The sequence below is a fragment of the Deinococcota bacterium genome (genome assembly GCA_030858465.1).
Classification (GTDB): Bacteria; Deinococcota; Deinococci; order Deinococcales; family Trueperaceae; genus JALZLY01.
Genome location: JALZLY010000327.1, coordinates 1 through 40,563 on the forward strand (window position 1 = coordinate 1; position 40,563 = coordinate 40,563).

The 40,563-nt window shown below is 66.9% G+C and carries 32 protein-coding genes, 7 tRNA genes and 1 pseudogene; 20 read left to right on the top strand and 20 right to left on the bottom strand.

Features of this window, described 5'->3' with window-relative positions; translation table 11 throughout:
* On the top strand, window positions 1-741 hold a 741-nt coding region (locus tag M3498_16050; GenBank protein ID MDQ3460792.1), incomplete at its 5' end, for an electron transfer flavoprotein subunit beta/FixA family protein.
* 80 nt (window positions 742-821) lie between these two features.
* Window positions 822-1,787 (top strand): electron transfer flavoprotein subunit alpha/FixB family protein, encoded by a 966-nt coding sequence (locus M3498_16055; GenBank protein MDQ3460793.1) that lies wholly within the window; start codon window positions 822-824, stop codon window positions 1,785-1,787.
* Between the two features lie 47 nt (window positions 1,788-1,834).
* Here M3498_16055 and M3498_16060 read toward each other — a convergent pair whose 3' ends face one another.
* The 5 genes from M3498_16060 to ileS form a co-directional block, all read right to left on the bottom strand.
* Window positions 1,835-3,016, bottom strand: a complete 1,182-nt coding sequence (locus M3498_16060) for a phosphoglycerate kinase (protein MDQ3460794.1) — start codon at window positions 3,014-3,016, stop codon at window positions 1,835-1,837.
* A gap of 202 nt (window positions 3,017-3,218) precedes the next feature.
* Window positions 3,219-3,428 carry a hypothetical protein gene (locus M3498_16065; GenBank protein MDQ3460795.1) on the bottom strand — a complete coding sequence of 70 codons (210 nt, stop codon included), beginning with the start codon at window positions 3,426-3,428 and terminating at the stop codon, window positions 3,219-3,221.
* Complete coding sequence (locus M3498_16070; protein ID MDQ3460796.1) at window positions 3,412-3,684, bottom strand: type II toxin-antitoxin system HicA family toxin; 273 nt, start codon at window positions 3,682-3,684, stop codon at window positions 3,412-3,414. Before M3498_16070 ends, M3498_16065 begins: the two co-directional genes overlap by 17 nt.
* A gap of 121 nt (window positions 3,685-3,805) precedes the next feature.
* Entirely contained in the window at window positions 3,806-4,798 is a 993-nt protein-coding gene (gene gap, locus M3498_16075) for a type I glyceraldehyde-3-phosphate dehydrogenase (GenBank protein ID MDQ3460797.1), read from the bottom strand.
* A gap of 179 nt (window positions 4,799-4,977) precedes the next feature.
* Window positions 4,978-8,382: an isoleucine--tRNA ligase gene (ileS, locus tag M3498_16080; protein ID MDQ3460798.1), complete on the bottom strand. Its 3,405-nt coding sequence runs from the start codon at window positions 8,380-8,382 to the stop codon at window positions 4,978-4,980.
* 746 nt (window positions 8,383-9,128) lie between these two features.
* On the opposite strand from ileS, the gene fsa reads away from it, so the two are divergent.
* The 4 genes from fsa (at window position 9,129) to M3498_16100 (ending at window position 13,201) form a co-directional block, all read left to right on the top strand.
* Window positions 9,129-9,803 (top strand): fructose-6-phosphate aldolase, encoded by a 675-nt coding sequence (gene fsa / locus M3498_16085; protein MDQ3460799.1) that lies wholly within the window; start codon window positions 9,129-9,131, stop codon window positions 9,801-9,803.
* A gap of 473 nt (window positions 9,804-10,276) precedes the next feature.
* Window positions 10,277-11,497: a transcription termination factor Rho gene (rho, locus tag M3498_16090; GenBank protein MDQ3460800.1), complete on the top strand. Its 1,221-nt coding sequence runs from the start codon at window positions 10,277-10,279 to the stop codon at window positions 11,495-11,497.
* A 95-nt stretch (window positions 11,498-11,592) separates the two neighbouring features.
* Window positions 11,593-12,045: an Rrf2 family transcriptional regulator gene (locus M3498_16095; GenBank protein MDQ3460801.1), complete on the top strand. Its 453-nt coding sequence runs from the start codon at window positions 11,593-11,595 to the stop codon at window positions 12,043-12,045.
* Between the two features lie 10 nt (window positions 12,046-12,055).
* On the top strand, window positions 12,056-13,201 hold the full coding sequence (locus tag M3498_16100) for a cysteine desulfurase (protein MDQ3460802.1): 1,146 nt from the start codon (window positions 12,056-12,058) through the stop codon (window positions 13,199-13,201).
* Between the two features lie 222 nt (window positions 13,202-13,423).
* Here M3498_16100 and clpX read toward each other — a convergent pair whose 3' ends face one another.
* The 8 genes from clpX to M3498_16140 form a co-directional block, all read right to left on the bottom strand.
* Window positions 13,424-14,614 carry an ATP-dependent Clp protease ATP-binding subunit ClpX gene (gene clpX, locus M3498_16105; protein MDQ3460803.1) on the bottom strand — a complete coding sequence of 397 codons (1,191 nt, stop codon included), beginning with the start codon at window positions 14,612-14,614 and terminating at the stop codon, window positions 13,424-13,426.
* The gene (locus M3498_16110) at window positions 14,614-15,240 is read right to left on the bottom strand and encodes an ATP-dependent Clp protease proteolytic subunit (protein MDQ3460804.1); all 627 of its coding nucleotides are present in this window, start codon (window positions 15,238-15,240) and stop codon (window positions 14,614-14,616) included. Before M3498_16110 ends, clpX begins: the two co-directional genes overlap by 1 nt.
* A 79-nt stretch (window positions 15,241-15,319) precedes the next feature.
* A complete protein-coding gene (tig, locus tag M3498_16115) occupies window positions 15,320-16,648 on the bottom strand; it encodes a trigger factor (GenBank protein ID MDQ3460805.1) in 1,329 nt (442 codons plus the stop codon).
* 161 nt (window positions 16,649-16,809) lie between these two features.
* Window positions 16,810-16,894 (bottom strand) — tRNA-Leu (locus M3498_16120).
* Window positions 16,895-16,945: 51 nt separating this feature from the next.
* Window positions 16,946-17,022, bottom strand: a tRNA-His gene (locus tag M3498_16125).
* A gap of 47 nt (window positions 17,023-17,069) precedes the next feature.
* Window positions 17,070-17,146 (bottom strand) — tRNA-Arg (locus M3498_16130).
* 49 nt (window positions 17,147-17,195) lie between these two features.
* Window positions 17,196-17,271: transfer RNA gene (locus tag M3498_16135), tRNA-Gly, on the bottom strand.
* Window positions 17,272-17,317: 46 nt separating this feature from the next.
* Window positions 17,318-17,394: transfer RNA gene (locus tag M3498_16140), tRNA-Pro, on the bottom strand.
* A 468-nt stretch (window positions 17,395-17,862) separates the two neighbouring features.
* Here M3498_16140 and M3498_16145 point away from each other — a divergent pair.
* From M3498_16145 to M3498_16155, 3 genes are all read left to right on the top strand, one after another.
* Window positions 17,863-17,936: transfer RNA gene (locus M3498_16145), tRNA-Cys, on the top strand.
* A 37-nt stretch (window positions 17,937-17,973) separates the two neighbouring features.
* Window positions 17,974-18,048 (top strand) — tRNA-Val (locus tag M3498_16150).
* Between the two features lie 265 nt (window positions 18,049-18,313).
* Window positions 18,314-19,495, top strand: coding sequence for an amidase (locus M3498_16155; protein MDQ3460806.1), 1,182 nt, complete (start codon window positions 18,314-18,316; stop codon window positions 19,493-19,495).
* Between the two features lie 26 nt (window positions 19,496-19,521).
* Here M3498_16155 and M3498_16160 read toward each other — a convergent pair.
* From M3498_16160 to M3498_16170, 3 genes and pseudogenes are all read right to left on the bottom strand, one after another.
* Window positions 19,522-19,647 (bottom strand): annotated as a pseudogene (locus M3498_16160) (type II secretion system protein).
* Window positions 19,648-19,697: 50 nt separating this feature from the next.
* Window positions 19,698-20,426 carry a YebC/PmpR family DNA-binding transcriptional regulator gene (locus M3498_16165; GenBank protein ID MDQ3460807.1) on the bottom strand — a complete coding sequence of 243 codons (729 nt, stop codon included), beginning with the start codon at window positions 20,424-20,426 and terminating at the stop codon, window positions 19,698-19,700.
* Window positions 20,427-20,594: 168 nt separating this feature from the next.
* The gene (locus M3498_16170; GenBank protein ID MDQ3460808.1) at window positions 20,595-21,074 is read right to left on the bottom strand and encodes a DUF4384 domain-containing protein; all 480 of its coding nucleotides are present in this window, start codon (window positions 21,072-21,074) and stop codon (window positions 20,595-20,597) included.
* A 239-nt stretch (window positions 21,075-21,313) separates the two neighbouring features.
* Here M3498_16170 and M3498_16175 point away from each other — a divergent pair, with 239 nt between their 5' ends.
* The 10 genes from M3498_16175 to asnS all read left to right on the top strand — a co-directional run bounded on the left by M3498_16175 (window position 21,314) and on the right by asnS (window position 35,203).
* Window positions 21,314-22,297 carry a DnaJ domain-containing protein gene (locus M3498_16175; protein MDQ3460809.1) on the top strand — a complete coding sequence of 328 codons (984 nt, stop codon included), beginning with the start codon at window positions 21,314-21,316 and terminating at the stop codon, window positions 22,295-22,297.
* 49 nt (window positions 22,298-22,346) lie between these two features.
* A complete protein-coding gene (locus tag M3498_16180; protein MDQ3460810.1) occupies window positions 22,347-22,817 on the top strand; it encodes a helix-turn-helix transcriptional regulator in 471 nt (156 codons plus the stop codon).
* A 25-nt stretch (window positions 22,818-22,842) separates the two neighbouring features.
* The gene (locus tag M3498_16185) at window positions 22,843-24,294 is read left to right on the top strand and encodes a dipeptidase (GenBank protein ID MDQ3460811.1); all 1,452 of its coding nucleotides are present in this window, start codon (window positions 22,843-22,845) and stop codon (window positions 24,292-24,294) included.
* Between the two features lie 84 nt (window positions 24,295-24,378).
* Entirely contained in the window at window positions 24,379-27,843 is a 3,465-nt protein-coding gene (locus M3498_16190) for a chromosome segregation protein SMC (GenBank protein ID MDQ3460812.1), read from the top strand.
* A 9-nt stretch (window positions 27,844-27,852) separates the two neighbouring features.
* Window positions 27,853-28,557 carry a biotin--[acetyl-CoA-carboxylase] ligase gene (locus tag M3498_16195; GenBank protein ID MDQ3460813.1) on the top strand — a complete coding sequence of 235 codons (705 nt, stop codon included), beginning with the start codon at window positions 27,853-27,855 and terminating at the stop codon, window positions 28,555-28,557.
* Between the two features lie 102 nt (window positions 28,558-28,659).
* Entirely contained in the window at window positions 28,660-29,733 is a 1,074-nt protein-coding gene (locus M3498_16200; protein MDQ3460814.1) for a tyrosine-type recombinase/integrase, read from the top strand.
* A gap of 262 nt (window positions 29,734-29,995) precedes the next feature.
* Window positions 29,996-31,276, top strand: a complete 1,281-nt coding sequence (gene hisS / locus M3498_16205; GenBank protein MDQ3460815.1) for a histidine--tRNA ligase — start codon at window positions 29,996-29,998, stop codon at window positions 31,274-31,276.
* Window positions 31,273-33,072, top strand: a complete 1,800-nt coding sequence (gene aspS, locus M3498_16210) for an aspartate--tRNA ligase (protein MDQ3460816.1) — start codon at window positions 31,273-31,275, stop codon at window positions 33,070-33,072. Before hisS ends, aspS begins: the two co-directional genes overlap by 4 nt.
* A complete protein-coding gene (locus tag M3498_16215) occupies window positions 33,069-33,878 on the top strand; it encodes an HAD-IIB family hydrolase (protein MDQ3460817.1) in 810 nt (269 codons plus the stop codon). The genes aspS and M3498_16215 overlap by 4 nt, the downstream gene beginning before the upstream one ends.
* Before the next feature lie 23 nt (window positions 33,879-33,901).
* A complete protein-coding gene (gene asnS, locus M3498_16220) occupies window positions 33,902-35,203 on the top strand; it encodes an asparagine--tRNA ligase (GenBank protein ID MDQ3460818.1) in 1,302 nt (433 codons plus the stop codon).
* A 42-nt stretch (window positions 35,204-35,245) separates the two neighbouring features.
* Here asnS and M3498_16225 read toward each other — a convergent pair whose 3' ends face one another.
* The 4 genes from M3498_16225 to priA all read right to left on the bottom strand — a co-directional run bounded on the left by M3498_16225 (window position 35,246) and on the right by priA (window position 40,000).
* Entirely contained in the window at window positions 35,246-35,839 is a 594-nt protein-coding gene (locus tag M3498_16225) for a GerMN domain-containing protein (GenBank protein MDQ3460819.1), read from the bottom strand.
* Window positions 35,836-37,164, bottom strand: coding sequence for a hypothetical protein (locus M3498_16230; protein MDQ3460820.1), 1,329 nt, complete (start codon window positions 37,162-37,164; stop codon window positions 35,836-35,838). Before M3498_16230 ends, M3498_16225 begins: the two co-directional genes overlap by 4 nt.
* Window positions 37,161-37,589, bottom strand: coding sequence for an SsrA-binding protein SmpB (smpB, locus tag M3498_16235; GenBank protein ID MDQ3460821.1), 429 nt, complete (start codon window positions 37,587-37,589; stop codon window positions 37,161-37,163). Before smpB ends, M3498_16230 begins: the two co-directional genes overlap by 4 nt.
* Window positions 37,590-37,759: 170 nt before the next feature.
* Window positions 37,760-40,000: a primosomal protein N' gene (gene priA / locus M3498_16240; GenBank protein MDQ3460822.1), complete on the bottom strand. Its 2,241-nt coding sequence runs from the start codon at window positions 39,998-40,000 to the stop codon at window positions 37,760-37,762.
* Window positions 40,001-40,181: 181 nt separating this feature from the next.
* On the opposite strand from priA, the gene M3498_16245 reads away from it, so the two are divergent.
* Window positions 40,182-40,563 (top strand): AIR synthase related protein (locus M3498_16245; protein ID MDQ3460823.1); only part of this gene is annotated, 382 nt, incomplete at its 3' end.

Below are 40,563 nucleotides of genomic sequence, written 5' to 3' on the forward strand. Positions count from 1 at the left end.
ATCATCAAACAAGTTCCCGACGCCGAGGCGCGCATCCGCGCCTCCGCGGACGGCGTCGATCTGGACGGGGTCAGCTTCGTCATCGACGGCATGGACGAGTACGGCGTCGAGGAGGCCCTGCGCCTCCGCGAGGGCGGAGAGGACGCCGAGATCGTCGTCCTGGCGCTCGGCCCCAAGCGCTTCGAGGAGTCGATCCGCACCGCCCTGGCGATGGGCGCCGACCGCGCCGTGCACGTAGAGACCGACGCGGTCATCGACCCCATCGCCCAGGCCGAGGCGCTCGCCAAGGTCATCGCCGAGGAGGGGGCCGACCTCGTCTTCGTGGGCGGCAAGCAGGCCGACTGGGACTCCTCGGCCCTGGGGCCGGCGGTAGCCGAGGCCCTGGGCTGGCCGCACAGCGACTGGACGACGCGGCTCGAGCTTACCGGCGGCGCCCTCGAGGTCGTCCACGACTCCGATGAGGGTTCGGAGACGCTCAGCCTGCCCCTGCCCGCGGTGGTCACCACCCAGCAGGGCTTGAACGACCCGCGCTACCCGACCCTGCCCAACATCATGAAGGCCAAGCGCAAGGAGATGAAGAAGCTGGGCCTGGACGAGCTGGGCGGCGCCACAGCCAAGACCCATATCCTCAAGGAGGAGGTCCAGACGCGAAACCGCCTCAACAAGGTCCTGACGGGCGACCCGGCCGAAGCAGGAGCCGAGCTCGCCCGGCTCCTGCGCGACGAGGCGAAGGTCATTTAGCTTTTGGCGATCAGCCTTTGGCTCTGGCCCTTCCGCCGAGGAGAGGGCTAAAGGTTGATCGCCGGTAAAGAAAGGGCATCATGATTCTATTCGTTGCAGAACACGCGAACGGCAAGCTCAAGAAGAGCGCCTTTGAACTGGCCACCGTCGCCAAGGAGCTCTCCGGGAGCATGGGCATGGAGGCTGCCGGTCTGGTCATCGGCGCGGACGCGCAGGCTCTCGCGGGAGAGCTCGGCGGCGTGGTGGACACGGTCTATCTCGCGCAGGACGGGGCGCTCGAGGACTTTCGCGCCGAGGCCTGGACGACGGTGGTCGCCGAGGTCGCCAGGGAGAAGGGCGCGCAGGTCGTTCTGGTGAGCGCCTCGAGAGCGGGCCTCTCCTTTGGGCCGCGCCTGGCCTTGCGCTTGGGCGCGCCGCTGCTCGAGAACGTCAGCAGGGTCGCCGCGGAAGGGGGCAAGCTGAGCGGCAGGCGCTTCAGCTATCTCGCCCGCGTCACCGAGACGGTCGAGGCGGAGGGCCTCCCCGTCGTCGTGAGCGTCACCCCCAACGTCTACCCGCCGGCCGCGGCGGGCGCGGGCGGCACGGTCCAAGAGGTAAGGGTGCAGCTTGCCGACAGCGACACTCGCGTCAAGGTGGGCGAGAAGAAGGCGGCGAGCACCGGCCGGGTGGCGCTCGAGGAGGCCGATGTGGTTATCACCGGTGGGCGCGGCCTGGGTTCTCCCGAGGCCTTCGACACGCTCGTCGAGCCCCTGGCCGATGCGCTCTCGGCCGGCATCGGCGCCACCCGCGCGGTGGTCGATGCGGGCTGGCGGCCCTACGCCGAGCAGGTCGGCCAGACCGGCAAGACCGTCGCGCCCACGCTCTACATCGCGCTCGGCGTCTCCGGCGCGGTGCAGCACCTCTCGGGCATGAACCGCTCCAAGGTCGTCGTCGCCGTCAACAAGGACGCCGACGCGCCCATCTTCAAAGTGGCCGACTACAGCGTGGTCGGCGACGTGAACGCGGTGGTGCCGGCCTTGCAGGAGGCGCTGCGAGACAAGGGCTAACACGCTCGCCGACTGGGAGGTGTTGGGTTTGAACGCTGCCTTCCGGCTTAGCGTGAGAGGGCGGCGACGCCGGGCAGCGTCTTGCCCTCCAAGAACTCGAGCGAGGCGCCGCCGCCCGTCGAGATGTGGTCGATCCTGTCCTGTACGCCCACGGCGTTGACCGCCGCCACCGAGTCGCCGCCGCCCACCACCTTGTAAGCCGCCAGCGAGGCGACGGTCTCGGCGATGGCGCGCGTTCCCCGGTCGAAGGGCGGCACTTCGAAAACGCCCAGGGGTCCGTTCCAGAAGACCGTCCTGGCGTCTTTGAGGGCGTCCTGGTAGCCCCTGACCGCCTCCGGCCCGGCGTCGAGGCCCATGAGCGCTGCGGGAATGGCATCCGAAGGATGAACGCTGGTCTCGACCCCTGCGCCGATCTCCGCCGCGCAGACCGAGTCCTCAGGCAGGCGCATCACCACGCCCCTGCTGTCAGCCTGCTCGAGCAGGTCTCGAGCCAGCTCCAGCTTGTCGTCCTCGACCAGCGACCTGCCGACTTCAAAGCCCTGGGCTTTGAAGAAGGTGTAGGCCATCGCCCCGCCGATCAGGATCTCGTCGACCACCGCCAGCAGGTTCTCTATCACGCCGATCTTGTCCGAGACCTTGGCGCCACCCAGGATCACCTTGAAGGGCTTGTCGGGGTTCTTTAGCAGCCTGCCCAGAACCGCGAGCTCGCGCTCGAGCAAGAGCCCCGCCGCGCTGGGCAGGAACTGGGCTATCCCTTCGGTGCTGGCGTGCGCCCGGTGCGCGGCGCCAAAGGCGTCGTTTACGTAGACAGCGGCGTAACCCGCCAGGATGCGGCACAGTTCGGGGTCGTTGTTGGTCTCGCGCGGGTCGAAGCGGAGGTTTTCCAGCAGGGTCACGCTGCCCCGGGGTGCCTCCTCGACGAACTTTCCCGCCTCCCGGCTGGCGGGGCCGTCGCCGGCCTGGTAGCGGACCTCGCGGTTCAAGAGTTGGCTCAGGCGCTCGGCTACGGGTCCCAAGCGGTACTTGTCCTCGGGCCCTTTGGGCCGGCCCAAGTGGCTCATCAACACGACGGTGGCGCCCCGCTCGAGCAGCCTCGCTATCGTCGGCAAGGCCGCCCGGATGCGGCTGTCGTCGGCGACCGCACCGTCCCCCAGGGGAACGTTGAAGTCCACGCGCACCAGGGCGCGTTTGCCGCTAAACTCCAGACTGTCGAGGGTTCGCAGGCTCATCACAGCTCCTTAGTGTAGGGCCACTAGTCCTTGGTCCTTAGCCAAGGACCAAGGACTAGTGCGGGTACTACTGGCTACAGCGGTTAGTGTTCCTTAAAACCGCCCGTGGTTGCTACCGCAGCTCCTAGCAGCGTGCGGTTCGGACCATGGGCAACCAGCTTTTGGCGAGAGGCCTCGAGCCCTAGCTGGACTCGAGTGCTGGTTATCCCGCAAGCTCGAGCTGAACGTCCTCCCTTAGCACTTGGAGTTTGCGCCCTAAATGCTCCTCGAGAAAAGCCAGGGCGTCGCCAATTGCCTCCTCGGGGCTCATCCCGTATCCCTGAAGCTCAGGATAGTCGAGCACCCGGGCGAGGTAGGGTTCGAATTTCCCCTCGTATTCAGGATGGTAGGTGACCTCAAGGTTGATCTTCATGATTTTCCTCCAGGTCGGCGGTCGCGCGCAACAGTGCCTTTGCGGCTTCGGGGTGGACGGGCCGCTTCCGAGGATGCGGCTCATGCACGCTCACGACGACGCCACTGTCGTGAATCAGTTTACGGCGACTACCCTTGCCGATCTTCAGCTCGAAGCCATATGCCTCCGCCAAAGCCAGAAACTCAGACCAATCACACCGCGTGAGGCGCTCCGCGACGCGCCGCCGCAAACTGCGCCGTGATCTGCCGGTGCTCATGCCGATCCCGCCAGCCCAATCCCGCCGACCCAATCTCGCCAGCGTTGTCAATATAGCACGGAAAGCAGAGGCTCGAAGATGACTGCGTCGAGCATATGTCTTTAGAGCGCTTTCGTGTCTCTTAGAGCTTCTTGCCGACCAGTTCGACCACGTCGGCCAGCCTGTTGGCGTAGCCCCACTCGTTGTCGTACCAGGAGAAGATCTTGACCATCTTGCCCATCGCTTTGGTCATCAGCGAGTCGATGATGGCCGAGTGCGGGTTGCCGACGATGTCGGAAGACACCAGCTCCTCGTCGCTGTACTCGACGATGCCCCGGAGGGGGCCGTCGGCCGCCTCCCTGAGCGCGGCGTTGACCTCTTCGGCGCTGACCTCGCGCCTTAAGATGGCGGTGATGTCCGAAAGCGAGCCCGTCGGCGTGGGCACGCGCACGGCGACGCCGTCGAAGTTGTCCTTGAACTGCGGCAGGACCCGGCCTACGGCCTTGGCCGCGCCCGTGGTGGTGGGGATGATGTTGACCGCCGCCGCCCGCGCCCTTCTCAGGTCGCTATGGACGAGGTCTAAAATGCGCTGGTCGTTGGTGTAGGAGTGGATGGTGGTCATCATCGACTGCTCGACGCCAAAGGTCTCGTCCAAAACCTTCATCACCGCGGCCAGCGAGTTGGTCGTGCATGAGGCGTTGGAGAGCACGTCGTGCCTTGCGGCGTCGTACTGCTCCTCGTTGACGCCCAGCATGATGTCGAAGTCGGGGTCTCCCGACGGCGCGGAGATGACCACCTTCTTGGCGCCGGCCGTCAGGTGCTTGGCGGCGCCCTCGCGCTTGGTGAAGATGCCGGTGGACTCGATGACCACGTCCACGCCGAGGTCGCCCCAAGGCAGCGCGGCGGGATCCTTTTCGCTGAGGACGGAAACGCGCTTGCCGTCGACGATGAGGGCGTCTTCGCCCGCTTCGATCTCGCCCTTGAACTTGCCGTAGCTCGAGTCGTACTTGAGCAGGTGGGCGTTGGTCGCGATGTCGGTGAGGTCGTTGATGGCGGCGACATGGATGCCACGCTCGTGCAGGATGCGAAAGACCTGACGGCCGATGCGGCCAAACCCGTTGATGCCGACTTTCATAGCTGCCTCCTTGAGAACAGATGATTTAGGGATATGCGCTCCCTTGGCGTCATTCTAACCTGAGCTCCAAAAGTGGAATCTATACGTGAGCTAAACCAAACTCCGCACCGCGTCGCTGAGGGGCCGCCCTCACGAGCAGCGAGGGCGGCCCGTGAGGTTCGGAGCGCCCGCTACGGCGGTCAAGCCGAGGCCGCCGCGCTTCCTGGCGCCTTTTTGAGGCTGATGGTGATGGCCGTCCCCTCGAGCTCCGCCCGCTCCTCATGGAGCGCGTCCTCGAGCCCGTCAAAGCCGACCTCCTCGGCCAGCACCTCGTTCTTGACAGTGCTCAGGTGCGCCCTTAGCGCCTCCAAAAGCTCCCCCGACGTTTCCAGCCCCAGGTGAATGGTGTCGGAGACCTCGAGCGAAGCGTTCTTGCGGGCGTTCTGCACCAGGCGGATCACGTCGCGCGCCAGCCCCTCCTGCACGAGTTCCGGGCTGAGTTGGGTACTCAAGGCCGCCAAGTAGCCGCGCTCCTCCAAGGCCGCATAGCCCTCCGGGCTCTTGGCGTCGATCAGAAAGGCCTCCGGCTCGAAGGTATAGGGCTCGCCGCCGAGAGTAAGCACCGTCTCCCTACCGCTGCGGATGTTGCGGGCGATCTCTCTGCCGTCGACCTCGGCGAGCGCTCGCTTGAGCTCGGGGATGAGCCTGCCGAGGCGCTTGCCCACGAGTGGCAGGTTCGGCTTGACGCTGTAGTCGACGAAGTCCGCCGTGACGTCTAGATAGCTGACCCTCTTGACGTTGAGCTCCTCCTTGAGCTGGTCCTCGAGCCGCTTCAAGCCCTCCAGCTCGTCCGCCGAGCGCACCCGCACCAGCACTTCGGGGAGCGGCTGACGCGTCTTCATGCTCGCCGCCGCCCGCGCGCCGCGGCCCAGTTCGACCACCCTCTGCAAGGCGTTCATGTCGCGCAGCAGGTTTTCATCGACGAGCGCCGGGTCCGCCGCGGGCCAGCTTGCCAGGTGTACCGACTCGGGCGCGTCCGGGTCGATCCTCACTACCAGGTTGCGGTAGAGGACCTCGGCGACGAAGGGTGCCATCGGCGCGATGAGTTTGGCGACTGTCACCAGCGCCTCGTAGAGGGTGGTGTAGGCGGCGAGCTTGTCGCTGTCGCTCTCTGACTTCCAGAAGCGGCGGCGGTTGCGCCTCACGTACCAGTTCGACAGGTCCTCCACCACGAAGTCGCGCACGCTCCGGCTGGCGCTGGTGGGGTCGTAGCCATCCAGGCTGGCGGTGACCGTCATGATCAAGTTGCTGAGTTTGGCCGCCAACCAGCGATCAATCTCGGGCCGCTCGGCGACCGCAACGCCACGCCTCAGCTCAGGCCTGTCCAGGTTGGCGTAGAGCACGAAGAAGGCGTAGGAGTTCCACAGCGTCAGGAAGAAGTCGCGCAGGGTCTCGTCGACGAGGCCCTGCGAAAAGCGCTTGGTGGCGCCGGGCGGGCTCGAGGCGTAGAGGTACCACCTGAGCGCGTCGGCGCCCTGGGCGTCCAGGACCGTCCAGGGGTCGACGGTGTTGCCCTTGGACTTGCTCATCTTCTCGCCCTTTTCGTCGGTGATATGGCCGAGCACGATCACGTTTTTAAAGGCCGGGCTGTCCGCGGCGACGCCCCTTTCGGCCAAGACCCCCGGCTGGCGCGCACCCGCGTTATCGCCGCTATCGGTAAGCAGCGTGGCCAGCGCGTGCAAGGAGTAGAACCAGCCGCGCGTCTGGTCGACGGCCTCGCAGATGAAGTCGGCGGGGAAGTTCTTCGCCAGGGCGGCCTCGTTTTCAAAGGGGTAGTGCCACTGCGCGTAGGGCATGGCCCCCGACTCGAACCACACGTCGACGGTGTAGGGCAGACGCCTGAACCTTTTGCCGCCCCGCTCGAAGGTGACCTCGTCGACGTAAGGCCGGTGCAGCTCGAGTGCCGAGAGGTCCTGGCCGCTGAGTTCCGAAAGCTCCTTCACGCTGCCCACGCAGATCCGCTCCTGGCCGTCCTCGCTCACCCAGATGGGCAGCGGCGCACCCCAGTAGCGCTCGCGCGACAAGGACCAGTCCACGTTGTTCTCGAGCCAGCGTCCGAAGCGGCCGTCCCTGACGTGCTCGGGATACCAGTGGACGGCCTGGTTGTTTGCTAGGAGCTTGTCCTTGACGGCGGTGGTGCGGATGTACCAGGCGCTCTTGGCGTAAAAGAGCAGCGGCGTGCCGCAGCGCCAGCAGAAGGGGTAAGTGTGCTTTATCCTGCTCTCGCGGTAGAGGAGGCCTCTGGCCATGAGGTCCCTGGCGATGGCTCCGTCGGCTTCTTTAAAGAAGACGCCGCTGTAGGGGCCGCTCTCGGAGGTATCGCCAGGCACCTTCACCTCGGCGTAGACCCTGCCCGTCAGGTCCACGGAAAAGAGCGTGGGCAGGCCGTGGGCGCGGCCGACCTCCAGGTCGCCGTAGGCGGGCGCGATGTGCACCACGCCGGTGCCGTCGCCCAAGCTGACGAAGTCGTCGGCGATAACCCGAAAGCCCGTGTTCAGGTCCTCGCTGGCGGGAACGCGGCCCGCCAAGACCGGATCGTAGCTCAGGCCGATCAAGTCTGCTCCCTTAAACGTCTTGAGCACCGCGTAGCCGTCCTCAGCGAAGACGTTCTCGGCGAGGTCGGAGGCGAGGATATACAGGTCCTTCTCCTCTTTGCCGTGGCTCCTCGGGGCCTCTACCAGGCTGTAGTCGGCGTCACCCTTGACGGCCAGGGCGGTGTTGGCGGGGAGCGTCCAGGGTGTCGTCGTCCAGGCGAGCACGTAGACAGGCCGCGTCTCGCCCCCCTCCACCAGCCCTTTCTCGAGCAGGCTCTCGCGCCGCGCCGAGAACTTGGGCCAGACCGAGGGGTCGCTGACGTCGTCCTGGTAACCCTGCGAGACCTCGTGGTCGGCCAGGCTGGTGTTGCAGCGCGGGCAGTGCATGGTCACCTTGTAGTCCTCAAAGAGGAGGTCCCGGTCGTAAAGCGACTTCATCACCCACCAGCAGGACTCGATGTAGCCGTTTTCATAGGTGATATAAGGTTTCTCTAAGTCGAGCCAGAAGCCGATGCGCTCGGTCATCTGGTTCCACTCCTGGATGTACTCAAAGGCCGAGGCCTTGGCGAGCTTATTAAACTCGGCGATGCCGTAGGCCTCGATGTCTCCTTTGCCCTTAAAGCCGAGCTTCTTCTCGACTTCGATTTCGACCGGCAGGCCGTGCGTGTCCCAGCCGCCCTTGCGCCCGACCCTATAGCCCCGCATCGTCTTATACCTTGGAAAGAGGTCCTTAAAGGCGCGAGAAATCACGTGGTGGACGCCCGGCCTGCCGTTGGCCGTGGGCGGTCCTTCGTAGAAGATGTAGTCGCCCGCCGTCGCTTCCTTGGCGAGCGACTTGCGAAAGATGTCGTTGTCGCGCCAGAACCGGATGACCCCGGCCTCGAGCTCGGGAAAGCTCACCGCCGCCTTGACCTCGTCGAACATCGCTGCGGTTTTTGCCGCCTTGTCTTTATCCAGCCCTTTATCCAGCATGGTCACCTCCGCGAAGACCACGAACCACCGAAAAACCATCGAAAAACGCCCCACATGCCTCATCGCATTGGGACGCTGTCGCGTGGTACCACCCAATTTCACCGACCCCTTGCGGAGCCGACCTCCATCACTGCCCCCGGGCGGGGAGAGTAGGCCGCTATGACGCGCGGCGCGCGGCGCCGGCTACTGGGCCCGGAACCAGGGGCCGTTCACCGCGCGGCTCGGGGAGGATTTTCGCTGCGGCTCGTCGCCGACCTCGCACCGTCGTCGGCTCGCTGCTCACCTTGCGCGCGGCTACTCGTTCCCGTCGTCGCCTTTGGCTGCAGGGCGCCTTTACAAGCCGGGCAAAACCTGCATATACTAGACATTAGCAGTCGGTTTCGCCCAAAGTCAAGCTGACGAAAACCCACCACGCACAAGCCAAGCTGTATACTGATCGTGTTAAGACTGATTGAGAAGTATTGAGACAAGTGGTGGATTTCGGCAGAGGCGCGCTGAGCCGCGCCCAGACCGCTGCGCGAGAGTCGGAACCTTCGAACAGAATGCTTGGCCCGTGGAGCTTATGCCGAATCAATGTACAGTCGACCAATCTGGATCACTATGCAAGGATACGCTTCAAGGATACGCTTAAAGGATACGGTTAAAGAATAGGGCGACGAGCGAGGCAATGACAACCATAATGACAAAATGACAACCATCAAGCCGTCAACGAACGAAGGCTACCGGCCTCGACCATGGGTTTAGAGCACAAGGGTTTAGAGTACAACAGTTTAGGAGCTACAGACATGGATCTATATCTAGACACCGCCGACATCAGCGAAATACGCGAGCTTGCCGCCTGGGGCGTCCTGGGCGGCGTCACCACCAACCCCAGCCTGATCGCGCGCGCGGGGCGCAACATCGAGGAGGTGATCGCCGAGATCAGCGAGCTCGTCCCCGGCCCGGTATCGGCCGAGGTCGTCTCCGTAGACGCTCAGGAGATGATCAAAGAAGGCCGCGAACTCGCCCGCATCGCCGACAACGTCGTCGTCAAGGTGCCGCTCATCCCCGCCGGGCTCACCGCCTGCCGCGCGCTTGCGGGCGACGGCGTCAAGGTCAACGTGACGCTCTGCTTCAGCACCAACCAGGCCATCTTGGCCGCGCACGCGGGCGCTTGGTGCGTCAGCCCCTTTGTCGGCCGCTTGGACGACATCAACCAGGACGGCATGGAGCTGATCGGCGAGATCGCCGACGTGTTCGGGATCCACGATTATGAGACCAAGATCTTAGCGGCCAGCATCCGCCATGGCGGCCACGTCACCCGGGCCGCGCTGGCCGGCGCGGACATCGCCACCATGCCCGCCAAGGTGCTCAAGAGCATGGTCAAGCACCCGCTCACCGACGCCGGGCTCGAGAGCTTTTTGAAAGACCATGACAAGGTCAAAGAGGAGGCCAAAGAGCAGATGGAGAGAGTAGGATGAGCCCGAGGCCGAGAAAAAAGGTGGACGCGGACGCGGTCGAGGTGATGGACAGACCCGTCCAGGCGAGCGAAGCCGGTCTCGAGCCGAGTGAAGCGCTGGAACCGGCGCCGCCGAAGCGCCGCGGCCGTCCCAAGGGCAGCGGCCGGAAGAAAACCCCTGTCGCCGACGCCGTAAGCCAGGACGATCCGCCCCAGGACGCGCCAGAGCTTGCCGAGACGGTGAGCGCTGGCGCCGAGGCGGACATCGCCTTGCCTCGCCTGCCGGACGGGGGGCCGCCCGGGATAGAAGCTCTCGGCGGCGAGCCCGCGCCCAGGGGCAAGCCGGACGGAGCCGGCGATGACGGCTCCCGCAACCAGCCCGGCCGTGGCAAGGGTGGCCAGGCCGGCGGTGGCCAGACTGGCGGCGGCCAGCCTGGGGGCCGCAACCGCGGGCCGCGCAAGGTCGGTCCCAACTATCGCGAACTTCAGGCCAAGATCCTGCCCGAGCTTCACCTGCTCGCCAAGGAGGTCGGCTTGGACGACTACCGTCAGATGAGCAAGAACCAGCTCGCCCTGGCGATCTTGGAGCGCGGCGCTGAAGCCGAAGGGCTCAAACTGGTCACGGGCTACCTGGAGATAAGCTCGGACGGCTACGGCTTTTTGCAGGAGTCGCTGCTCCAGACCGAGACCCGCTCGGTGATCGTCTCGGCGGGCCTCATCAAGCAGTTTCGGCTCCGCACCGGCGACTACATCCTCGGCAAGGCGCGCCGGCCCCGCGACAACGAGCGCTACGGCACCCTGATCCGGGTCGAGGCCGTCAACGACGTCGATCCCTACCAGGCGGCGCGCCGGCCCCGCTTCGACGACCTCACCCCCCAGTTTCCCGACCGCCGCTTCACGCTCGAGACCGCGCAAAATGACGTGGCCGCGCGCGTGATCGACCTCTTGGCGCCCATCGGGCGCGGCCAGCGCGGGCTCATCGTGGCGCCGCCCAAGGCCGGCAAGACGACGCTGCTCAAAAAAGTGGCCTATTCGGTCGTCACCAATGAGCCCGACGTCAAGGTCTTCGTTCTGCTGGTCGACGAGCGGCCCGAGGAGGTCACCGACTTCCGCGAGTCGGTCTCGGGCGTCGAGGTGGTGGCCAGCACCTTTGACGAGCCGCCCGCCAACCACATCCGCGTCGCCGAGTTCGTCCACGAGCGTTCGCGCCGCATCGTCGAGGACGGCGGCCACGTGATGATCCTGCTCGACTCGATCACCCGTTTGGCTAGGGCCAACAACCTGGTTACCCCGCCCACGGGGCGCACGCTCTCGGGCGGTCTCGACTCTTCGGCGCTCCACTGGCCCAAGCGCTTTTTGGGTGCGGCCCGCAACATCCGCGGCGGCGGCTCCTTGACCATCTTGGCGACCGCGCTGGTCGAGACGGGCTCGCGCATGGACGACGTAATCTTCGAGGAGTTCAAGGGCACCGGCAACATGGAGCTGCACCTGTCGCGCCGGCTCGAGGAGCGCCGCATCTTCCCGGCCATCGACATCTTGAAGTCAGGCACGCGCCGCGAGGAACTCCTGCTCGGCGAGGAGATCCTCGCCAAGATGTGGCTCTTGCGCAAGGTCATTTCCGACATGGACCCGGCCGAGGCGATGGACATGCTGCTGTCGCGGCTCAACCGTACCAAGAGCAATGCCGAGTTCCTGTCCACGCTGGCGCAGGGCTGAGAACTCTTATACCGTCCAGCCCGCGTTGACCTTGCCGCCTGAAACTTTTATAATCCCTATACATGACCCGGAATTGAACGGGTGAGGGAGACGCTATGTGGGTATCGACCCGGTCACAGTACGGCATGCGCGCGCTCGTCGAGATCGCCCTCTCGGGTGACGAGCTGGTCAGCTTGAAGAGCGTCTCGGAGCGGCAGGGCATCAGCCAGCACTACTTGGAGCAGATCGTCGCCGTCCTGCGCCGGCATGGCCTCGTCGATTCGGTGCGGGGCGCCCAGGGCGGCTACCGTCTGGCCCGGCCGATGAACGAGATCGCCGCCTTGGAGGTCGTCGAGCTGATGGAGGGCAGCGTCGCGCCGGTAGCCTGCATCGACGACGCCGCTAGCTGCGACCACACCGGCCGGTGCTCGACCGAGGGGCTATGGCGGCGGGTGGATCTGGCGGTGCGAGGCGTTCTGGCCGACACCACCCTGGCCGACCTGGTCAAGGAGCGGCGCCTCTTGCAGCTCGAGCCGCTGCCCGCCGCCTTCTCGCGGCACCAGGTCTGAGACGCTCGCCGTGGGCAGCTCCCCCATCTACCTCGACTACGCGGCGACGACGCCCTTGGACCCCGAGGTCTTCGCCGCGATGCGGCCCTTCTTGGAGGAGCACTTCGCCAACCCCTCGAGCCTGCACGCGCCCGGCCGCCGCGCGCGGCGCGCCGTAGAGGAAGCCCGTGAGAGGGTGGCGGCGGCCATCGGCGCGTCGCCGCGCGAGATTCTGTTTACCTCGGGCGCGACCGAGGCCGACAACCACGCCCTGCGCGCGGCGACGCGTCTTAACCCCGGCGGCCACATCGTCACCAGCCTGCTCGAGCACTCGGCGGTGTTAACGACCGTCCGGGCGCTCGAGGGTGACGGGCATCCCGTCACCTACCTGTCGCCGAACGACAAGGGCGAGATCAGCCCGGAGAGCCTCCGGGAGGTGCTGCGCGAGGACACCGCGCTGATAGCGCTGATGTACGTCAACAACGAGACCGGCGTCGTCACCGACGTCGCCCGGATGGCCGAAATCGCTCACGGGGCCGGCGCTCTGCTTCTTTGCGACGCGGTCCAGGCCTTTGGCCTTCTGGCTGTCGATGTAAAGCGACTCGGCGCCGACCTGCTGACCCTGTCGGGCCACAAGGTCTACGGTCCCAAGGGCGTGGGGGTGCTCTATATCAGGCGCGGCCTTACGCTCCCGCCCTTGCTCACCGGCGGCGAGCAGGAGCGCGGCCTGCGCGCGGGCACGCTCAATACCCCGGCCGTCGTCGGCATGGGCCGCGCGGCGCAGCGCGCCGCGGCGGCGTGCGAAGCGGACTACACCGAGCTCGCCGCCTTGCAGCGCCACTTCGAGGACCGGCTTCGCTCGTTGCCGGGCGTGACGGTCAACGCCTCTGACGCGCCCCGCTGCCCCAAGCACGTCAGCGTGAGTATAGCGGGCGCGGACGGTGAGGCGCTGCTCATGAATTTGGACCGCCTGGGCGTCTACGCCAGCGCCGGCTCGGCCTGCGCGGCAGGGACCGTAGAGCCCAGCCACGTGCTCCTGGCGATGGGCCTGCCGCGCGACCGAGCCAAGGCGAGCGTCCGCTTCAGTCTGGGCCGCGGCCTCGACTGCTCGACGCTTGACGACGCCGCAGGGCGCCTCGAGGTGGCTATCGCCGCCAGCCGTCCCCTGGCGGTCTGAGGGCGAGCCGAGCCCCCTCACGACGGAGGTTGTCCGATGACCACCAGGGAAGCCATGGTAACAGCCGACGACCTCTTCAGCCTGCCGGACGACGGCTTTCGCCATGAACTGGTGAGGGGAGAGCTCAGAAAAGTGTCTCCGGCAGGAAGTCAACACGGGAGAATCGCGATGGACGTGGCACTGTCGCTCGGCCTTGTCAAGGCCGAGCGCCTGGGCAGAGTTTCAGGCCGTCTTGCGCCGCTGCGCCTCCCGCAGGACCAGGTCGGGCCGGTCCAGGCTGTCGACGTCGATGACCAGGCCGGTGATGCCGCTGTCGGGCACCTCGTACATCAGCTCGAGCAGCGACTTTTCCAGCACCGAGCGCAGGCCGCGGGCGCCGGTGCCCTGGGTGAGCGCGCGAGCGGCGACCTCCTCGAGCGCCGCCTCGGTGAAGAGGAGTTCGGTGCCCTCTAAGTCGAAGAGCGCGCGGTACTGCTTGAGCAGCGCGTTCTTGGGCTGCGTCAGGACGCGCACGAGCGCCTCCTGGCTGAGCTCCTTGAGCTGGACGCTGACCGTCAGGCGGCCGATGAGTTCGGGAATCAGGCCGAACTTGACCAGGTCCTCGGGCAGCACCCGCGGCGCTTCCGCCGCGGGCGGTCTGGCCGCGTCGAAACCCACTCGAGCGGTGTCGGTGCGGTTGCCGACGATTGTATCGACGCCCTCAAAGGCGCCCCCGCAGATAAACAGGATGTTGCGGGTATCGACGGCGATGAGCTCCTGATGGGGGTGCTTGCGGCCGCCCTGGGGGGGCACTTGCGTCACGGTGCCCTCGATGATCTTAAGAAGCGCCTGCTGCACGCCCTCGCCCGAGACGTCGCGGGTGATGCTGGCGCCCTCGGACTTGCGCGCGATCTTGTCGATCTCGTCGATGTAGATGATGCCGCGCTCGGCCGCTTCGACGTCGTAGTCGGCCACTTGCAGAAGCCGCACGATGATGTTTTCGACGTCGTCGCCCACGTAACCGGCTTCGGTCAGGGTGGTGGCGTCGGCGATGGCGAAGGGCACCTGCAGGGTCCGCGCCAAGGTCTCGGCGAGGAGCGTCTTGCCGGTGCCGGTCGGCCCCAGCATCAGGATGTTGGCCTTTTGCAGCTCGGCCTTGGGGTGTTGCAGGCGGCGGTAGTGGTTGTAGACCGCCACCGCCAGGGTCTTTTTCGCCTCGTCCTGCTCGATGACGTAGCCATCGAGTTGCATCTTGATCTCGCGCGGGCTGGGCACGCGCGAGAGGCCCGAGTCGCGGATGGTCGCCTTGGACAGCACCTCGGAGATGCGCACGATGCAGTCGCCGCAAATGTGCGCCATGCCGTTCTCGGCCGCCACCAGATGCCGGACCTCGGCGTGCGAGCGCCCGCAGAAGTTACAGCGCGCCTGCGCCATCACTCTAGCGCCTTTTCGTTCGGCGCCTCGAAACCGTCGTGCGGCAAGATGACCTGATCGATCAGACCGTAGTCCTTGGCCTCGTCGGCGGTCATCCAGTAGTTGCGGTCGGAGTCCTTGGCGATCTGTTCCATCGGCTTGCCCGAGTGGTGGGCCATGATGCGGTTCAAGGTTTGCTTGTTGCGCAGCAGCTCGCGCGCTTCGATCTCGATGTCGCTCACCTGGCCCGAGAGGCCGCCGCCGTAGAGCAGCGGCTGGTGGATCATCACCCTCGAGTGCGGCAGGGCCGAGCGCTGGCCGTGCGTCCCGGCCATGAGCAAGAGCGCGCCCATCGAGGCCGCCAAGCCCACGCAGATGGTGCGCACCGGCGCCTGCACGAAGCGCATGGTGTCGTAGATGGCCAGCCCGGCGTCCACCTGACCGCCGGGGCTGTTGATAAAGATCTGGATCTCGCGCTCGTGCGACTGCGAGTCGAGCAGGAGCAACTGCGCCACGATGACGTTGGCGACTTCGGAGTCGATGGGCGAGCCCAGAAAGATAATGCGTTCCTTCAAGAGGCGGCTGTACACGTCGTAGACGCGCTCGCCGCGGCTCGTTTGTTCAATCACGTACGGAACTAAAGGCATCGACCCTCCCGATGATGTGCTCGCCCTCGCGTCACTCTAGCATGGCCTGGGTTTTCCCGAAGCCAAACGTCCCACCTCTTCACGCCTCGTTCGCCGGCGTTGCGCCGCCCTCTTCCTCGAGCGGCTCGGTGGCGGCGGTGCCCTGCAGGCGCGCCTTGACCGCGTCCCTGACGGCACTTTCGCGCATGAGCAGGTAGCGGTAGTTGCTCAGGCCCGCTTCGCCGAGTTCCTTGCGAAGCTGAACGAGGTTGACCCGGCGGCTCTCGGCCAGGGCCTCGAGCGCGCGCCTGAAGTCCGCCTCGCTCAGCGCGGGCTTGCGCGTCTCGAGCAGCCTTTCCAAAACGAGGTCGCGCTTGACCTGCCTCTTCGCGTTCTCCAGAAGCTCGGCCTCGAGAGCCTGTTGTTGCTCCGCTTCGAGGCTGTCCAGATACGTCTCCAGGCTGGCGCCGCGCCGCTTCAGATCCTCGTCGAAGCGGGCTCGCAGAGCGTCTTGCTGCCTGCTCACCAGGCTCTTTGGCAACGCCACCTCGCTCGTCTCGACGAGCTTGCCGACGAATTCTTCCTGCTGCTCCTCAAAGCCCTGGGCGTCCAGCCTGTCTTGCAGGTTCTTGCGGATGTTCGTCTCAGCCTCTTGCCAGCTCGCGAAGCCGAGCGTCTTGGCGAGGTCGTCGTCCACTTCCGGCTTCTCCTTGCCCTTGACGTCGAGGACCCTCACCTTGAGGACCGTCACGTGCTCCTCGGGGTCGCCTTCCCCCAAGGGGTGGTTGTGCGGGATCTTGAGCTCGACCAGGTCACCGATCTCCTTGCCGATAAAGCCTTCGGCCAGGTCGTCGTCGATATTTTCCAGGTCGAGCGGCATGGTGTTGCCGCTCGACTCGCCGCCCTCGCTGAGCGACTCGACGCTCAGGTAGTCGCCTGGCTCTACCGGGCGGTCTACGGGAACCAGCGTCGCCCGGTCGCGGCGGATCGCCTCGATCGTCTCGCTAAGCTGCGCGTCGCTGAGGGCCGGCACCTCGGTGTCGATGACGATCTCGTCCATGTCGGCGAGCGCGACCTCCGGATAGAGCTCCAAGGCCACCAGGAAGGTAAAGGCCTCGCCCTCGACGGGCTGGCCCGCGTCCACGGTGGCGTGAACCGGGTTAAGGCCCAAGTCGTGAGCCGCCGGTGGGTAGAAGTGCTTGATGAGCGCTTCGCGTACCTCCTCGTCGATGCTCTCCTTGCCGATTCTAGCCTCGAGCACGCGCCTGGGCGCCTTGCCCGGCCTAAAGCCGTCCACCCTCACCTGTTGGGCCAGCGAGCGGTAGATGCCCGCGTAGGCCTTTTGGACCTCATCCGCCGGTACCTGCACCTCGATCCGCGCGCTTACCGCCTCTCGCTCGATGATTTTTGCCTGCACATTTCTTTCCATTGCGTTCTCTCCATTGTGATCTGTTATAACCGTGAAACCTGCCCAGGACGCTCCAGGCAATCTGCCGGGCGCCGGCGAAAACAGCCCAGTCTAACCCGGCAGGCTCGCCGCGCGCAGGGCTCGCCTCAAAAGGAGCTCCCCGGGTATGGCCGGGGAGGGAATGGTGCGAGGAATGGGACTTGAACCCACACCCCCGAAGGGACCAGATCCTAAGTCTGGCGCGTCTACCAGTTCCGCCATCCTCGCATACTTAAAGGTATCATCTATGGATTATAGACGATACCCGTAAGGTTTTGTTGGGGTGGACGAAGGGATTTGAACCCTCGACCCTCGGAACCACAATCCGATGCTCTAACCTGCTGAGCTACGCCCACCATACACGTCTGATTCTACCACCAATCGCGCGGTGGCGTCGTTAAACTGGCGCGCTTGGAAGGACTCGAACCCTCGACCTATCGCTTAGAAGGCGACTGCTCTATCCAACTGAGCTACAAGCGCTTGCATTGGAGGCAAGCCTCTCTCATCCGAGGGATGCTTATCTCCAAAGTGGAGCGGGAGACGAGATTCGAACTCGCGACATACAGCTTGGAAGGCTGTCACTCTACCAACTGAGTTACTCCCGCGTACACTAAAGGTATCGGCTATGCCTTACATGACACCTCCAGCTGATGGTCGGGGCGGCTGGATTCGAACCAACGACCCCCTGCTCCCAAAGCAGGTGCGCTACCAGACTGCGCCACGCCCCGTTCCCTGCCCCAGGGGGCAGCAAGGAGCAGTATACAAAAGTGGCGGTACAAGGGCAAGCCCAGGTGATCCTCCCCCAGCTGAGCGCCCTCCTCTTGTGGGCGAGTTTTGTGAGCCACCCAAAAGATCTGTGGGAGTGGTAGGAACAGAGGTAACGACAAGGTGAAATAAAACATTCACGAGCAGGGGGTATCGTGAAATATAGTACATGATGTGATGTTCGCCTCTCTTTGGAGCCATCAGCGCCTCGTCTAGCACGCGCTGTGATCGCGCCTGCTTCGAGCGGCCTCATCTTTAGGAAATCCGTGGTGGGCAGTGTGTCTGAAGAACAGCAAGGGGAGTGGAGGTTGGTCTCTCATGAAACGTCCACTTCCAATTGCTGCTTGGCGTCACGGGGCGTTGACAGCTCTTCAAGACACGTGCTATTCTCACTGACGCTTCGCCGAGAGCGCTTAGCATGAATGATAAGCGGCGCCGTAGCCAAGCGGTAAGGCAGAGGTCTGCAAAACCTCCATCGCCGGTTCGAGTCCGGCCGGCGCCTCCACCACCGCTCGAGCAGTCGAGGCGGAAATAAGCTGCACAGGCGCGTAGCTCAGTGGGAGAGCGCTACATTGACACTGTAGAGGTCGGCAGTTCAATCCTGCCCGCGCCTACCAAACAAAAAGCTGTGAGAGACACAAACACGAAGCCTGGCATTTGCCGGGCTTACTCTTTTTGGCGTGGGTAATGCAAATGTTAATGCTGTTGGCTAGGATGAGCTGTTGAACGTGCAATAATCTGCGTGTGCGTCTTGGGCAAGATCTTACGTTTGCTCCCGCGACCTCACTCGCTGAAGTTATCCGCTCTAGGGAACTCTCCTCAGTTGAGGTTGTCGAAGCTCACCTGGAGCGGATTGAGGCGGTGAACCCTAGCCTCAATGCCGTGGTTCAACTTGCGGCGGATACCGCCCTACACGAGGCGAAGCAAGCTGATGAAGTACTCGCTAGGGGAGACCTCACCGGTCCCCTGCATGGTCTTCCCTTCACCGTCAAGGACTGGATTGAGACGAGGGGAGTGGTATGCACGGCGGGCGAAGAGAGGCATAGGCAGTATGTCTCTAAGCATGATGCTACAGTCGTGTCGCGATTGCGTCAGGCAGGCGGCATCTTTCTCGGCAAGACCAACGTCGTAAACAATCCCGTCTATGGGCGCACCAACAATCCCTACAATCTCGAGTACACGCCAGCGGATAGCAGCAGTGGTGAGGCCGCTATTATCGCGGCGGGAGGTTCACCGTTGGGTTTGGGGAGTGACTCAGGAGGGAGCATTCGCCAGCCTGCCCATAACTGTGGCATTGCGGGGCTTAAGCCTAGCACTGGTAGGATTCCTCTGACGGGGCACTTTCCGCGGATCAACCCCTTGAGTGATCCCCGTACAGCGATAGGACCGATGGCGCGCTATGTGGAAGACCTAGCGCTCGTTCTGCCCATTATGGGTGGGATGGATTGGCAAGATGCCAGCGTCATTCCTATGCCTCTCAGTGACTGGCGGGAAGTTGACTTGAAGCGTCTGCGCGTGGCCTTTTATACGAGCCACGAGCACGCCAAGCCAACGCTGGAGACGGATGAGACGGTAAGGAGAGCAGCGCAAGCACTGACCAACCTCGGCCTTGAAACCGAAGAGGCGCTACCTGAGAGAGTCGAAGAGGCATACGCGATTACTCGCGCCTATTGGCAGCGCCCCGAATCGGAATCTTGGGAGAAGTGGGCTCCTGACGGTGAGGTGACACTGTCCAACGAGGAGGTCGAGCAGCACCTTTTCCAGTGGGACCGGTTCCGGCGCTGCCTCATCCGCTTCATGGCGCGCTATGACGTCGTTCTGACGCCTGTCGCTGAGCAACCTGCTGTTCGCCACGGCGAGCCCGAAGGTGGTATCCCTTACACGCTGCCTTACAGCTTGACGGGCTACCCCTGTGCCGTGGTGCGAGGAGGTACATCGCCCGAGGGCTTACCTATCGGGGTGCAGGTGGTCGCGCGGCCGTGGCGTGATGATGTAGCTCTTGCTGTTGCTCACCTTCTTGAGCGGGCTCTGGGCGGCTACCAAAGACCAGTCCTAACACCTTAGGGCAGCTTTAGCTGCACTGCGGCCGCAGCGGTAGCCATGTTAGGGGCGAGAGCCTGAGCCGCGGAATCATTCGCTCTGGCGCGGGCCTGGAGCAGGTTCGGCAGGAAAAGCGCAGCCAGGATGCCGATGATCACGATGACGATCAGCAGCATGAGCCTTGGTGCGCTTGCGTCCGGGGCGGCGGCGCGAGCAGGCGGCCCGCTCAGGCCGGTTCCGCTGCCTGCTCGAGGTTCGCGGTGGTGTAGACGTTCTGCACGTCCTCCAAGTCTTCCAAGGCCTCGAGCAGGCGCAGGACTTTGGCGGCGTCCTCGCTCGAGGGTTCGACCGGGTTTTGCGGCCTCTTGGTGAGCTGGGTGACCTCGGGCTCGAGGCCGGCCGCCAAGACGCCCTCGGCGACCGCGTAGAGCCGGCTCGGCTCGGTGTAGATGGTCAGCGTGTCCTCCTCGATCTCGAGATCGTCGGCGCCCAGTTCGATGGCGAGTTCCTGAACGCGCTCGCTGGCGTCTCCCACCACAATGACGCCCTTGGGGTCGAACTGCCAGGCGACGGAGCCCGACAGGTTGCCGCCGTGCTTGCTGAGGACGTGGCGCACATCGGCCACGGTGCGGTTGCGGTTGTCGGTCAGCGCCTCGATCAGGAGCGCGGTGCCGCCGGGTGCATAACCCTCGTAGACGACCTCCTCGAAGCCGCCGCCCTCGCCGCCGCCCGCGGCGCGCTCGACGGCGCGGTCGATGTTATCCTGCGGGACGGTATCGGACTTCGCCGCGGCGAGCGCGTTCTTGAGCGCCAGGTTGGCCTGCGGGTCGCCGCTGCCGCCGGTGCGGACCGCGGCCTGGACGGCGCGAATGTGCTTGCTGATGATCGCTCCGCGCCTGTTGTCGTTGACCGCTTTTTTGCGTTTGATCTGAGACCATTTGTTGTGACCTGCCAAGAGTTCCAACCTCCTTTTTTAGTGTCTTGGTTTCAGTGTAGCGTAAACCCGCTGGGTTCTGGTGTGGCAGAGGCGTCGGTGGGGGAGTAGCGGGCGGTCCATGATAAGGACAATTCGGCATTGCCCTTATCATTGCCCTCGACGCTCTCTCGCCCGGCACGGACGACCCTAGCGCAGGCTCAAGACGAAGGACGTCTCGGCGCCGGCGAAGGCGTAGCGAGCCAGGTCCCGCTCGACGTCGAAGCCGAAGCCGGCGCCGTGCCCAGGCAGCGGCAGGTCGCTGAAGTAGGCGCGGACCCAGTGCGGTCCCGCCGGCGGCACCACCGCGAAGCGCGTGGTGCGGGTCGGGCCGCTCAGCCTGTTGCTTCCCGCCCGCACCGGCAGGTTCCTGGCGATGGCGTAGCGGCTGCCGTCCGGGTCGATGACCAGCAGGCTCAGGTAGCCGTCTCGCTGGCTGCTCAGCGTGAAGCTGATCGCCTGGCCGCGGCGGTAGACCGCCCCCTCGCCGCGGTCCGGGACGAAGCGGGTGATGACGGCGCGGGTCGCGGGCTCGAGCGGTGACCCGTAGTAGACGGTGCAGGCGCTGAGCAGGGTGAGCAGGAGGGCGGTGAGCAAGGATTTTTGGGCTACAGTCGGGATCGCCTTCATGAACTTTCCTCCAACTTTGACTTTACAACTTTGCCTTTACTCTAAGCGCGATGGTGCAGCCTCAGTGTAAGGCCAGGCGGGTTCATCGGGATGAAGAAGGCGAGACAAAATTTTCACGACCAGAAGTATCGTGAAAATAATCACATATTACAAGACAGGGGGTACTCTCCCAACCCGACCCCTGCCTACCTCCTCGAGGCTTGCGCTCTTCTAACATGATCAGACTCAGATAATGTATCATGGCTACAGTGACGAGGACGACCGACCCTTACGAGCTTCTGGGCGTAGACCGCCAAGCCGGCGCGGACAGCATCAAGGCCGCCTACCGCAAGCTGGCGCTCGACTGCCACCCCGACCGCAACCCCGGCGACAAGCAGGCCGAGGAGCGCTTCAAGGAGATCTCCCAGGCCTACGCCACGCTCCGCGACCCCGAGGCCAGGGCGCGCTATGACCGCTTCGGCCAGGTAGCCTCCGCGAGCGGCGGAGCGCCGGACTTTCGCGCCGGGGACTTCAGCACGGTCGACTGGCAGACGCTTTTCAGGGAGGCCGACATCCACATCAGCCGGGAACGCTGGCAGGGGGTGCCGCAGGGCGGCGGGGTACAGGGCGCTGGGGCGCAGGGCGGCATCATGTTTCAGGCGCTCTTCGGCGTGATGACGGGACTGATGCGGCAGTCGGGCCTGTTGCCGGGGGAGGACCGCGAGACGGTCCTTCGCCTCGGCCTCGAGGAGGCGAGGGCCGGGCTCGAGCGCCGCGTCCGCGTGCCTGGGCCAAGCCTTTGCGCGGCCTGTCGCGGCAGCGGCCGAGAGGGCGGAGCGGCCTGCTTGCACTGTGGCGGCGAGGGCGTGCTGCGTGCCGGGACCGAGGTGGACGTGACCGTGCCCGCGGGTGTGGCGCCGGGCGCCAAGCTGCGCCTTCGCGGCCTCGGTGGCCCCGGCAACCCCCCCGGCGACGCCTACGTACATATCGACGTCACCTTGCCCGCCGGGGCCGCGCTTGAGGGTGGCGACCTCTATGTCGACCTGCCCCTCTTGCCCCAGGAGGCCGCGCGGGGAACCGAAGCCCGGCGCTACGGCGTAAGCGTGCGGGTGCCGCCGGGCAGCAAGGACGGTGATCGCCTGCGCCTGACCGGCCAGGGGCTGGCCGGCGGCGACCTGATCTTCAGCGTCCGTGTGGGCCTGTGGCGCGGCGCGCTGCGCAGGGTAGCGGAGATGCTGAGCTGATGCCCCGTGGAGAATTGAGCCGTGGTGATTCGTCTTGGAGAGTGCTGGCATGACCAAAGGAGCCAAAGAGAGCCAGGGGACCGAGGGCGGCTTGGCCGCCGGAAACGGCGACGCCAAGGGTCGGGACGTTCGCGATCTCGACGCCAAGGACCGCCCGCTCTACGTCATCAGCGTGGCCGCCGAGCTTGTCGATATGCACCCGCAGACCCTGCGCCTCTACGAGCGCAAGGGGCTGATCGAGCCGCAGCGTTCCTCGGGCAAGACGCGGCTCTATTCGGAACGCAACATCGAGCAGCTCCGCGAGATTCGCCGCCTCACCCAGGAGCTCGGCGTCAATCTGGCCGGTGTCGAGGAGATCATCCGCCTGCGCCGCTCGCTCGACACGCTGCAAGACCAGATGGAGGGGCGTATCTCCTTTTTACAGTCGCGGCTCAGTGACCGCTTGCTCAAGCTTTCCGCCGCGCTCGATGCGCCCGCCGACGAGGGCGCGGACGAGGCTCGCGTTTCCGGCGAGGGCTAGCCGTAGTCGCGGTATACTCGCGGCCATGAGCCCAGACCCCAGCAACCAAGACCCCAGCAACCAAGACCCTACCGACAACTCCGTTTCTCGAGACCCCAACCCAAAAGGCGCGCTGGGCGATTATCTGAGGGCGCAGCGGGCGCGTCACCTCGACGAGCTCTTTGCCTTTTTGCGCATCCCCTCGGTCAGCGCCGACCCCGGCCACCGGGCCGACGCGCGCGCCGCCGCGGACTTTCTGGCTGACGAGTTCGGGCGTCTCGGCGGCCAGGTCGCCTTGCTCGAGACGCCGGGTCACCCCGCCGTCTTCGCCTCCTTCGGCGCCGCCCCCGGCGCGCCGACCGTCCTCGTTTACGGCCACTACGACGTGCAGCCGCCCGAGCCGCTGGACCTGTGGCGCTCGCCGCCGTTTGCGCCCGTGCTCGAGGACGGGCTCATCGTGGCGCGGGGCGCGTCGGACGACAAGGGCCAGCTTTTCGCCCACGTCAAGGCGCTCGAGGCGCTCCTGGCCACGGAAGGCCGTCCCCCGGTCAACCTCAAGTTCCTCATCGAGGGCGAGGAGGAGATCGGCAGTCCCAACCTGGCGCCGCTCATCGAGCGCGAGCGCGAGCGCCTCGCGGCGGACGTGGTCTTGATTTCCGACGGTGCCATGATGGCGCCCGACACGCCGACCATCACCTACGGGCTGAAGGGCCTCTGCTACCTCGAGCTGCGCGTGAGGGGCGCCGCGCATGACCTTCACTCGGGCGCCTACGGCGGCGGCGTGCCCAACGCCGTGGGCGCCCTCTGCACGATCATCGCCGCGCTCAAGGACGCCGGCGGCCGCGTCGCCGTGCCGGGCTTTTATGACGACGTGCTCGAGCTGAGCCCGGGCGAGCGCGAGCGGATGGCCGCCCTCGCTTTCGACGAGGCGGCGTTTCGGGAGGAGGCGGGGCTCACGGCCACGCCGGGCGAGGCGGGCACCAGCCTGCTGGAGCGCCTCTGGGCCCGGCCGACCCTCGACGTCAACGGGATCGCCGGCGGCTTTCAGGGTGAGGGCGCCAAGACGGTGATCCCCGCTGTAGCGATGGCCAAGCTGTCCTGCCGGCTGGTACCCGACCAGGACCCCGAGCGCGTCGCCGACCTCCTCGCCGCGCATATCGGCGGGTTGGCGCCGGAAGGGGTGAGCGTGGAGGTCGTCAAGCTGCACGGCGGCAAGCCGGTTCTGACCCCGCTCGACTCGCCCGCGCTGCGCGCCGTCAGTGCGGCCAACGAGCGCGTCTTCGGCAAGCCCACGGTGTTCGCCCGGAGCGGTGGCACCATTCCCGTGGTCAGCGACTTTCAGGTGCTGCTGGGCGCCGAGGTCATTCTGCTCGGTCTGGGTCTCGAGAGCGACCGCGCCCACTCGCCCAACGAGAAGTTCGATCTGGTGAACTACTACCGGGGAATCGAGCTGGGGGCGGAGGTCTTGCGGGCCCTTGCAGGGGGTTTAAAGCAATAGAAATTTCACGGGTGAGGGGAATCGTGATTATTTTCACTTGGTATCCCTTAAAATCCTGCCCTGAAACTGCGGTAGACTGCTGAGGTGCGCCTCACCTCGATCTCCCTCCTCGGCTTCAAGAGCTTTGGCGACCGCGTCCTCCTCGAGTTCGGCCCAGGCATCAACGCGATCGTCGGGCCCAACGGCTCGGGCAAGTCCAACGTGATCGACGGCTTGCGCTGGGTTACCGGCGGCGGCCGCGCGGGCGCCTACCGGGCAGAGGAGAGGACCGACCTCATCTTCCACGGGGCGGAGGGTAAGCGCGGGCTCAACTTCGCCGAGGTGGCCTTGCGCTTAGACATGCCGGGGAAGACCCTCAACCTCAGCCGCGGCCTCTTTCGCGACGGCCAGGGCAAGCTCCTCCTGGGCGGCAAGGCGGCCCGGCTGCTGGACGTGGAGGAGGCGCTGGCCGGCAGCGGCCTGGGCCGCGGCGGGCTCTCGGTGATCGGTCAGGGTGAGGTCGGCGGGGTGCTCGTCGCCGACCCCGGCAAGCTGCTCAGCTACGTCGAGGAGGCCACCGGCGTGGCCAGGCTGAGCGGCCGCCGCGAAGCGACGCTGGCCCGCCTGGAGGCAGCGCGAGAGCAGCTCGAGCGACTGGACGACCTGCTGGTTGAGCTGAGGAGCGGGCTCGACAAGCTCGGCGCCGAGGCCGAACGGGCGGCGCGCGCTGTCGCTCTCGGGGCTCGCGTCTTGCAGCTTCGCTACACGCTGGCCACGCGCCGCTGCCAGGGCCTGAGCGCCGAGGTAGCGGTGTTGCGAACCGAGGGCGAGAGGCTGAAAGCCGCACTCGAGGCCGGCAAGGAGGAGACCCTGGCCGCGCAGTCGGCCTGGCAGACATCGCGCCAGGCGGTCGCCCTGCAAGAGGCCGGCTACCGCGAAAGGCTCACCCAGGCCGAGGCCCGCAAGGGCGATCTCCGGGTGGCGGAGGCCCGCGCCCAAAACCTGCTCGAGCGCCGGGCCGCGCAGGAGCGCGAAGAGCGCCGGCTCGGCGAGGAGAGCGCGCGCCTGAAGGCGCGCCTCGAGCCGGTCGCACCGAAAGCGCGCCTCGACACGCTCGAGGCGCGCTTCGCAGAGGAGAGCGGACAGCATGACAAAGCGCACCGGGAGGTGCAGAGGCTGAAGGCGGCGCTCGAGGAAGGGCGACTGGCCTTCACCGAGCTGCAAAGCCAGGCCGCCACGGACGCCCAGGCAGTGACCGCCTACGAGACCCGCCACGGCCAACTCGCCCAGGAGCGGGAGGTGACCGTTGCGCGTCTGGGCGAACTCCGGGCGGCCCGCGTCAAGGCCGAGCTGGGCGCGCTCGAGGCCGAAAGGGCCGCCCTCAGCGCCGGCGTGAGCAGGTTGCAGGGTGCGCTCGAGGCGGCGCGAGAGGAGACGGCCGCCTTGCAAAACGACCACGCCCGCCTGCACGCCCAAGCCCAGGTGCTGGCTCGCGGCGCAACCCGCGCTCGCGCCGCGCACGGGGCCCGCCAGGGTTACGCCGAGGGTCCCAGGCACGCCCTCAAGTCGAACATCCCGGGGGTGATCGGCTCCATCGCCGACCTCATCGCCGTGCCGCCCGAGTACGCCTCGGCGCTGGGCAGCGCGCTCGGACGGCGAGCCGAGCAGGTCGTGGTCGACACGGCCGAAACCGCTCAGGAGGTCCTGAACCAGCTCAAGCGCTCGGGCGGCCGCGTCACCCTCTTGCCGCTCGACCTCATCCAGGACCGAACGGAGGGGAGATACGGCGAGCTCGAGGGGCAGCCAGGCTACCTCGGCCTGGTCACCGGCCTGATCCGCTTCGAGGGGCGCTACCGGGCGGTGGTGCGGCAGCTTCTCGGCGGCACCGCGTTCGTCGAGACGCTCGAGCACGGCGTCGCCCTCGCCCGTCGCTTCAACCGGCGCCCGCGCCTCGTGACGCTGGGCGGCGACCTCATCGAGGCCTATGGCGCGCTGACGGGCGGCCGGGCCCAGACCGCCGGGGCTCAGCTCGTGGGTGCTCTAGCCGAGCTCGAGGCGACCGAGCTCGAGGCCGCCCAGGCGGAAGCCGCCTCAGCTGAGCTGAGCAGCCGCGTAAAGGCCGCGCAGGCGGCCTTGCGCGAGCGAACGGCGGCGCTCGCCGGGGCGCGCGAAGCGCTGGAGGTGCTCGATGGGCGCCTGACCCAGGGCCGCCTGCGGCAGGCGGGTCAGGCCTCGCTCCAGACAGATCTGGAGCGCCGCCTGCAAGGGCTCGATGCGGACCTGAACGCGCTGAAGCCGCCTCAGACGAGCGTTCGGGGGGGGGACCTCGAGGCGCGCGGGAAAGCGCTCGACAGGCTCAAGCTGGTGACTGCCGCCGCCGAGGCAGAGTTCACAGAGCGCCTAGCAGCGCGCACCCAGGCTCAGCAGGCGCTCGCCGTCTACAGCGAACGCTGGCGCCGTTTCGAGGAGGAGGCAGCGCGCTTTGCCGCCGCACAGTCGAGGCTGATCACCGTACAAGGGCAGCTCGAGGGGCTGGGCGGCGAGCGCGCCAGGCTCGAGCACAACCTGCTCAACGCCCGCCGCGCGCTCGAGGCGGCACAAGCCGCGCTGCCCCGGGATCTGGACCGCCAGGCCCAAGCCTTCGAGACCGTCAAGCGCGAGAGCCAGGCCGCCGAGGCGCGGCTGACGAGCTTGAGCGCCGTCCAGGCCAAGCTCGGCGCCGAGCTCGAGGCCGGCAGTCTCAGCCTGGCGCGGCGGGAGACCAGCCTAGAGGCCGCCCAAGAGGACTTGGACGGCTTCCCGAGCGGCCTGCAGGCGGTGGCGGGCTCGCTCAAGGGCCTGCGCGACGAGCTCGCTGAGGCGCAGGAGGTGCTGGAGGGCATCGGCCCCGTCAACCACCGGGCGGCCCTGGAAGGGGCCGAACAGCAGGCCCGGCTGACCGCGCTGGAGGCGCAGGCCGAGGAGGCGCGGGCCGCGGTGAACGAGCTCGGCGGCCTGCTTACGAGCATCGACCGCGAGGTGAGCAGCCGTCTGGGCAACGCCATCGGCGAGGTCCGCCAGCTTTTCATCCGCTACAGCAAAGCGCTTTTCGGTGGGGGAGAGGCCGACATCCTGGTCGAACGGGAGGAGGGGCGGCCGAGCGGCCTGCGCATCAGCCTGCAACCACCCGGCAAGACGACGCGCTCCTTGAACCTGCTCTCGGTCGGCGAGCGGACGATGGGGGCGATGGCCTTTCTCTTCGCGCTGATGGCCGGGGCCGCGACGGCTGAGCCAAGTGCAGACGCGGCCATAGTCGGTATTCCCCAAGCCGGTGCTCCCCAAGCCGGTATCCCAGGTCTCTCGATCGCCATTCTCGACGAGGTGGACGCGCCGCTCGACGAGGCCAACATCCGCCGCTTTTGCGACTTCCTGACGCAGCTCGCCAGGGGAGGCACGCAGTTCATCTTAGTGACCCACCAGAAGGCGACCATGGAGGTCGCGGACACGCTCTGGGGGGTGACCAGCGAGCGCGGCGTGAGCCGCGTCTTCAGCATCAGCAAAGGGCAGACGCTGGCCGCCTCGGCCAGCTAAGGGGACCGCGTGGGCCTCGCGGATCTGCCCTTTCGCACCGAAAGCTTTGGCGCGCTCGACTCGAGCCAGGACGAGATGCTCCGCCGCTTGGAGCGCGACGAGTGGGTCCACGGCCTGGTGATCCGCGCGGGCGCTCAGAGCGGCGGTCGCGGCCGGCGGCGGCGCCCGTGGCTGAGCCCTCCAGGCGGCTCCTACCAGACCTTGGCGCTGCGCGACCCGGCGCCGCCCTCCTTGCGCCGCGGCGCCATAGCGCTGGCGCTGGCAATCGGCCTGGCGGAGACCTTGCGCACATACGGCGTTCGCTGCGGCGTCAAGTGGCCCAACGACCTCTACTACCGGGGCAAGAAGCTTGCCGGCCTGCTCAGCGAGTACCGCCGGGAGCATCTCCTCGTCGGCGTCGGCGTCAACGTCGACAATCCGGTGCCGGAGGGCGCCGTGGGGCTGCGGGGCTGGGACCTGGCGGCGGTGCATCCGGTGGTGCTCGAGGGCCTCCGGCAGGGTTTGCGGCTGCTCGAGACCGAGAAAGAGTTGCTCTCGCGCTTCGAGCCCCTGGACCTGCTCAGGGACCAGCCGGTCACGGCGGTTCTGGAAGGCGAGCGTTTCGGAGCGACGGCTCGAGGCATCACCGCCGAGGGTTGCTTGAAGCTCGAGCGCGCCGACGGGAGGATCAGCGAGTTGTGTGGCGGCGGGCTCGAGGGGTTCACCTTACGCTAAGATCCTTTAACGGTCGGCCTTTGCTCATGAACAATTCTACACCATTGGTGTTTAGTGAAATAAACACCAATGATTTCATCCCTTGTTGCTTATCATCCTGCTATGTCTACCGACCTCGTCCTATCGACTTCATGGCATGACCGCGGCCAAAGAAAACTGGAGGCTGTAAGGGCCTGTCAGACTCGTGATGTAAAGACGCTTCTCGACCTGCTCGACACCTACCTGAGCTACCGGGGCCGCCGCGGCGTCCATACCTCGCCCAACACCCGGCATCTCTACGGGGTAGCGCTTCGCGACTGGCTTCATTATTGCTGGCCCGAACCGCAATCGTCGCCCGACGTTTCGCTGCTCAGGGCGAGCCGTGACGATGTGGAACGTTATGTCGCGCGCTTGCAACAGCGTGGTGGCCACTTGGAGGACGCCAGTGCCGAAGGGCTCCGTCCGGGTAGTACATCCGCCTATCTCGCCGGTGTCCGCGCCTTTTACCGAGCACTTCAGTGGGCTGACGCCGTCACCACGTCCCCGGCTCAGGATGTGCTAGGGCCTTCGGACCCCCGGCCGCGCCATGAAAGGCGGCCAGCCATGCCTCTGGCGGACTACAAGCGGCTCATCCTCGAGCTCGAGCAGGGCGATTACGATGAAACCCTCCGCTCGCGGAACCTCCTGCTCCTGCGACTCCTCGGCGATCAAGGTCTTCGCGTAAGCGAGGTTGTTCACTTGGAGACGAGCGACATCGACTTGGCGGCAAGGGTCATGTTCATCAGCAATGGCAAAGGCGGCAAGACCCGGACGGTTCCCATGACCAAAGCGACCTTCAGGGTACTGTCCGGCTGGTTGCAGAAGCGATCGGTCTGCGCGTCCAGCGGTGACAGGGCGCTGCTCGTCAACGTCGGCAAAAACGTCAAGGCAGCCCGTCAGGGCCGCGCCATGCACCCCAACACCGTGCGCCTGCAGTTGGAGACCCTCTACAAAAAGCTGGGCATCGGCCCCCGCTACCGGGGCGCGCACACCCTGCGGCACACCGCCGGCACCCGCCTCTACCGCAACACCCGCGACCTCTACCGCGTCGCCCAGGTGCTCGGTCACCAAGACGTCAACACCTCGAGCATCTATGCCAAAATGGACATCGAGGGGCTCAAAGAGGCGATGGCGACCCTCGACGACGACGAGGTCTAGGATGAGGTTTAGCCTCAGCTAGTGCGGATGGGCTCAGGGAGGCATTGTAGCAAGATTGTAGCAAGACGTCTTTTCGTGATGGTGGCCCTCGGGCTCCTGGCGGCCTGCGCGCCGCCGACGGCGGTACGGCTACGTTTTCGTGGTGGTCGCGGGCCAGAGGAGCAACGGCCTGCCGGCCAACCTGCCCTGAGCGGACTGCGCGCGACCCTGCGCAAAGCGGCGCGAGAGTAGGCACCCTCCCGGAGTGCTAGACTCGAGACTTATGAAGCTCCAAGCCGTCACCGGCACCAAAGACATCCTGCCCGAGAGGCAAGCGCAGTGGCGCGAGGTCACCCGCGTGGCCGAGCGCGTTTTGGGGCGCGCCGGGGCCCAGCTCCTCTGCCCTCCCATCTTCGAGTACACCGACGTGTTCACCAAGTCCGTCGGCGAGACCTCCGACCTCGTCGTCCAGCACGAGATGTACACCTTCAGCGATCAGGGCGGCCGCTCGCTCACCCTGCGCCCCGAGTTCACCGCGGGCGTGGTGCGCGCCTTTATCGAGCACGGCATGCACCTAAAACCCGCCCCCGTCAAGCTGTGGTCCTACGGCCCGGCCTTCCGAGCCGAGAGGCCGCAGCGGGGGCGCTTTCGCCAGCTTCACCAGGTCAACTACGAGGCGCTCGGCTTGGAGTCGGCGCTTGTAGACGCCGAGGCCATCGGCCTGCTCTACCGCATCTTCGGTGAGCTCGGCTTGAGGACGCTGGTGGTCAAGCTGGGCTCGGTGGGTGACCCGGAGGACAGGCTGGCCTATAACCGCTACCTTCGCGAGAGGCTCTCGGCCCGCCGCGGCGAGCTTTCCGAGGCCAGCCGGGCGCGCCTGGCGCTCAACCCCATGCGTATCCTGGACAGCAAGGATGGGGGCGATCAGGCCGTCCTCGCGGGGCTCGAGCGGCCCCTGGCCTTTTTGAACCCCGAGGCCAGGGCGCATTTCGAGGACGTGCAGCGCTATTTGCGGGCCTGGGAGATCCCCTTCGAGATAGACGACGCCATCGTGCGCGGCCTCGACTACTACAGGCGCACCGCCTTCGAGGTCCATCACGGCAGCATCGGCGCGCAGTCGGCGCTCTGTGGCGGCGGGCGCTACGACGGCCTGGTCGAGGCGATGGGCGGTCCGGCCACGCCGGGCATCGGCTGGGCCTTTGGCGTCGAGCGGCTGCTCGACGCCTTGGCACAGGATGGCGTCACCGCCCCGGAGGCGTCCCCTCCTCTTCTCTACCTGGTGCCGATGGACCGCCTGGCCGTAGACGAGGTCGCCGGGCTGGCCCAGCGCCTCCGCCGCGACTTCACGGTCCTGCATGGCTACAGCGCCCGTAAGCCGGGCAAGGGCCTGGCCGACGCCGACCGCGCCGGCGCGGTGTTCGCCGGCCTGAGAGGCGAGCGGGAGCGCGACAAGGCTGTTTACAGCCTCAAGCAGCTGGCCTCGGGCCAGCAGCATGAGGTGGCGGAGGCCGAGCTGGCAACGTTCCTGGCAAGCGCGCTGCAAGAGGAGCCGGTGCTCACGTGAGGCGGACGCACGGCTGCGGCGCCTTGAGGCTCGAGCAGGCCGGAGAGGTGGTCACTCTGCAGGGCTGGGTGAACCGCCGGCGCGACCTGGGCGGGCTCATCTTCCTCGAGCTGCGCGACCGCGAGGGTACCGTGCAGGTCGTCGTCAACCCCGAGCACGAGGCGCTCTTTCACGCCGCCGAGGCGGTCCGCCCGGAGTGGGTGCTCGAGGTCCGGGGTACCGTGCGGCCGCGCCCCGAGAGCCAGCGCAACCCCCGGATGGCCACGGGCGAGGTCGAGGTGGTGGCCTCGGCGCTGACGGTCCTCGCGGAGGCGAAGACGCCGCCCTTCCCCGTGGCGAAGGGCGACGAGGCGGGCGAGGTCAGCGAGGAGCTGCGGCTCAAGCACCGTTACCTGGACCTGCGCCGCCCCGAGAGGCTGGCGCCTCTTCTCCTCCGCCACCGCGTCTCCAAGGCGATCTGGGACTTTCTCGACGCCGAGGGGTTTGTTCACGTCGAGACCCCGCTCCTGACCCTGTCGACGCCCGAGGGCGCGCGCGACTACCTGGTGCCCGCTCGGCAGAGCCCCGGCGCCTTTTACGCCTTGCCGCAGTCGCCCCAGCTCTTCAAGCAGCTGCTGATGATGGCCGGCTTGGAGCGCTACTTCCAGATCGCCCGCTGTTTTCGCGACGAGGACCTGCGCGCCGACCGCCAGCCCGACTTCACCCAGCTCGACCTCGAGATGTCCTTCGTCGACCAGGACGACGTCCTCGAGCTGAACGAGCGCCTCATGCGGCACGTCGTCCTGGCGGCCACAGGCGAGGAGATCGCCTTGCCCTTTGCCAGACTGAGCTACGCCGACGCCATGAACCGCTACGGCTCGGACAAGCCGGACCCGCGCTTCGGCCTCGAGCTGACCGACCTTTCCGAGGTCTTCGCGAGCACGGACTTTCGCGCCTTTAAGGAGACGCTAGACGCCGGCGGTAAGGTCAAGGCGCTGGTCGTGCCGGCCGAGCACGCGCAGGCGCTCAGCCGCAAGGCTTTGGGGGAGCTCGAGGCGCGCGCCAAGCACTACGGCGCCAAGGGTATGGCCTGGCTGCGCCGCGACCCGAAGGCTGTCGAGGGGCAGGGTGACGGCTTCAGTGGACCCATTGCCAAGGTTCTCTCGGCGCACGAGACGGCCGCTCTCGCGGCGCTCACCCAGGGGGGCGGCCTGATCCTCATGGTCGCCGACGCCTGGGCGGTCGCCTGCGCAGCGCTCGGCGCGGTGCGCCTCAAGCTGGGCGACGACCTCGGCCTGATCGACCCGCGCTCGAAGAGCTTTCTCTGGGTGGTGGACTTTCCGCTCCTTATGGCGGACGCCGAGGGCACTCTCACCTACCTGCATCACCCCTTTACCCGGCCCCGTGACGAGGACTTGGACGGGCTCGACAGCGACCCCCTCGCGGTGCGGGCCTGGGCCTACGACCTGGTCCTTAACGGCAGCGAGATTGGCGGCGGCTCCTTGCGCATCCACAGGCTCGACACCCAAAGGCGGATGTTCTCGGTTCTGGGACTCGCCGAGGAGGAACAGGAGCGACGCTTCGGCTTCTTTCTGGAGGCGCTGGCCTACGGCGCTCCGCCCCACGGCGGCGTCGCCTGGGGGCTCGACCGGCTGGTCATGCTCCTCTGTGGCGCGTCCAGCCTGCGCGACGTTATCGCCTTTCCCAAAAACCAGCGCGGCGGTGACCCGCTGACCGGCGCGCCGGACCGGCTCGAGGCGGCGCAGCTTGCGGAACTCGGGCTGTCCGTCTTAGCAGAGGGCCACGAGACCCGGTGATCCCCCTCGTGCTTTTGGACCTGGACGGCACCATCATCGGCTCGAGCGGACAGGTGCAGGACTGCGTCTGGCAGGCGGCCGAGAGGGTGCGCACGGCGGGCGTGAAGCTGGCGGTCTGCACCGGCCGTCCCCTGGGCGGCGTCGCGCAGCGGGTGGCCGAGCGCCTTGGCCCCAACCTGCCGCATATCTTTCAGAGCGGTGCGCTGATCGCCTACCCGGACGGCCGCACCCTCCAGGTCTCGGCCCTCAAGGAAGCGCATGCCCGGCGGCTCATCGCCCACGCTCGTGAGCTCGGGCTGGTGCTCGAGCTCTACAGCCCCAACGCCCTCTACATCGAGCGCAAGACGCCCATGAGCGAGGCGCACGCCAAGCTGATCGGCGTCTCGGCCATCGTCCGCGAGCTCTACGACGTGGCCGAAAACGAGCCCATCATCCGCGCCCAGTGGGTGGTCCCCGAGGACCGGCTTGGGGAGGTTCTGGCGCTCGAGCTAAAGGGCAGCCAAGTGAGCGTGGCGGGCTCGCCGGCGCTCAAGCACACCGCCTTTGCCAGCATCACCCAGGCGGGCGTCTCCAAGGGCAGCGCGGCCACCTTCTTGGCCCGACAGCTCAAGCTGAAACCCGAAAACGTCATGGCCGTCGGCGACTCCGCGGGCGACCTGCCGATGCTCGAGGCCGTCGGCCATCCGGTGGTGATGGCGGGTGCCAGCGACGCGCTAAGGGGCAGGTACGAGGTCGTCGCCGGCGATGTCGAGCGCTGTGGGGTCGTGGGCGCGCTCGAGGCCGCTCTCAAAATCGCCACGGTCTGAGCGCGCGGGTTAGACTTGCGGCTATGGCAACCGTGACCATCTCCTCCCTCAAGGAACATATCGGCGAAGAGGTCGACGTGGCCGGCTGGCTCGTCGGCTTAAGGAGCAGCGGCAAGATCGCCTTTTTGCAGCTCCGTGACGGCTCGGGCTTCGTGCAGGGCGTGCTCGCCAAGAGCGAGGTCTCCGGAGCGACCTTCGCATTGGCTCGGGGCCTCACCCAGGAGTCGAGCCTCAGGGTGTCGGGTACGGTGCGCGCCGACGCGCGCTCGCCCGGCGGCGTCGAACTCGGCGTCAGCAGCGTCGAGCTCGTTCAGGAGCCCATCGGCGACTATCCCATCAGCCCCAAGGAGCACGGGGTGGACTTCTTGATGGAGCGCCGCCACCTCTACTTGCGCCACCGCGGCCCCTGGGCGGTCATGCGCATCCGCGACGAGCTGGAAAGAGCGGTCCACGACTTTTTCGCGGCGCAGGGCTTTATCCGCTTCGACGCGCCGCTCTTTATGCCCACCGCCGTCGAGGGCACCACCAACCTCTTCGAGGTAGATCTCTTCGGCGAGGACTCGGCCTACCTCTCGCAGTCGGGCCAGCTCTACGCCGAGGCCGGAGCGCTCGCCTTCGGCAAGGTCTACACCTTTGGGCCGACCTTCCGGGCGGAAAAGTCCAAGACCCGCAAGCACCTCTTGGAGTTCTGGATGGTCGAGCCCGAGGTGGCCTTCTTGGAGTTTGAAGGGAACATGGCGCTCCAGGAGGACTTTCTCGCCTACCTGGTGGGCCGGGTGCTCGACAGGCGCGGCGATGAGCTCGACATCTTAGAGCGCGACCCCGCCAAGCTCGAGCCCGCCGCGGCGGGCGACTTCCCCAGGCTCTCCTACGACGACGCCTTGGCGCTGCTCAAAGAGGCCGGGCAGCCGCTCGACTGGGGTGAGGACCTGGGCGCCCCCCACGAGACCATCCTCGGCGAGCGCTTCGACAGACCGGTCATCATCCATGCCTGGCCGACCGTCACCAAGGCCTTCTACATGCAGCCCTTCGCCGACGATCCCACCCGGGTCAGGTGCAACGACGTCATCGCGCCCGAGGGTTACGGCGAGCTCATCGGCGGCTCCGAACGCATCCACGACTATGACCTTTTGAAGCGGCGCATCGAGGAGCACGGCCTGCCCATAGCGGCCTTTGACTGGTATTTGGACCTGCGCAAGTACGGCTCGGTGCCGCACTCGGGCTTCGGGCTCGGGCTCGAGCGCACGCTGGCCTGGCTAACCGGCCTCCCCCACCTGCGCGAGGCGATTCCCTTTCCCAGGATGCTCACGCGGATGAGGCCGTAGAGTGGGGGTCGGGGGTCAGGGGTCGGGGTAGCGGTTATGGCCCTAGTCCAGCGCGCCCTCGAGCGCGACGTGGCCGAGCAGCGAGGGGCGGGGCTGGCCGTCCACGAGGAAGTAGACCTTGTCCGTGCCCGCGTGGAGGCGCACCGTGCGCCGGATCGAGGCCAGCAGGCGGAGTTCCTGGCTGACCGATACCTCCGGCGCCTCGGCCAGGGCGAAGTCCAGGACCACATAGCTCGCCCTGGCGCCGGTCTCGACGATGAAGACGCGCGGCGCCGCCAGGGCCTGGGGCCACAAGGGGCCGTCGGGGCTCTCCGGCCCGGCCTCCGAGAGGTAGCCGCGCAGGGCCGTCAGGACGGCCTCGAGCCGCCCCTCCGCCCCCTGGGGCAGCGCCACCTCGACGGGGACGCTGCGGGACAGGTTGTTGGAGTCGCTCACCACCAGGCTGATCTCCTCTGGCTCGGGGACCGCGGCCAGGCTCCCCTCGAGGTCGATCCGGGTGAGGGGGGTGGTAGGCCGCGGCAGGGGTATGACCAGCAGGCTGAGCAGACCCGCCGCGAAGACGAGCAGCCCCACCAGGGCCGGCGGACTCAACAGGGCGAGCGCGCGCGCGCGGCGCCGTGCCCAGGCCCTCTTCAAGGCAAGATGGCGACGACGGCCGCGGCCAAGGCGTCGGCCAACTCAGCATTTTGCGCGCTCTCGCGGCTCAGCTCGAGGAGGAGCCCCCGCCCCGCCGCCCCGCCGAGGACGTAGAGCGGCGCGCCCGTGACGCTGCCCGCCTCGAGTTCACCGCTGAGCGCCGCCGCGACGCTCGCTGCGGCGCTCTGACCAAAGGCGAGGTCGCTGGTCAGGCCTACCAGCAGGCGCCGCCGCGTTTCGCTGGTGGCGGGCGCGTCCAGGCTGGCTTCGGCGTTCTGACGGATGGCCATGCCGAGGCTCTCGAGGCTGGCCGCCTCGTCCAGGTAGTAGAGGTTGAAGCGTCCCGCCGGCAGGGTGCTCAGACTGAGCGAAAGGAAGAGGTCGGCGCCGATGCCCCGGGCGCTGCGCGCTTCGATGGGCAGGGTCGTCACCGCATCGCGGGTCAGGCTGACGGCGATCCCCTGTCGGGCGAGCAGGCTGGCCAGGCGCGTGGCCAGCTCGAGGCCGGCCGCGTCGTCCTCGGCGGCGGGCTGTGGCGCGGGGTCGAGGACGACGCGGCGCGCTCCCCTCGCGGGCTCTTGGATCTCACTGGGAAAGATGTCGATGATGACCTGCACGCCCTGTGCTTGGGGCAGCTCGAGCTTTTCGTAGCTCACGCCCTCGCCCAGGTCGAGGCGCAACTCGACGCCCTCGCCGGCGGGATAGTAGGCGGCGTCGCCAAAGCGCGTGCCGGCGAGGCGTTCGGCGCGGCCGCCAAGGCGCGCGCGCTCGAAGCGGAAGAGGACCGCGCTACCCTCCTCGCGGACCGTGACGGGCACATCGCCGGCGAACTCGAGCACGATGCGATCAAAGTCGCCCGACAGCTGAGGTTGGCTCAGTTGGGGTTGGGTCACCGCCGTCAAGGTCACCCGGGGAAAAAAGACGGCGACCGTACCCGTCTCGGGGATCAGCGCGACGCGGCCACCAAAGGCCGCCGCCAGAGCGCGCACCTGCACGTAGACCACGCCGCCCTGAAGCACCCCGCCGAGGGCGGCGACCTCGCGACCCTCGACGCGCATGGCGCTCCTGTCGGCGGCGGCCTGGGCGGCGCCGGCGTAGACGCGCAGCGCGGCGACCCGGCCCGACATCTGAAAGAGCGCCAGCTCGCGCTCGGCGTCGTAGAAAAACCGCGCCCCGACGGCCTGGGCGAGGGGCGCCGCGGCCGCGTAGGAGGTGTTGGCGACCGAAAAGGCGACCCCCTCCCCTACCGGATTGCCGTTGACGGCGAGGCCCTGTGCCGGCGCCCAGGCGGCGAGCGCCAGCAGCAAGAAGGCGAGCCGCTTCATCTGGCGCGCTCCATCTGCCGCTGGGCGTCCTTTTTGGCCTGGTCCTGACGCTTGTCGTAGCGCTTTTTGCCCCGGCCCAGGGCCACGACCAGCTTGGCCCAGCCGTCCTTGAAGTAGAGCTTGGTGGGAACCAGGGTGAGACCCTGGCGCTCGAGGCCCTTTTTGATCTCGGCGATCTCGCGCCGCTTCAGGAGCAGCTTGCGGCTGCGCCGCGGCTCGTGGTTGTTGTAGCTGGCATCCTGGTAGGGCGGGATGTGCATGCCTTCCAGCCAGACCTCGCCGCTCTTGATCCGGGCAAAGGCCTCTTGCAGCGTCGCGCCACCCTGGCGCAAGGACTTGACCTCGCTGCCGGTGAGCGCGATGCCGGTCTCAAAGCTCTCGAGCAGTTCGTAGTCGAAGGATGCACGGCGGTTTTGGATCATCATGGCGTCAACCTCATGGCGTTAACCTCTGCCCTCAGATCATAGCAAGGGAAGATGAAGGCGAGTCGCAATTGAAAAACGGATTGTTGTTTGCTGTTCGAGGAGCAGTATCATGTGATTTTATTCACGATACCTCAACTCGTGAATTATTTGTCGCTTGTTCTCTAACTCCATCACTCCAAAAAGGCCACCATATCCCGCGGGTCGACGTCGATTCTGAGCCGCGCCGCGCCCCTGTAGACGAGCGCGGGCTGGATGAGCCTGACGAGGCGCGCGTGGCACTCGCTACGCAAAACGAGTTGATAGCAGTAGTAGCCGCGCAGACGTTCGACAGGTGCGGGTGCCGGACCCAACAGCTCTTCGTCGGTAGCGCCGCCCGTGCGCAAGGCTCCGGCCAGCCAAGCAGCGGCCCGCTCCGCGACGGGCCGCTGCTTGGCGGCAATCTGCAGGTGGGCCAACAGCCGGTAGGGGGTATAGTCATACCTCTCGCGCCGCTCCAGGAGCTCACGGCTGTAGCGGAGACCACCCTCCTCGTCGCGCAAGCCCTGAAGAATGGCCGCGCCGGGCTGAAAGGTCTGGAGCAGGACGAGCGGCCTGGCCTGCCACGACAGCTCATGAAGGTTGAGCAGCAAGCGCAAGGCCTGCTCGTCGCTCCTGAAGTCTCCCCCGTTCAGGCTGCCGTCTAAGAGCGTCAGGGCGATGAGCGAGACCCTGGGCAGCGGCGGGTGGCGGAAGAGGGCCGTGGTGGCCACGACCACGCCGGGTTCGCCCGCCAGCAGCGGGGCGAGGTCGTCGCGGCGGTCGCGGTCGTAGCGGTAAACGGAAAGGCCGGGCAGGACTCCCGCGACCTCGCGGAGGATCCACTGCGTGCCTGGCCCCCTAGGGCTGATCATCGGGTCCTGGCAGGACGGGCAGATCGGCGGCGCGGCTTGCGCGTGACCGCACTGGTGACAGCGCAGGCCGCGCGCCTCCCGGTGGTAGCGCAAGGGCAAGGAGCAGTTTGGGCACATCGCCAGCCAGCCGCAGCTGGGGCACCGCAAGGAGGCCGAGAAGCCGCGCCGAGGCGAGAGCAGCACCGCCTGCCGGCCGCGCTCGGCGACCTGTTTGAGGACGCGCACCAGGTCGGCGCTGAGCGGCCAGCCGCTGGCCCCGGCGAGGTCGACGACGTGAACGCGGGGTGCCGCCTGCGGCAAGGGCCAGAGCGCCCCCTCAGCCCCCGTCTCCGCGACCAGCTTCAGGCTCTCCGGGCTCGGCGTGACGTCGGCGAGGACCAGGGCCGCCCCGCTCGCCTCGGCCAAAAAGCGCGCCGCGGTCGGGACGAAGACGCGGCAGCCGGCCGTGAGCTTGTAGGACGGGTTGGCCTCCTCGAGCACGATCACCCGGCGCAGCTCGACGAGCGGCGCTAAGAGCGCCGGGTAGGTGCCCACCAGCACCGCCGGCGCCGCCCGGAGAAGCGCCCACAGCTGGCCGCGCCGGGCGTCGCTCAGCTCGGCGCTAAACACGCGCACGGGCACGGCCGAGGCAAGCAGGGCGGCCGTCTCCCCCACCAGCGCCGCCTCCGGCACGAGCACCAGAACGCTGCCGCCCCCTTCGAGCTCGGCGGCGATCTGCCCTAGCAGCGCCGCCAGCCGGGCGCGGCGCGAGGCACCGACGACAAGCTGAGGCCCGGCCGCGTCGGGCGCCTGCAAGACATCCCTGGGTGGGGCTTGGGGCGCGACCTCAAGCAGCGTCGGCGGCGGCGCCTCCACCAGTTCATAGGCGGCGTAGCCCTTCTTGACGAGGGCCCGCACCGCGGCCTCGGAGACGAAGGCGGCGCGGCTCAGCTCGGCCGCGGAAGCCGCCGAGCCCAGCGACCAGAGAAGCTCGAGCGCGCTGCGCTGACCCCTCTGGCGCGAGCCGCTCAAGCCCTCGTCGGCGGGCTTTTGCGGCAAGAGCAGCCGCAGCCTGGGGGGCTCTACGCGCACCCGCTCCTCGACCAGGCCCTGACGGCGGTAGAGCTCGAGCGCGCTCGGCGCCAGCGCTCTAGCAGGCGTCCAGTCCTCGCCAAGCACAACGCCCTGCGCCCCCGTGACAGCGCGCAACTCGTGGCGCAACTCGTCCTGGAGGCCTACGGCCAGCAGGTTGGCGAGCACCAGGCCGGCGGGCGAAAAGGTGTAGGCCGCCACCCGCTCGATGACCTCAAGCGCTGCCTCCGACAGCCAGGGCGAGGCATCGAGAGTACCGATCGCCTCCTTGAACTCGAGGCTGCCATGTCCCTTCAGCGCCAGGGCGCCCGCCACGACGCCAATGCGCACACCGGCTTGCCACGGCACCGCCAGTCGCATGCCGGGAAGGGGCAGAGGCCGGCCGTGCGGCGGCAGAAAGGAAAAGGCCGGCAGGGGTAGGGGCAGAAGGACTTTGAGAACGGTCGCCACAGGCTATCATACCTCCGGGTCGGGCCTCGCCCTCTCGGCTAGGGCCGAGGTTATACTTCAGAAGTCAGAGTCAGGAGTCAGGAGTCGGAATAAAGGCCATTTCTCTCCGGCTTCCGACTGCTGGAACCAGGCACCGCCAGCCCTTTCACCACAAGGCCTAGAGCCTGCCCAGGAGGCAAAGATGACAGAACGCTCGAGCAACCCGTCGAGCTGCCAGTCGAGCTATAAGGAGGCCGGCGTCGACATCGCGGCCGGCGAGCGCGCCGTCGAGCTGATCGCCGGAGCGGTCAGGAGCACCTACGGCGAGGCGGTGCTGTCGGGCATCGGGGCCTTCGGCGGGCTTTTCGACCTGAGCCGCTCCGAGCGGGCGGGCCGGGCCGGCCCGGTGCTCGTCGCCTCGACCGACTCCGTCGGCACCAAGACGCGGCTGGCCGCGGCCCTGGGGCGCTTCGACACCATCGGCCACGACATCGTCAACCACTGCCTCAACGACATCTTGGTGCAGGGGGCCACGCCGCTCTTCTTTCTCGACTACTTCGCGGCGGGTGCGCTCGAGCCCGAGC

Bases quoted from the DNA above. Each gene is read 5' to 3' on its own strand.
- M3498_16055 (MDQ3460793.1), top strand. From the start codon at position 822: ATGATTCTATTCGTTGCAGAACACGCGAACGGCAAGCTCAAGAAGAGC.
- M3498_16060 (MDQ3460794.1), bottom strand. From the start codon at position 3,016: ATGAGCCTGCGAACCCTCGACAGTCTGGAGTTTAGCGGCAAACGCGCC.
- M3498_16065 (MDQ3460795.1), bottom strand. From the start codon at position 3,428: ATGAAGATCAACCTTGAGGTCACCTACCATCCTGAATACGAGGGGAAA.
- M3498_16070 (MDQ3460796.1), bottom strand. From the start codon at position 3,684: ATGAGCACCGGCAGATCACGGCGCAGTTTGCGGCGGCGCGTCGCGGAG.
- gap (MDQ3460797.1), bottom strand. From the start codon at position 4,798: ATGAAAGTCGGCATCAACGGGTTTGGCCGCATCGGCCGTCAGGTCTTT.
- ileS (MDQ3460798.1), bottom strand. From the start codon at position 8,382: ATGGTTTTTCGGTGGTTCGTGGTCTTCGCGGAGGTGACCATGCTGGAT.
- fsa (MDQ3460799.1), top strand. From the start codon at position 9,129: ATGGATCTATATCTAGACACCGCCGACATCAGCGAAATACGCGAGCTT.
- M3498_16095 (MDQ3460801.1), top strand. From the start codon at position 11,593: ATGTGGGTATCGACCCGGTCACAGTACGGCATGCGCGCGCTCGTCGAG.
- clpX (MDQ3460803.1), bottom strand. From the start codon at position 14,614: ATGGCGCAGGCGCGCTGTAACTTCTGCGGGCGCTCGCACGCCGAGGTC.
- M3498_16110 (MDQ3460804.1), bottom strand. From the start codon at position 15,240: ATGCCTTTAGTTCCGTACGTGATTGAACAAACGAGCCGCGGCGAGCGC.
- tig (MDQ3460805.1), bottom strand. From the start codon at position 16,648: ATGGAAAGAAATGTGCAGGCAAAAATCATCGAGCGAGAGGCGGTAAGC.
- M3498_16170 (MDQ3460808.1), bottom strand. From the start codon at position 21,074: ATGAAGGCGATCCCGACTGTAGCCCAAAAATCCTTGCTCACCGCCCTC.
- M3498_16175 (MDQ3460809.1), top strand. From the start codon at position 21,314: ATGGCTACAGTGACGAGGACGACCGACCCTTACGAGCTTCTGGGCGTA.
- M3498_16180 (MDQ3460810.1), top strand. From the start codon at position 22,347: ATGACCAAAGGAGCCAAAGAGAGCCAGGGGACCGAGGGCGGCTTGGCC.
- M3498_16185 (MDQ3460811.1), top strand. From the start codon at position 22,843: ATGAGCCCAGACCCCAGCAACCAAGACCCCAGCAACCAAGACCCTACC.
- M3498_16200 (MDQ3460814.1), top strand. From the start codon at position 28,660: ATGTCTACCGACCTCGTCCTATCGACTTCATGGCATGACCGCGGCCAA.
- hisS (MDQ3460815.1), top strand. From the start codon at position 29,996: ATGAAGCTCCAAGCCGTCACCGGCACCAAAGACATCCTGCCCGAGAGG.
- asnS (MDQ3460818.1), top strand. From the start codon at position 33,902: ATGGCAACCGTGACCATCTCCTCCCTCAAGGAACATATCGGCGAAGAG.
- M3498_16230 (MDQ3460820.1), bottom strand. From the start codon at position 37,164: ATGAAGCGGCTCGCCTTCTTGCTGCTGGCGCTCGCCGCCTGGGCGCCG.
- smpB (MDQ3460821.1), bottom strand. From the start codon at position 37,589: ATGATGATCCAAAACCGCCGTGCATCCTTCGACTACGAACTGCTCGAG.